Origin of the sequence: Nocardioides sp. NPDC004968, from assembly GCF_040608935.1 — a bacterium.
Taxonomy (GTDB): Bacteria; Actinomycetota; Actinomycetes; order Propionibacteriales; family Nocardioidaceae; genus Nocardioides.
This window is the reverse complement of sequence record NZ_JBEXJF010000035.1, coordinates 1-51,976: the sequence shown is the minus strand read 5'-3', so window position 1 is coordinate 51,976 and position 51,976 is coordinate 1. Positions and strand designations below refer to the sequence as shown.

Sequence of the window (51,976 nt, the reverse complement as noted above, 5' to 3'; positions counted from 1 at the left end):
CGGCCGGCGAAGCCGGCGGGCGAAGCCCGTCCTTGACGCGGTGCGCGATCGAGAAACACTCAAATCAAGGGTCGGCGGCGAACCTTGAAACGAAGAACAGCCACCAAGCGAGCTTTCCCCAGCAAGAACCGTGTTGGTCTCGACACGCCTCCGCCTAGCGGCTCCGGCGGCTCGACCAGCGGGGAGGAGGGCTCGACCAGCGAGCAGAGCCCACGGAGAACCAGATCCACGTATCCACCACCCCACCAGCCCCCACAGTCTCAGACCACGACGGATCACAACCTTCGGTGACGTGCGACCAAAACCCAGCCGCCGCACGATTCCGCTCCTGATAAGCGACACCCCACTCCCCCGGAGATTCAGAGACAACAGCCCGAGCAAATTGGAGCCCAACCCCACCCCGACGAGCCCCGGCAACGACAAAGAAGCTGTTCAAGATGCGTACACGCTGGTCAGCATCCCGAACGAGAGCGAACCCGATGGGATGAACCCCGGCGGTGAGGATCCAGGCGCACCAACCCGGGTCGGAGCGAAGAGCCGCGTCGAGCCACTCGGACCGGAACGTGCCGTCGGCGAACGGGAGGGCGGAACTGAAGCCCGACATGTCGTGACGAAAGAGCAGCCAGAGATGGCGGAGGGCGAGATGGTCCTCGGCCCGGGCGAGACGGGCGGTGAGGGGGCGAGGAAGGTCGAGGTCGGTGTGGAGGGTCGTCATACACGAAAGCCTCGGAGCGCGGTGCGCTCCGAGGCCTTCGGTCATTCTCTCATGCCATAAGGCGAAGGATCAGGCGACGTGGAAGTCGCTAACGTTGACGTCGACGGCCTCGACGTCGATGTCGAAGTAGTCCTCGACGGCCTCGATGACCTGGGTGCGGATGGTGACGGCGTTGGCCTTGACCGGGGTGCCGTACTCGATCACGTAGGACACGGTGATGTTGGCGACGTCGTCGGCGATGTCGACCACGGTGCCCTCGTCGTCGATGGCGTGTACGCCCTCGACCTTGGCCACGATGTGGTGGACCAGGCGCTCGACGAGACCCTCGCTCACCGTCGAGGTCCCGCGCTCCTCGCGGGCGGCACGGGCGGCGCGAAGGACACCTGTCAGGGTCGAGTCGGCGGTCGGCTCCGGCTCGACGACCGGCTCCGGCGCGAAGCCGGGGGCCGGGGTCTCGGACACGATCTCCTCGGTCGCGTCGGGCTCCTCGACCGACTCGGTCTCGTCGGTCACGGTGTCGACGGCGTCGGCGACCTCATCAGCCGGCGCCTCGGTGGCGTCCTCGGTCAGCGCCTCATCGACGATCGCCTCGGTCTCCTCGACCTCGTCCTCGGTCTCCACCGGCGCCTCCTCGACGACGTCGGTCGGCTCGACGGCGGCCTCGACCTCCTCGGTGGTCTCGGCAGGCTCGTCAACGGCCTCCTCCGCAGCCTCGGCAGTCACGTCGGTGTCCTCGGCCTCGACCTCCACCGGCTCCTCCTCGGCAGCGACCTCGTCGACAGCGATCTCCTCGGCCGGCGCCTCGTCCTCGACGACGTCGATGATCTCCGCGTCGTCCTCGACCGACTCGGTCACGTCAGCAGCCTCGTCGACAACCTCGTCGGCCGGCTCGTCGTCGACCTCCACAGACTCGGTCAGCTCGTCCTCCGCCTCACCGACGGTCTCCTCGGTCACCTCGGCCTCGAGCTCGACCGATTCGGTCACGTCGGCCGGCTCGAAGGACTCGACGACCTCGGCCTCGGACGCCTCATCCTCGTCCGCGGTCACCACGACGTCCTCGACCTCGGTCGGCTCCTCGACGGCGACCTCCTCGGCGAGCGCCTCACCCTCCGGCTCGACGACGGTCTCCTCGGCCTCGTCGGACTCGATCGCGTCGGCGGGCACGAAGGTGTCCTCGGCGTCGACCTCGACCCCGTCGGTCTCGGTGACCTCAGCGACGTCCTCGGTGACGACCTCGTCCGCGGTGTCCGTCACCTCGGCGTCGGCCGCGTCGACGACGGCTTCGGTCTCGACCGGCGCCTCATCGACTGGCGCCTCCTCAGCCGGCTCCTCGACCTCGGTCGCCTCGACCTCCTCGGTGGCCTCGGCGACCGGGGCTTCGGCGTCGACGCCCTCGAGCGGCGCCTCGTACGTGCCCTCGGTCTCGACCGCCTCGGCCGGAACCTCGTCGACAACCTCGACAGGCTCGGTCTCGGCGACCTCGACCACGACGTCGCTGCTCACCTCGCCACCGATCTCAACAGTCTCGACGGCGAGCTCGGCAACCTCGGCGGCCGGAGCCTCCTCGGTGTCGGTGACGACGTGCTCGGGGTCGGAGAGCGGGTCGACCGAGGGGGCCTCGGCGAGGGGCTCGATGACGGTCTCGGCAACCGGCTCGACAGCCGGCACCACAACCGGCTCGGCGACCGGCGGCGCAGGGGGCTCGGTGACGTACGCGCTGGCCTCGGTGGTGGCCAGGCTCTCGCCGTAGCCGGGGGCGGGGGCGTCGATCGACTCCCCCTCCCCTGCCTTCGGCTGCTCGGTCTTGTGACGGTTGAAGATGCCGCTGATGAAGTCGGACATGGCTTCGCATTCCTTCGAGTGAGGGGAGGGTTTTGGTCGAGCGCTCACAACTGGGCGTGATGCTAGGGCTGGCACGCGGTGAGTCGGGTCACGTGTCTTTGATTCCCTTGTCTTGTACCCCAACGGTGACCGGCATGAGGAGTGCCTGTGTCAAACCTTCCGGGGACATTCGCCCTCCGTTCAGCCAACGTCGGAGACCCACCGCAGCACGCGCTGTAGAACGACGGAAGAGCACGTACGTCACGACAGAACCGCTCGGGGAGAGACGATGAATCCACTGCTGCTCCCACTGGTCGCCGTACAGGCCGCGTACGTCCACCGGACCATCGGAAAAGAGCCGCGTCCGGAGGGTCCGACGAAGGGTTTCGTGCCTGCGCCGGGGGCGGAGGAAACACCCATCCCGCTGCGCCTGCTGGTGATCGGCGACTCGTCCGCGTCGGGGCGTGGCGCACCCACCCACGACCTCGCCTTCGCCGGGTCGATGGCGCGCGCGATCGCGAAGCGGACCGAGCGTCCGGTCGAGTGGCGAGCGCTCGGGAAGTACGGCGCGACCAGCGAACGGATCCGGCACGGCATCCTCACCAAGGTCACCGGTGAGTGGGACCTCGCCGTGCTCCTGGTGGGCGTCAACGACATCCTCGCGCGCCGCTCGGTCGAGGCCTGGACGCGCGATCTGACCGCGATCGTCGAGACCCTTCAGGAGCACGCCGCACACACGGTGCTCCCGGGGATCCCGGAGTTCGGCGCGTTCCCCTCACTCCCCCGAACCCTGCGGCGCTACCTCGCCGAGCACGGGAAGGCGCTCGACGTGGCAGCGCGGCTGGTCTGCGCCGGACGTACGTCGGTGCAGTGGGTCAGCTCCGCCGACCTCGGTCCCGCGGAGCCGTCCTTCTTCGCCGCCGACGGCTTCCACGCCTCGCCGGCGGGCTATGAGCGCTGGGCGCAGGCGATCTGCGACCACCTCGACCTCTAGCGTCGATCTCTAGCTGGGCACCACCAGCTGCGCGAGCGGTACGTGGTGCTGGCCGGCGTGGGTGTCGCGGTCGCGCAGCGAGCCCTGCGAGACCGGGCGCGGGTAGGAGATCTTGACGACGTTGAGCGACGGGAGCCGGAAGATCTGGACCGACCCGGGATCGACCCGGTAGAGACCGGCGACGACGTCCTCGTCAAGGAAGGTCTCGTCGGCCGCGATCCGGTAGCCCTCCGCGTCGCGCATGAACAGCTCCATCGTGATCCAGAACGGACCGGCGTTCTTGGAGCGGACCTCGATCGCGAGGTCCCCCAGGGTGGTCTCAGACATCGTGCTTCTCTCCGATCTCGGTGCTGAACTCGGTGCGGAACATCGCGGTCGGCGCGAGGCTGTCGACGGCGTGGTTGAGCACGAACTCGTACGCAGCGCCTCGCTCGACCTCGGCCGGCGACCCGGGGAACGCCAGGCTGGGCAGGTAGTCCATGTCCTGGGCCGGCAGGTGCAGCATCAGCGGGTTGGCGACCTTGGCGACCGCGGTGGCCAATGCCTGGTCGGCGGCGCGGACGAGCAGCATCACCCCGACCTCGCGCGGCGGCTCGGTGGACGGGTCGAGGTCTCCGAGGACCGCGTTGTAGCCGTAGAGGCGTAGGTCGTAGTCGTAATCTTCCCTGGTCAGGCCGAGGGTCTGCTCGACCCGCTGGGTGAACACGACATGCATCAGCGAGGCCCACCCCTCGATGTCCTTCAGGATCAGCGGGTCCCGGATCGCGGAGAACGACATGGTCTCGTAGCCGGTGATCCGGGCACCCTCGAGCTTGATCGTGTGCTGCTCGGCGTGGTGGAACCGTGACCCCTCGACCCGCACCCGCCGCTCGTCGAGCGCGGTGTAGACGGCATCGCGCACGTCCAGCGTGCCGCCCGGCTCCCGCATCTCGAACGGGTTCGCCGTCTCGTACAGCATGTGGGCGGCCACCGAGATCGGCGTGCACGCGGCGCTCTCGTCGAGCGGCTCGATGGTGAACCCGGTTCGGTCGATGGTCGCGAAGACCCCGCCCATCCGCGGATTGGTTGTGCACTGGCCACCGCACTCGACGATCTTGGCCGCGTGCCAGGTCGGCCCGGCGGGCATCCCCTTCAGCAAGGCGTACGCAGCGGCGTTGGCCGTGTCGGTCGCCCGCCCAGCCAGGACCACCTGAGCCCCGGCCGAGAGCGCCTCGGCGATCGGCTCGTGGCCCATCATGGCGACTATGTGGGTGCAGTCCTCGAGGGTCGCGCCGTCGAGGTCGCCCAGCGGCGGCAACGGGTGGATCCGGCCGGCCTCGAGCGGCTCCTTCAGGTCGGCGGCCCGCTGCTCGCTGTAGATCCGGGCGACCTTCATCGACAGGCCCTCCTCGGCGAGCAGGCCGGCGACGATCCCGGCGACCCAGTCGACGCCGTCGTCGGTGCCGCTGGTGCCGCAGGAGCCGACGATGAGCGGGATCCCGGCCCCGGCCGCTGCCCGGAGCAGGAGCCGCAGGTCGCGGGCGACCGCGGCGGCGGTGGTCTTCGGCTTCGAGGCGCCCAGGTAGTAGGGACCGGAGTCGGTGGAGCCGCCGTCGACGGCGATCACGTCCGCTCCCAGCGCGATCCCACGGGTGATCGTCTCCTCCGGGAACCCGGCGCCGAGCATCCCGCTGGGCACCAAGATGCTGACGGAGTCAGCGTTGTCGCTGGTCATCTGTTGTTTCTCTCCTCGATCAGGTGGACATTGACAGCATGTTTCGGGCAGCCCGCGAGCGCGTCGAGGAGCTCGCGGGCTCCCTCGAGGCCGGCGGCCCGGCGGGCCTCGGCGGTCTGCCCGGCCAGGTGGGAGTGGACGACGATCCCGGGCACCCCGCGCAGCGGGCTCTCGGCCGGCAGCGGCTCCTCGGCGACCACGTCGAGCGCGGCCCCGGCGATCCGGCCCTCGTGTACGGCGGCCGCGAGCGCGTCCTCATCGACGATCGGGCCTCGGGCGGTGTTCACCAGCACCGCCCCCGGCTTCATCAGCGCGAAGGAGCCAGCATCGAGCATCCCCCTCGTCCGCGAGGTGAGCGCGGTGTGGACCGAGACGAAGTCGGCTTCCGCCAGCAGCTCGGGCAGCTCGACGAACCGGACCTCCGGGTCGGTCCGCTCGGCTTCGGCGACGGCGGTGGTGCACAGCACCCTCATCCCGAACGCCCGGGCCAGCGGCACGACGGCACGGGCGGCGGCGCCGTAGCCGATCAGGCCCAGGGTGGAGCCACGCAGCTCCCGGCCGTCCTCGCGTGGCCAGCCGCCGGACGCGACGCCGGTCGCACTTTCGACCAGCCGGCGGGAGGAGGCGAGGAGCAGTCCCATCGTGTACTCGGCGACCGCGTTGGCGTTGATCCCGGGCAGGTTGCTGACCGTGATCCCGGCACGCGCGGCCGCTTCGACGTCGATCGCGTCGTAGCCGACCCCGGTGCGTACGACCGCCCTCAGACGGTCCGCGGACGCGAGGACCTCGGCGGTGAGCGGGTCGTGACCGACCAGCGCGCCCTCCACCCCGGCGAGGTCCGCGACCAGCTCCCCGGACCGGTAGCGGGTCTCGTGGCCCCGCGAGCGGAGGAGGTCGTCGACCTCGCCGCCGGGCCGCAGGTAGTCGGTGGTGATCAGGATCCGGGCCACCGCGCTCACACCGCCCTCTCGACGTCGCCGCGCCGCTGGAGGCGGTCGATCCGCACCACGATCACGACCGCGATCGCCGCGACGACCGCGATGTCGAGCAGCATCGTCTGCCAGCCCAGGATGTCGACGGCCCCGCCGATCAGGGCCGGACCGAGGAACGCACCGCTCTGCCACCCCACCGCATAGAGCGCTGCGTACGTCCCGAAGACCCGCGCCGACGGCGCCAGGTTCCACAGCACGACGACGGCGTTGACCAGGAAGGCCGAGGCACCGGCGGCGCCGATGCAGAACGCCACCACGGTGCCGGTCGGGGTCTGCACCAGGGTGCCGAGGACCATGGCGGCCGCGAAGATCGCCATCCCGGCGATCATCGTGCGCAGCCGGCCGAAGCGCTCGGCGAACAGCGCGGTCGGATAGGCCGCGAGCAGGAACGCGACCCCGCTCGGCAAGGTGAGACCGCCCGCGTCGCCGCGCGAGAGCCCGAGGGTCTCCATGCCGTAGGGCGTGACCAGCGCGCGTGAGCCGGCCCAGGCGCTGCCGAAGACGAGGATCGCCACGATCAGCAGCAGCCGGCTGCGGTCGGTGTCGCGCACGATCTCCCAGATGGTGTCGCGGATGCGGGCCTGTCCGACCGAGGTCGACTCCTCGGCGGCGTCCTCGGCCACCGCCGCCTGGTAACCGGGCGAGGAGCTGTCGCGGATCGAGAGGCACAGCACGGTGACCGAGACGAGGGTGATCAGCGCGATCAGCGCGAAGGCGAGGGTCGGGTGGTCGTCGACCAGGAGGATGCTGACCAGGGCCGCGACGATGACGGTGAGGCTGGAGGCGATCTTGACGGCGGCGTTGGCCCGGCTGCGCCGCTCGGGCGCGATGAAGTCGGGCACCAGTGCCTCGCCGATCGGCTTGAACGAGTTCGAGACCAGCGCGAACGCGACGATGACGACGATCAGCAGCGGCAGCGAGTCAGCGGTGTGCGGCAGGGTCACGAACAGCAGCGCCGCGATCGGCATCCCGACGGCGAGGTAGGGCATCCGCCGGCCCCAACAGGTGCGCGTCCGGTCGGACCGGTTGGCCATCCACGGCTGGATGAAGATGCCGAGCAGGTTGTCCATGCCCATGATGAAGCCGACGAGGGCGGCGCTGGCCAGGTGGTCGCGCAGCAGCGGCGGCACCTGGCTGTCGTAGAAGTTCCACATCGACTCCTGGGCGAAGACCGCCAGCGCTACGAGGAGGGTGATCCGGCGGGGCCCGAGCTGCCGTGGTGGTGCGGTGGGGATGGTGGTGCTCACGAGACGGACCTCCGTGATCTCTGCATGGTCCCGGCATGGACCCTGCGGCTGTGGCGGCGCTCACAGTAGTTTTGCTACAGCAAAATAGTCAAGAGGTGGCATTGTTGGAAAAGTGGCCTAGGATCAGGACCATGTCGATCTCCTCCCCCGAGACCACCCCGGAGACCACGACGGTGGCCGAGCGCGTGTATCAGGCCTTACGCAGCCAGATCGGCTCCGGTGAGCTCGAGCCCGGCGCCAAGGTGACCGAGCGAGGCATGGCCGAGCGCCTCGGCGTCAGCCCGACCCCGGTCCGCGAGGCGATCCGGCGGCTCGAGCTCGACGGCCTCGTGGAGCGGGTCGGCCCGCGTACGACGCTGGTGGCCCGGATCGAGGAGGACGCCAGCCACGACCTGGCCGAGGTGGAGGTCGCGCTGCGCGGCCTGGCCGCCCGGTTCGCCGCCCGGCATGCGACCGACGACGAGCTCGACGAGCTCGACCGGCTGCTCGACGAGGCCGACGACCTGGTGATCCTGATCCGGGCACGCCATCGCGACGGCAAGCCGGTCGAGAAGCACGCCGACCGCTTCCTCGACGTCCTCGGCAGCTTCAACCAGCAGGTCAACACCGCGGCCCACAACCCGGTTCTCGTACGCCTCCTCGAGCAGTCGCGCTCGCTGAGCCGGTCACGGCAGCGGGAGATCTCCCGGGCACACCTGCTCGCCGGCGACGAGTTCGGCGCCGACCGCTACGCCGAGCACCGCGCCCTCGTGATCGCCCTGCGCGCTCGCGACGCCGCCGAGTCCGAACGCATCGTCACCGAGCACGCCGCCCGCGGGCTCCTCGACCTGCGGCGCGAGCAGTAGACGTGGCGGGAGTCTTCACCGGCTTCGCCACGATCACCGTCCTCATCGCCCTCGGCGCCCTGCTCGCCCAGCTCCGGATCCTCGACGAGCGCGGTCAGCGGACGCTCTCGACGGTCGCGTTCTACGTCGCCAGCCCGGCGCTGCTCATCACGGTCATGGACGACAGCGACCTCGGCTTCGTGCTCTCCGGCAACCTGGTCGCGGTCGCCGGCGGCGTGCTCGTCGCCGCGACGCTCGTGGCCACCGTCGAGACGCTGCGCCGCCGCGGCCTGGGCGACACGGTGGTCGCGGTCCTGTGCGGCTCCTACGCGAACGCCGGCAACCTCGGCCTGCCGATCGCGGCGTACGTCCTGGGCGACCCGGTCCTGGTCGCGCCGACCTTGCTGCTGCAGATGCTGGTGCTCCAGCCGCTGGCGCTGGTCCTGCTCGACGCCGACGCGAGCACGACGAAGCTGTCGTTCTGGGACGTGATCCGCCGCCCGCTGACCAACCCGATCACCGTCGCCTCCTTGATCGGGGTGGGGCTCTCCGTCACCGATCTCGACCTGCCCACAGCGGTCTCGGACCCGCTGGAGCTGGTCGCCGGGATGGCGGTCCCCTCGATGCTGATCGCCTACGGCGTCGCGCTGCGGCTCGGCCCGCTGCCCGGGCGCGGCGTCCCGGCGCTCGACCTGGCCGCCGTGGTCGCGACCAAGCAGATCGTGCAGCCGGTGGCGGCGTACGTCATCGGGCGGTTCGTGCTCGGCCTCGACGCCGAGGCGCTGCTGGCCGTGACCGTGCTCTCCGCGCTGCCGACGGCCCAGAACGTGTTCGTCGTCGCGCAGCGTTACAACCGCGCCACCCTGCTGGCCCGCGACGTCATCTTCGTCAGCACGCTGGCCACGGTGCCGGCGATCCTGCTGGTCGTGCTGCTGCTCACCTAGCCCCAGAGCCACTCCCGACCCGACCAAAGTCCCTTGCGACGGCATCTCTTCAGGCGTACCCTCGCGATATATCGGGACACTTCGCCGACAGTCGATGCAGCCTTCACAAGGGAGATGACATGAGCAACCTCGACAACCTGCGGGTGAGCGAGGCCGATCGGGAGGAGGCGTCGGCGAGGCTCGCCGAGCACTACTCGACCGGCCGGCTCACCGACGACGACTACTACGAGCGCCTGGACGCGGTCTGGTCCGCGAAGGTCCGTGCCGACATGGAGATGCTCTTCACCGACCTGCCGAAGAGCGCGCCACAGCCGCCGCAGGCGGTCCGCCGTCCGCGCCGAGGCCGCCCGCGGGCGTTCCCGCTGGTCGCCTGCTTCCTTCTCGTCGCGATCGGGCTGGTCGTGATGGGCGTGCCGTGGTGGGTCTTCGCCGCGATCGGGGTCGGGGCGCTCGTCTTCCGCAAGGGACACCACCGCTCCAGCCGCTGTCACCAGCAGATGCGTCATTCCGTGCACTGAATTCCGGATTTCGTGGCCTCCACCCGCGGGCACCACTAGGTTGTGCCGCGGTCGCTACCCCACAGCCCACGAGGAGTCCCGATGAACCGCTCCCCCGCCTGCACCGCGCGTCGCGGTCTGGCAGCCGCACTCGTTCTCGCCCTGCCGCTCGCGCTCGGCGCCTGTGGTGGTGGCGAGTCCGCCGATGAGGGTGCCGGCGGCGCCACCGAGATCACGGTCGGCGTGATCCCGATCGTCGATGTCGCGCCCATCTATCTGGGGGTGGAGAAGGGGTTCTTCAAGGAGGAGGGCCTCGACGTCAACCTCGAGCTCGCCCAGGGCGGTGCCGCGATCATCCCCGCCGTGGCCAGCGGTCAATACCAGTTCGGCTTCTCCAACACGACCTCCCTGCTCCTGGCCCAGACCCAGGAAGTCCCGGTCAAGGTCGTCACCGCCGGCGTCAACGCCACCGACGACCCGGCGGCCGACATGGCCGGTGTCCTGGTCAAGGCCGGCAGCGACATCACCTCCCCCAAGGACCTGGAGGGCAAGAAGGTCGCGGTCAACACGCTCAAGAACATCAACACGACCACCACCAACGAGCTCGTCCGCCAGGACGGCGGCGACCCGACCAAGATCGAGTACGTCGAGCTGGCCTTCCCCGAGATCGGCCCGGCCATCGAGAAGGGCGACGTCGACGCGGGTCAGGTCGTCGAGCCGTTCCTCACCATCGGCACCCAGGGTGGCATGACCGACCTCGGCTCCAACTTCGTCGCCGCCGACCCGGGTCTCGCGGTCGCGGAGTACTTCACCTCGACGAACTATGCCGAGTCCGACGCCGACACAGTCGAGGCCTTCACCGCCGCCATGAACGAGTCGCTCGACTACGCCCAGCAGCACCCGGACGAGGTCAAGGAGATCCTCCCGACCTACACCGACATCGACGACAAGGTGCTCGCCGAGCTCAACATGCCGCAGTGGACCTCCGAGATCGACACCGAGTCGATCCAGAAGCTGGCGGACCTCTCGAAGGCGGACGGTCTGTTCGCCAAGGACCCGGACGTGGACGCCCTGCTTCCATGACGGTCGCCGGCCGCGGCCGGGACGCCGCCCTGGGCGTACTCGGCCTGCTCGTCGTCGTCGGGCTGGCCGAGGCGCTGCCGCGTCTCGGCCTCGTCAACGACAGCTATCTTCCGCCGGCGAGCGCGATGTTCACCGAGCTCCTCGACCAGCTCGGCGAGGCCGCCTTCTGGACCGACCTCGGCGCCACCCTCCGTGGCTGGGCCACCGGCCTGGCCATCGCGATGGCCGCCGGCATCGTGCTCGGCGTGGTCATCGGCTCGGTCGGCTTCCTGCGCGACCTGACCGCCTCCACGATCGAGTTCCTGCGCCCGATCCCCTCGGTCGCCCTGATACCCCTCGTCGTGCTCCTCTACGGCAGCCGGCCGACCTCAGCGCTGATCCTGGTCGTGTACGCCGCGTTCTGGCAGATCCTCGTGCAGGTGCTCTACGGGGTCGCCGACGTGGACCCGGTCGTACGCGACACCGCCCGCTCCTACCGCTTCTCGCGGCTGGCCACCGTCCGCACGGTCGTCTGGCCCACCGCGCTCCCCTACGTCATGACCGGCTTCCGGCTGGCCGCCTCGGTCGCCTTGATCCTGGAGATCACCGCCGAGCTGATCATCGGCGTGCCCGGCCTCGGCAAGTCCATCGGCGTCGCCCAGTCCTCCGGCGCGGTCGAGAAGACGTACGCCCTGGTCATCGTCGTCGGGATCATCGGCGTCGCCGTCAACCTGGTCGCACGGGCCCTGGAACGGCGCACGCTCCGCTGGCACGTCTCGATCCGCAGGGAGGCCCGATGAGAACTTTCAGGATGGTTGCGTACGCCCTCGCCCTCCCGATCGTGCTGGTCGCGGCGTGGTGGTTCGCGTCGGCCGGCTCCACGAACGTCTTCTGGCCACCGCTGTCCAAGATCGTCGGCGTCTTCGGGGAGACCTGGACCGCGGACCGCTGGCGCGGCGATGTGCTGCCCAGTCTGGCGCGGCTCGCGATCGGCTTTCTGCTCGCACTGGCCGGCGGCGTACTCCTCGGGGTCGTCATCGGCCTCTACCGCCCGGTCCGCGCGTTCTGCGAGCCGACACTGGAGTTCTTCCGGGCGGTGCCGCCGCCGGTACTGGTGCCGGTGATCGCGCTGTTCCTCGGCTACACCGGCGACGCGTCCAAGATCGTCACGATCGCGCTCGGCTGCCTGTGGCCGATCCTGCTCAACACCGTCGAAGGCGTACGCGGCCTGGACGAGGGCATGCTCGACACCGCCCGCTGCTACCGGTTCAGCGCCTGGACCCGGCTGAGGCAGGTGGTGCTGCGCGGGGCCTCGCCGCAGATCGCGGCGGGAGCGCGCCAGGCGCTGTCGATCGGCGTCATCCTGATGGTGATCAGCGAGCTCTTCGGCGCCAACCGCGGCCTCGGCGCCTCGATCGTGCAGTTCCAGCGCAGCTTCGCCGTGCCCCAGATGTGGACCGGGATCATCCTCCTCGGGATGCTCGGCTTCCTGCTCTCGGTCCTGTTCCGTCTCGTCGAGCACTACTCGCTCGCCTGGTACCGCGGCCTGCGCCAGGCCGACCGCGGTGCCTGACCCCGCACCTGAGGAGAACCCGTGTCAACTGCGCTGGACGTACGTGGCCTGAAGAAGACCTACACCACCGGCGGCACCTCCGTGGAGGCCATCGAGCAGCTCGACTTCTCGATCGGCCAGGGCGAGCTGGTCTGCATCGTCGGCCCCTCCGGCGCCGGCAAGACCACCCTGCTGCGCTGCATCAGCGGCCTGCTCGAGGCCACCGCCGGGGTCGTCGAGCTCGACGGCGCCCCGGTCACCGAGCCGCCGGCCGGGATGGCGGTGGTCTTCCAGGAGTACGGCCGCTCGCTGTTCCCCTGGCTCACCGTCCGGCAGAACGTCGAGCTGCCGCTCAAGGAGAAGAAGATCCCGCGGGCGCGCCGGACCGAGCTGGTCGACGAGGCGCTCTCGGCCGTCGGGCTGACCGACTCGGCCTCCTCACATCCCTGGCAGCTCTCCGGCGGCATGCAGCAGCGGGTCGCGATCGCCCGCGCGATCGCCTACGAGCCCTCGGTCCTGCTGATGGACGAGCCGTTCGCCGCCGTCGACGCCCAGACCCGGGCCGATCTCGAGGATCTCGTCCGCGAGCTGTGGAAGCGGCTCGGCGTGACCGTCCTGTTCGTCACCCACGACATCGACGAGGCCGTCTACCTCGGCGAGCGCGTGCTCGTGCTCTCCAACCGGCCGACGGTGATCCTGGAGGACGTGGCCATCGACCTCCCCGACGAGCGCGACCAGCTGACCACCCGCTCCGCTCCGCGCTTCGCGGAGCTGCGCGCACACGTCTACGAGCTGATCCAGAAGGCCAAGAAGGGAGAGCGTCCGGTCTGACGACCTCGACCGGGTCTCCTAACGGGACGGGGCGATCTCGCGCACGGCCTCGAGGACGCTGGCAAGGTGCGCACGCACGGCGGTGTCCGCGGCAGCGGGGTCGCGCCGGGCGAGCGCCTCGATGATCGCGAGGTGCTGGGGCAGCGAGACCTGGGAGCGACCGGGTCGGTAGGCGAGCCGGTACTGGTGACGTACGCTCCGGCCCTGGAGCCGCGCGAGCGTCTCGGCGGCGACCTGCTGGCCGGAGATGGCCACGAAGCGCTCGTCGAGGTGGGTGTTGAGGCGGGAGTAGGTGCCGACGTCGCCGGAGGCGACCGCGGCCGACATCTCCTCGCCGAGCCCGCGCAGCTCGGTGATCTCCTCGTCGGTGATCTTCTCGGCGGCCTTGGCCGCGCACAGCGCCTCGACGGCGGCGCGGACCTCGATGATCTCGACGGCCTCCTCGATGCTGACGACCCGCACCCGGGCGCCGCGGTTGGCGATCCGCTCGACCAGACCCTCGTGGGTGAGGTCGATCAGGGCGCCGCGTACGGCACCGCGGCTGGCACCGAGCGACTCGGAGAGGTCGGCCTCGACCAGGCGCTGGCCGGCGACGAGATCACCCTCGAGAATGTCGCGGCGGATCGCCTCCGCCACGTCGTGCTGGGTTACCTGGGCCGGCGAGACCGTCACGTGTCCTCCTTGGTCGGGTCCAAGGAGCGTACCAAAATTGTTGACAATCTTGTGAGACGATCCCGCCGACCCGGGATCACTCGACCGCGGGCGCGATGATCCAGACCGCCGCGTCGGTGGGCAGGTCGCCCACGACCGGGTCGCCGCTGTACATCACGATCTCGCCCTCGGGAAGCGGCGTCGGCTCCATGCCGCAGTTGAGGACGACGATCAGGTCGGTCCTGGTGTCCGGGGAACCGCCGACCCCGCCGCGCCGGAACGAGACGACACCCTCGGGTGCGTCCAGGAGCTCCACGTCCTCGTCGGCACCGAGTGCGAAGGCCCGTCGCGCCGCCAGCGCTGCCCGGTAGAACTCCAGCGTGGAGTCCCGGACACCGTTCTGGGCGGCCACGGTGAGGTCGACCCACTCGGCCGGCTGCGGCAGCCACGGCTGCGTGGGCAGGTCCTCGTCGGGGACCTCGCTGAACCCGAAGGGCGGCTCGAACCCGCTCCACGGCAGCGGCACCCGGCACCCGTCACGACCGCCCTCACCGGTCTCCGACCACGGATCCTCCTGATACTCCGGCGGCAGATAGACCTGCGGCAGGCCCAGCTCCTCTCCCTGGTAGAGGTACGCAGACCCCGGAAGCGCCAGCATCGTCAGTGTCGCCGCGCGCGCCCGGTGAAGCGCCTGCAGTCCGTCGCCATAACGCGAGCGGTGGCGTACGACATCGTGGTTGGACAGGACCCAGGTCGGCGCCGCCCGCGAAGGACCGAGGGCCTTCAGCGTCGACCCGATGACGTCGGTGAACGCCTCGGCCGACCAGGGCGCCTGCAGCCAGGAGAAGTTGAACGCCTGGTTGAACTCATCGGCACGTACGTAGCGCCGCAGCTCCGCCGGACCGGGGGTCCAGGCCTCGGCAACCATCATCCGGTCGCCGTCGAAGGAGTCGATCAGCTTGCGCCAGGCGCGGTAGATCTCGTGGACGCCCAGGTTGTCCCACATCGGCGCGTCGGTGACGCCGCGCTCGTACATCACCGCGGCGTCGGAGGTCAGCGCGAGCCCCTCGGGGACCACCTGATCGCGCAGCTCCTTGAAGAGCCCGTGGGCGATGTCGACCCGGAAGCCGTCCACGCCCCGGTCGAGCCAGAAGGTGAGGATCTTGGTGAACTCCTCGACCACCTCGGGGTTGTGCCAGTTGAGGTCGGGCTGGTCGTGGTCGAAGAGGTGGAGGTACCACTGCCCGTCCTCGATCCGCGTCCATGCCGGACCGCCGAAGACCGAGCGCCAGTTGGTCGGCGGCTCCTCGCCGTTCTCGCCGCGACCGTCGCGGAAGATGTAGCGGTCCCGTGCCGGCGACCCGGACGCTTCGGCCGTACCAATCGCTTCGGGCTTCGCTTCAGCAAGTGCCTCCACGAACCACGGGTGCGCCGAGGAGGTGTGGTTGGGGACGAGGTCGACGATGACCTTCAGGGCGAGCTCGTGAGCTCGCGCGATCAGGTGGTCGGCGTCGGCCAGCGTGCCGAAGATCGGGTCGACGTCGCAGTAGTCGGCGACGTCGTAGCCGTGGTCGTTCTGCGGTGAGGTGTAGAAGGGGCAGATCCAGATCGCGTCGACGCCCAGCGCGGCGAGGTAGTCCAGGTGGTCGGTGATCCCCTGCAGGTCACCGAGCCCGTCGCCGTTCGAGTCCGCGAACGAACGCGGGTAGATCTGATATGCGACGGCTTCGCGCCACCATGGCTGGTCCACGTGGACCCCTATTCTCGTCGGTTGGCCACCAGTACCCCGATCTTGTCGATGTGATGCTCGGGGTTGTCAAAACCGGACGGCCCGCACCGGGCCGCTTTCCGAACGGATCCGGCGCCTGAAACGCCGAAAAACCGGGGTTGCCCGAAGTCGGCTTCTGGGATGTAGGCTTGTCCGCGTTGAAGGAGGCGTCCCCACGCGCTTCGCGGTTGCTCTCGGTGACCGTTCGTGCAGCACTTGGTCTTCCGCAGAAGCAGAAATCAGGACTCGTGGATTCAACGCCCAAAGGGCGGCACGGAGTCGCCCTGTGTACACAAGGATTAGATTCATGACTCAGGGAACCGTGAAGTGGTTCAACGGCGACAAGGGCTTCGGCTTCATCGCCCAGGACAACGGGGGCGACGACGTCTTCGTGCACTTCTCCGCGATCCAGACCAACGGCTACAAGACGTTGGACGAGAACCAGCGCGTCGAGTTCGACGTCACCCAGGGCCCCAAGGGCCCGCAGGCCGAGAACGTCCGCCCGGTCTGACCAAAGACCTAGCTGACCTTTCAGCAAGACAGCCCCGCTCCTGCTTCGGCAGGGCGGGGCTGTCCCCCTTTTGGGGTCTGCCTACTCGGGAAGCTTGGTGACATCGACCCAGCCCCGGGCCTCGCTGATCGTCTCCAGGTCGCCGAGGGTGAGCGCGATGGTCGTGTTGGCGCTGCCCGCGGCCGGGTAGACCATGTCGAAGCGCTTCAGCGAGGCGTCGAGCCAGACCTCGGCCGACGCCGGGTTGCCGAACGGGCAGACGCCACCGATCGCGTGACCGGTCATCGGCTCCACGTCCTCGGCGGCGAGCATTCGCGCCTTGGTGCCGAAGTGGGCCTTGAACTTCGCGTTCGCGATCTTGGCGTCGCCGGCCGCGACGATGAGGATCGCGGCGGTCCGGTCCTCGGTGTAGAGGCTGATGGTCTTGGCGATCTCCGCCGGCGAGACCCCGAGAGCGACCGCGGCGAGCTCGACGGTCGCCTTCGACTCCACCGACTCGATGATGTCTCCACCGCGTCCGAATCGGTCCAGGTGGGTGCGGGCCAGCTCGATCGACATGAACGTCACCCTAGCGGCGCGTCCCGCCGCCGAAGGAGTCGGCGACGGCGCGGTCGGTGAAGATCCGGTACTCCATCGGAGAGGGCGACCCGAACGGCGAGTCCGGCACCGTGCCACAGACGATCACCAGGTTGCCGGCGCGGCGGCCCTTCATGGTCGCCGGCTCGACACCGACGACCATGTCGCCGAGGTCCCGCGCGGCCGCGATGAAGTCACGCGCCTGAGGGAACGGCGCCCGGTCGACGAGGTTGGCGACGAAGACCCCGGAGGGGGCGAGCACGCGGCGTACGTCCTCGATGAAGGCGGCGGAGACGAGGTCGTCCGGGGTGCGACCGCCGTCGAAGGCGTCGAGGATCACCAGGTCGGCGAAGCCGTCGCGTACGCCGCCGATGCCGCTCTTCCCGTCGACCGGGCGCACCTTGATGCCGCTGCGCGGCGGGAGCGGCGCCTCGCTGCGTACGCGCTCGATGATCTCGACCGACGGCTCGAGCACGATCTGCGAGGAGCGCGGCCTGGTCGCGTGGACGTAGCGCGCCAGCGTCATCGCAGCGCCGCCGACATGCAGAACTCGCACTGGCCCTGGAGGCAGTCGGTCGATAACATCCCCGATACGCCTCATGTAGTCGAACACGAGGCGGGTCGGATCCCCCAGATCGACAGCCGACTGCTGCATCGCGTCGAGCTCGAGCACATATACATCGTCGGCCATAGCGGAGATACCCTACCCCCCACGTGGAAATGGGGGACCTGTTCCTCTATTGTGACCTGCGCAACGACGGAACGATTGCCCGCTATGGATGCATCTCGGATACCCCCTGGGGCATCCATTCATGTCTCCAGATCTACCTCGCCGATCCCCCACACCCCGTCCGGCGAGGAACGAGAGGAAGTCAAAGCAGCGTGACAAGCATCGAAGAAGTCACGATCGGGGCGTTCAGCCAACCCCTGGTCGGGATGTCGTTCATCATCTCCGTACTCGGCTCATGGGTCGGTCTGACCTGTGCGACCCGCGCGCGCCGGCGCGGTGCAGGCACCGGCGCCTGGCTCTGGCTCTTCGGCGCGGCCGCCTCGATCGGCGGCGGCGCGATCTGGTCCATGCACTTCATCGGCATGCTCGCCTTCGACAGCCACGTGGCGTACGCCCTCGACGTCGGCACCACCCTCATCTCGCTCGCCGTCGCGATCATCGCGGCGATGGTCGGCATGCTCATCGCGACCGCAATGCGGGGCAACGCGGGCTACATCGTCGGTGGCCTGGTGACCGGTGCCGGCGTGTGCGCGATGCACTACACCGGCATGTACGCGATGGACATGAGCGCCAAGATGGTCTGGAAGCCGGCGGTCGTCGTCGCCTCCGTCGTCATCGCGCTGGTCGCCTCGGCGCTCGCGCTCTTCTTCGCCTTCAACGTCACCACGCGGCTGATGCGCGTGGGCGCTGCCGTCATCATGGGCATCGGCGTGTGCGTCATGCACTACACCGGCATGCTCGCTCTCGAGATCCACAGCTCCCCCGACGACAAGCTCGGGCACGTCAGCGGTGCAGACCCGGTCTACCTGGCGATGCCGATCTTCGCGATCTCGGCCGGCATGCTGATCGTGATCGGCTTCGCCACCATGTTCGCGGGCATCAACGACGATCTCGAGGACCCGTGGACCCCGGACCAGCGGGCGGTGACCTCCGACTCCGGCGCCCACGCGATGATGCCGCAGCGGCCCGCTCTGGGGCTGCCCTCCTACGCCGGCCACGAGCCCGACCTGCTCCAGCAGCCGCGGCAGCCGCTCCAGCCGCTCCCGACGCGTGAGCCGGCAGCCTCCGGCAGCCCGCAGGCGAACCAGCCCGCGGGCGGAGGCATCGGCAGCATGTTCTCCCAGCGCCCCCAGAGCCCGGCCGAGCGCCCCCAGCGTCCGACCCAGCTGCGCCCGCAGAACGGACGTTGGACGCCCCGCCCCTACGCCCAGCAGCCCTCGAACGGCTTCCCGGAGCGGCGGACGGACCTGTTCAACCCGCAGGGTGGACAGCCCGGCGAGGAGGCGACCAACGAGCCGCCGGCTCAGCCGCAGCCTCGGGCGCCCCGCAATCCGGGCTGGCTGCCGCCGCGCAACGACAACAACCTCTAGGCCGAGTACATCTGGGGCCTACTCCCAGAAGACGCGCTCGACCACGCCGTGGGCGAGGCGGGTCATCCGCAGGTAGTCGTTGACCAGCTCGTCGGTCGCGCCCGCCGGATAGCCGAGGATGGCCGCGACGGCGTGCTGTTCGACGGGCCCGGCGGGCAGCGAGTCCGCCGGGCGGCCGCGCGCGAGCGTGACCGCGTTACGGACCCGACTGACCATCCGCCATGCCTCGATGAGCGTCTCGGCGTCGTCGGCCTCGATCAACGAGGCGTCGCGGGCGGCCTGCAGCGCCTCGACGGTGCGTGGCGTGCGCAGCCCCGGCACCGCGTACGCATGCCGCATCTGCAGCAGCTGGGCGGTCCACTCGATGTCGGCGAGCCCGCCACGGCCGAGCTTGAGATGGGTGTTGGGGTCGGCGCCACGGGGCAGCCGCTCGTGGTCGACACGGCCCTTGATGCGGCGCACCTCGACGATGTCGTCCTCGCTCAGCCCACCCTCGGGGTAGCGCAGCGGGTCGATCATCTCGGTGAACGCCTCGCGCACCTGCGGGTCGCCGACGACGGCGTCCGCGCGCAGCAGAGCCTGCGACTCCCAGATGCCCGACCACTTCGCGTAGTAGGAGGCGTACGCCGGCAGTGTCCGCACCAGCGCGCCCTGCCGCCCCTCGGGGCGCAGGTCGGCGTCGATCTCCAGGGGCGGGTCCGCACCCGGCAGGGCGAGCAGCCGGCGCAGGTCGGCGATGACCTTGAGCGCGAACTGGGTCGCCTCGCCCGGGTCGGAACCCTCGACGGGCCGGTGGACGAAGAGCACGTCGGCATCGGAGGCGTAGGAGAGCTCGAACCCGCCGTAGCGGCCCATCGCGATGATGGCGATCCGCGTCGGAGGCCCGTCGATCCCACGGCGGGCGACCTCCTCGGCCACGACCGTGCGCAACGATGCCTCGAGGGTGGCGTCGGTCAGCCGGGACAGGGCGGCACCGATGGTGTCGATCCCGGCCTCGCCGAGGAGCTCGGCGGCCGAGATCCGGAACAGCTCGCGGCGGCGGATGGCCCGGATGTGGCGTACGGCCTCCTCGGCGGAGGTGGTGGTGCGCCGGCGGGCGGCGCGGGCGACCATCTCGTCGGTGAGCGCCTCGGCGGAGAGCGGCGCGAGGTCGTGGCCAAGCAGGCGCAGCGCCTCGGGCTCCCGCTCGAGCAGCGCCGTGGTGTAGCGCGAGGTGGACAGGATCGTGGCGAAGCGTTGCGCGACCAGGCCCTCGTCGCGCAGTGAGCGCAGATACCAGGGCGTGGCGCCGAGGGCGTCGGAGATCCGGCGGAACCCGAAGAGCCCTGCGTCGGGGTCCGAGCCCTCGGAGAGCCACTCCAGCATCACCGGCAGCAGCGCCCGCTGCAGCGCGGCACGCCGGGAGACGCCTGTGGTGAGCGCCTCCAGGTGACGCAGCGCAGCCTTGGGGTCGGCGTAGCCCAACGCGGTCAGCCGCTCCTCGGCCGCCTTCGCGGAGAGGTGGGCCTGGCCGGACGGGATCCGGGCGACCGCGTCGAGGAGTGGTCGGTAGAAGAGCTTCTCGTGGAGGCGGCGTACCTCGATCCGCTGGTGGCCCCACTCCTTGTCCAGCCGCACCACCGGGTCGCGCAGGTAGCCGAGCGAGCGCGCCAGCCGGCGCCGCGACTCCTCGTCGTCCGGGACGACGTGGGTGCGCCGCAACCGGTAGAGCTGGAGCCGGTGCTCCATCCGCCGCAGGAACGCGTAGGCCTCGTGCATGGCCTCGCCGTCCTCGCGCCCGACATAGCCGGATCGGGTCAGCGCCGCCAGCGCGGAGAGCGTGGTGGGCTGACGGATCCCGGTGTCGGCGCGGCCGTGGACAAGCTGCAGCAGCTGCACGGCGAACTCGACGTCGCGCAGCCCGCCGGCGCCGAGCTTGAGCTCCCGGTCGGCCTCCCTGGTCGGGATGTGGGCGATGACCCGCCGCCGCATCTTCTGGGTGTCGGAGACGAAGCCGTCGCGCTCGGCGGCCTTCCACACGAACGGGTTGACGGCGTCGACGTAGGCCCGGCCCAGAGCGAGGTCGCCCGCGGCCGGCCGGGCTTTGAGCAGCGCCTGGAACTCCCAGGTGCTCGCCCAGCGCTCGTAGTAGCCGACGTGGCCGGGGATCGTGCGCGAGAGCGCGCCCGCTTTGCCCTCCGGACGCAGCGCGGCGTCGACCGGCCAGATGGTGCCCTCGCCGGTGTGGGCCGAGCAGACCTGGATCAGGTTGCTGGCGAGCTGGGTGGCGACCCGCAGCGAGACGTCGTCGCCGACTCCGTCGGCGGCCTCGTGGGCGAAGATCACGTCGACGTCGGAGACGTAGTTGAGCTCGTGGCCGCCGCACTTGCCCATCGCGACGACGGCCAGCCGGACCTTGTCGGCGTCCACGCCCACCCGCGCGCGGGCGACCGCGAGCGCGGCGTCGAGGGTGGCGCAGGCCAGGTCGGAGAGCTCGGCGGCGACATCGTCGACCGGGAGCTGGTGGGCCAGGTCGCGGGCGACCAGCCGGAGCAGCCAGCGGCGGTACTCCACCCGCAGCGCGTCGACCGCCTCCGCGTCCGGGACCGTGGCCACCGGGTTCTCATCGGTCGGCTTCGCGCCGACGGCCTCGAGCAGCGAAGCCCGGAAGACGTACGCAGCGGGCCTGGTCGTGCCGAGGGTCGGGTCGGCCAGCTGGCGCCAGTGATCGGGGTGGCGGGCCAGGTGGTCGGTCAGCGCGGGCGAGGCGCCGAGCACCGAGACCAGCCGCATCGCGGTGCCCTCGTCGCCGGCGAGCTCCTCGATGAAGCCGTCGCCCTGGGACTCGGCGAGCATGACCAGACCGGCCAGCGCCGCGTCGGGGTCGGCCGCCTGACCCAGGATCGCCAACAGCTCATGGGCGCCGGCGCCGAGGCCTGCCAGATCCGCGAGGGCCGTGTCCGGGTCGTTGAAGCCGAGCCGGAGCAGCTCGCCCTTGCCTGGCAACGTCATGGCCCCGATTCTGTCACCCGCTCGGACTCAGGCGCTCCAGGGCCTGGGGGTCGGGATGGCCCCGCCACGGGTGCCGCCGGGGGCGACGGCGGCGCTGCGTTCACGGACTAGGCGAGCGAACCCGAAGGCCAGCGGCTGCCAGGTCTTGATCAGCTCCCTCTCGGCGAAGGTGGCCGTCGCGACCACGTCGTCGACGCTGCGTCCGATCTGCTCGAGTTCCTCGACGGACTCCTCGGCCCAGACCGCGACCGCGGCGGCGTCGACCTCGGGGTGGAACTGCACGCCCCACACGGTCGGGGCGAACCGCGCCGCCTGGACCTGCCCGTCGATCGAGCTGGCCAGCTCGACGGTGCCCTCGGGCAGCCGGCCGACGACGTCGCGGTGCCAGTGCATGGCGCGGTCGTCGCCTGCCAGCAGGCGCATCAGCGGGTCGAAGAGCACCTCGGGCTCCCAGGTCACCTGGCGTACGCCCACGGTCAGCCCGAACGGGCTGCGCTCCACGGTGCCACCGAGCGCCATCGCGGCCAGCTGGTGGCCCAGGCAGATCCCGAGCGTCGGGATGCCGGCCCCGGCGGCCTGCGCGATCCGCTCGCGGGTGACCTGGAGCCAGGGGTGCTCATCGTCGGAGTCGGCGTCCATCGAGCCGCCCATCACGAGCAGCCCCGAGTAGGAGGCGTCCAGCGACGAGAGCGGCGGGATCGGCTCGGCGTACGCCCGACAGACATCGACGCACATGCCCGCCTCAGCCAGCCAATGACCGAACAACGCCGGCGGAACTGTCTCCTCGTGCTGGATCACAAGCACTCGGGGAAGACTCAACGACATCACCACTCTCCCGTTCGATCCAGTGTGGCAGCACCGGATCGGAAGTGTGGAATCGGGCTCGAGTTTCCTTGACAACCAGTTTGCTGGCTCAGATGACCGGCAGCATCCGGGAGCGCTCGTAGGCGGTCACCTGCTCGCGGTAGGCGGCCCACTCGGCGCGCTTGTTGCGCAGGAAGAAGTCGAAGACGTGCTCGCCGAGGGTCTCGGCGAGGAGCTCGGAGTCCTCGGCCATCCCGATCGCCTCGTCGAGGTTCTCCGGCAGCGGGTCGATGCCGAGACTCTTGCGCTCGCGCTCGGTCAGCGCCCACACATCGTCCTCGGCCTCGCGCGGCAGCTCGTAGCCCTCCTCGATCCCCTTCATGCCCGCCGCCAGGATCACGGCGAAGGCCAGATAGGGGTTGCAGGCGGCGTCGAGGCTCCTGACCTCGATGCGGGTCGACTGGCCCTTGAGCGGCTTGTACATCGGCACCCGGACCAGCGCCGAGCGGTTGTTGTGGCCCCAGGCGACGTGAGCCGGCGCCTCTCCCCCGCCGATCAGGCGCTTGTAGGAGTTGACCCACTGGTTGGTCACCGCGGTGATCTCGCCGGCGTGGCGGAGCACGCCGCCGATGAAGCTGCGACCGGTCTTGGAGAGCTGGTATTCGGCGCCCGGCTCGTAGAACGCGTTGGCGTCGCCCTCGAACAGGCTGACGTGGGTGTGCATGCCCGAGCCCGGGTGCTCGGTGAACGGCTTGGGCATGAAGCTGGCCCAGATGCCCTGGCTCAGCGCCACCTCCCGGATGACCGTACGGAAGGTCATGATGTTGTCGGCGGTGCTCAGCGCGTCGGCGTAGCGCAGGTCGATCTCGTTCTGACCCGGCCCGCCCTCGTGGTGGCTGTATTCCACCGAGATCCCCATCGCCTCCAGCATCGTGATCGCCTCACGCCGGAAGTCGGCGCCCATCGACTGGGCGGTGTGGTCGAAGTAGCCGCTGGAGTCGACCGGGGTCGGCTCGCTGCCGTCCCGCGGGTTGTCCTTGAAGAGGTAGAACTCGATCTCCGGGTGCGTGTAGAAGGTGAAGCCCTTCTCCGCGGCGTTGGACAGGGTGCGCTTGAGCACGTAGCGCGGGTCGGCGTAGGACGGCGAGCCGTCGGGCATCACGATGTCGCAGAACATTCGGCCCGTGGACGGGCCATCGGTGCGCCACGGCAGGATCTGGAACGTGCTCGGATCCGGCAGGGCCAGCATGTCGGCCTCGGTCACCCGCGCGAACCCCTCGATCGCGCTGCCGTCGAAGCCGATGCCCTCCGCAAAAGCACTCTCGAGCTCGGCCGGCGCCACCGCGACCGACTTCAGATAGCCGAGCACGTCGGTGAACCACAGCCGCACGAAACGTACGTCCCGCTCTTCGAGTGCCCGGAGCACGAAGTCCTGTTGCTTGCCCATGCGTGAACACTAACGGGCCGACGTTACAGCCGGGATCTCCGCGCCACGGTCAGCGGCCGGGACCTCTGAAGATCGAGATCACCAGCGCCACCCCGAACCCCGCCAGGGCCGCTCCGAGGACCGACCAGGCGGTGCTCGTGCCGCCTCCGCCGAGATAGCCCATGCCGGTCAGCGCCAGCGCCCCTCCGGCCAGGAGAAGCACGGCGGCCACCAGGAGCCCAAGAGCCTTACCCACAGTCATGACACCGCAATCTACGACGGGCTCAGGTGACGACCAGCGCGAGGGTCACCAGCGAGACCATCCAGGAGACGAAGCTGCCGACCAGGAAGTATTCGGTCACGTCGTTGATGCTCGGCCCCTCGTGCTCACCGCGGAACGACTGCAGCTCCGGCCAGCGGATCAAGCCCTTGGCCGCGACCACCAGGCCGGCGGCGGCGAGGTTGCCGGTGAGACCTAGCCCGAAGATCGTCAGCCGCTCGAGCGGGCCCAGGAGCCTGCCGCCCTTCAGGTTGTTGCCGTCGACACCGTCAAGTGGGTTGGACACCTTGGCGACGTCGAGGACGAGCTGCACCACGACGTTGCCGGTCGAGACCTGGACCAGCAGGCCGCCGAAGACGAGCAGCACCGCCTCGGGGCGCGCCGCCTCGACCCAGACCCAGGGCGCCTGCTCCGCCCACGCGGCGACCGGCCCGCCGACCCCGCCGGCCACCGGGGCCAGCAGGATCCCGACGAAGATCGCCCCGCCGAGCAGGGCCAGCGGGATCCCGGGGTGAGGATTCTTGTCCGCGCCCTGAGGCGGGTGGGCCAGGAAGCCCCACAGCACGGTGATCCCGGCGATCACGATCACGGCCGCCAGGTCACCTCCGAAGAGAGCCGAGAGCAGGCCGAAAGCGATCACCGCGGCTACCCCGATCGCCTCGGGGACCCAGCGGATCCGCCTGAGCGGGTCGATGATCGCGTGGGCGAAGTCGACCGTCCCGACCCCGATCAGCAGCAGGGCTATCCAACTCATCTGACCTCCCCCAACAGCTCGTCGGCGCGCACGATCACGGCGATGCCGTCGCGGCGGACGCGCTGGGAGACCGCGGAGGGGGTGATGTCGAGCTCGGCGGCGATGGCCTTCTGAGGCATGGCGGAGAGCATGCCAGAAAGCACCGACACCGAGGACCGGTCCAGGCGAGAAAAGAGCTCGTCGCGCGAGACCAGAGCGGCGTTGACCGCGGCCGGGTCCGGCCCACCCGCGTCCTCCGCCGGCTGGTACCAGGTCCGTACGCTGCGGGAGGCCGCCCTGTTCTCGGCGTTCTCCGCCGCCTCGATCGCCGCCCGCGCCGACCACCACCCCGGTCCGTCCTCGACCCGGGGGTCGTCGCTGAGCACTCGGGTGGCGCCCCAGCTGAGGCCGTGGCGTACGCCGACGACGGGGTCGAGCGCGATCCGCAGCCGGAACGTGGCCTGGATCGCGGCGCCGACGGTCTCGAAGGCTCCCTGGTACTCGTCGCCGACCGTGATCCGCAGCGGGGTGACCGGCCGCCACGTCTCGTTGATCTCCTCGACGGCCTCGGCGAACGCCGCGTGGACCTTCGCGCGGTCAGCCTTGGTGCGCGACCCGACGAGGTCGCCGATGACGGTCGCCACAGAAGTCATGTGAAGATGATACCTTCATTATGGCGATATGAAGGTATTTGCTTTATTCGATCCAGGTGAAGCTATCTCCTTCACCGCGAGGCCGTGGCCATCACGGTCGCCCCAGGTCCGGTGAGCTCGCCGGACCCCAACGCGCGGCCGGACAGGGCGAGCACGAGCGCGATCGCGCTGCCGTGGACCTCAGGACCGGTCCCGATCGCCGCGTCTGCGTCGGTGGCCACGAGACGTACGCGCTGGGCGCGCTCCTTGCCTCCGCCCCACTTCTGCGAGGTCTTGGCCAGGTAGCCCAGCGCCGTGACGACGTGCTCGACCGGGTAGTCGCGCTGGAGGCCCAGCGGCCGCCGGATGTCCTCGCCGTGGGCGAACTCCTCGACCAGGCGGGTGGCGAGCGGGGCCGGCGGGGTCGCCGTCCGACCGGCGACCCGGCGGTACGCCGCCAAGGTCTCGGCCGGGTCCTCGGCGCGCTCCCGGTCGACGCCGGTCTGGTTGTCCCGGTCGAAGTCGCCACCGGCGGCGATCATGCGGCGTACGAACCCCAGCCGTGTCGTCGTCGCGACGTCGACCATGTGAGCGAGCACGTCGTGCACGCTCCACCCCACGCACAGCGAAGGCGTCGCCCACTGCGCCGGGGTGAGCGTCGCGAGGTCGCGGATCAACGCCTCCCGCTCGGCGTGCACGACGGGCCAGACCTTGCTGTCGGATGCCATGGCCGTGACGCTACGGCCGGCCCGTGCGACCCGTCCATCGCAATCCCTACTCCACGGGAACCCGGGCCTCGATCTCGGCGAGCCAGGCCGCCGGCGAGGCGTCCGAGGGCATCCGCCAGTCGCCGCGGGGTGACATGGTGCCGCCGTTGTGGACCTTGGGCCCGTTGGGCAGCGCGCTCCGCTTGAACTGGTTGGCGAAGAAGCGCCTCACGAAGACCTCGAGCCAGGCGCGGATCTCCTTCATCTCGTACGCCGTCCGCTTATCCTCCGGGAACCCCGGGGGCCACTCGCCGGCCTCGACGTCGTGCCAGGCGTTCCACGCCAGGAAGGCGATCTTCGAGGGGGTGAAGCCGTTGCGCACGGTGTGGAAGAGGGTGAAGTCCTGCAGGGCGTACGGCCCGATCTTCTGTTCCGTCGACTGCAGCTCCTCCCCCGGCACGAGCTCGGGCGAGATCTCCTGGTCGAGGATCTCCTGGAGCACCTCGTCGGCGGTGCCGTCGAACTGCTCGGTCGTGATCACCCAGCGGATCAGGTGCTGGATCAGGGTCTTCGGCACGCCGGCGTTGACGTTGTAGTGCGACATCTGGTCGCCGACGCCGTAGGTCGCCCAGCCGAGCGCGAGCTCGGAGAGGTCGCCGGTGCCGAGCACGATGCCGCCGCGCTGGTTGGCGATGCGGAAGAGGAAGTCCGTACGCAGCCCTGCCTGGACGTTCTCGAACGTCACGTCGTAGACCGGCTCGCCGTCGCCGGCCGGGTGCCCGATCTCCTTGAGCATCTGGGTGGCGGTGGGGCGGATGTCGAGCGTCTCGTAGGTCGTCCCGAGCGCCTCCATCAGCTTGATCGCGTTGGACTTGGTGTCGTCCGAGGTCGCGAAGCCGGGCATCGTGAACGCCAGGATGTCGCTCGCCGGCCGGTCGAGCCGCTCCATCGCCTTGGCCGCGACGATCAGCGCATGGGTGGAGTCGAGCCCGCCGGAGACGCCGATGACGATCTTCGTGTCCGGGCCGATCGACTGGAGCCGCTTCTCGAGCCCGGAGACCTGGATGTTGTAAGCCTCGTAGCACTCCAGCGCGAGCTTCTCGGGATCATCGGGGACGAACGGGAATCGGTCGACCTTGCGCCTCAGTCCGTCGCCGGTCAGCGGCGGCGCGAGCTCGAACTCGATCTCGGAGTGGAAGGCTCCCTCGGCGCGACGGTTGTCGTCGAAGGTGCCCTGCCGGATCCGCTCGGCGCGGATCCGCTCCAGGTCGACATCGACCACGGTGCGCCGCGGCCCGTCCGGGAACCGCTCGGTCTCACCCAGCAGCTCGCCGAGCTCGTACGCCATCGTCTGCCCGTCCCAGGACAGGTCGGTCGTCGACTCGCCCTGACCGGCGGCGGTGTAGACGTACGCCGCCAGGCACCGCGCGCTCGCTGACTGCACCAGGAGGCGGCGCGCGTCGGAACGGCCCACCGTGATCGGGCTGGCGGAGAGATTGAGCAGCACGGTCGCGCCCGCCAGCGCCGCCTTCGCGCTCGGCGGCACCGGGACCCACATGTCCTCGCAGACCTCGACGTGGAAGACGAGATCCTTGACGTCGGTGCACCGGAAGAGCAGCTCGTTGCTGAGCGGCACCTCCTCGCCGCCGAGCATGATGGTGCCGTCTGCGCCGTCGCCCGTGCCGTACCACCGTTTCTCGTAGAACTCGCGGTAGGTCGGCAGGTAGGTCTTGGGCACCACGCCGAGCACCTCGCCGCCGTGGATCACGACCGCGGTGTTGAGCACCCGGTCGCCGTGGCGCAGCGGGGCGCCGACGACGATCACCGACAACAGCTCCTCGGAGGCCACCACGATCGCGCTGATCGCGGCGTGCACGGCGTCGAGGAGGGTCCGCTGCAGGACGAGGTCGTCGATGGAGTAGCCCGAGAGGCACAGCTCCGGGAAGACCGCCACCGCGACCCCCTCGTCGGAGCACTCGCGGGCCTGCGCGATCACCTCGCGCGCATTGGCCGCCGGGTCGGCGACGGAGATCGGGATGGTGCACGCCGCGACCCGCGCGAAGCCATGGGAGTAGGCGGAGTAGAAGTCCACACCCCGGAGTCTAGGCGCGACCGGCTACCCGGCCACCCGATGCCCGCCGCCGACCACGTACGGCCTCAGGACAGGTCGCGGACGCGGATGTTCCGGTAGGAGACCACGTCCGGGGTACTGCCGTGCGCCTGAACGCCGACGTGACCGGTCAGCCCTCGGCTGCTGGAGTCGGGGTCGTTCGGACGACCGGGGAACGGCAGCCCGGGCAGGTTCTCGAACTCGTTGATCACGACACCGTTGCGGATCACGGTGTACTGCTGCCCGATGACGCGGATCTCGAGGTCGTTCCAGGTGCCCTTCGGGGTCGGTCGCGCCTCGGCCAGGGTGAGATCGGCGAAGCCGTAGATCGACCCGGTCTTGCGGGGGTCGTTGCTGCCGCTCTCCGGCGAGTCGTTGACCTGGATCTCATGGCCACAGTTGACCGCGATCCAGGAGAGGTTGCCGGTCTCGCTGCCGTTGAAAGTGGTCGGGCACCCCTCGACAGGGCCCCACAGCTCGGGGAAGCGCACCTGGACGCCGCTGTTTCCGCGGGCCGCCCCGGGTGCGTCGTCACGGAACTGCAGTCGCAACGAGAAGTCGCCGTACTCCTGTGCCGGATACCACAGGGTTCCGAACCCGCCACCCGCGCCGGCACGGCTGCGGATGGTGCCGTCCGGCACCAGGTCGAACCCACCGTCGCCGGCGTACGCCCAGTCGTCAAACGAGTCGGCCGAGCCGTCGAAGAGCGAGTCGTAACCCTCGACCTTCCCCACCTGCGAGCGGGCGGCGGCGGACTGCAGCCGGCTGGCCTCGGCCCGCGTGACCTCACCGGTGGCGACCAGATCGGCGGTGATGCCGCGGACGTGCGTCACGAAGGCCCCGTGGGTCGGCCACGTCCGCTCGTCGTCGATGACGTCGTTGATGGTGCAGCCGGAGCGCAGGGTGCTGTTGGCGACCCCGCTGTCGAGATCGAGGAAGACCACGCTCGAGCGGGCATCGGGCGCCGGACAGGTTGCGGTCGTCGAGGGCGTCTCGGCAGGAGTCGCGGAGGCCGCTCCGATCGGACCGCCCATGCACAGAGCGGTCCCGAGGACGGCCGACCCGACGGCGAGCCGGGTCCGAGTGGGGCGTGAGGGGAGGAAGTGGGACATCGAGACTCCGAACGTCGAGACGCCGAATGGGGATGTGATGTGCGTCACGCCGGATGCTAGTGTCGACCACGGTCGACTTTCAACCGTTGCTGAACGACTTTCGCGGATATCCTTCGAAAGTGGGTCAGCCTGCCGAGCGCTCCATCACGATCTCTTCCGGACCGCCATCGATGGGGCTGGGGACCGTGACGGACTCGACGAAGCCGAGCCGCTCGTACACGGCGTGGGCGCGGTCGTTGCCGACGAGGTGGGTGAGGCGTACGGGCAGGTCGTCGGCGCGGGCGATCACCTCGCTCAGCAGCGCGCTGCCGGCGCCGGAGCCCTGGGAGTCGGGCAGGACGTACAGCTTCCAGAGCATCAGGTGGTCCTCGAAGACCGAGTAGGAGGCCATCGCGACGACCCGGTCGTCCACCTCGGCGACGAGGACCGTGCCGGCCCTGATCCCGGGGAGCACCGCGTCCGGGGCCCACCACTTGGCGATGCCCTCCTCGACGTACGCCTCTCCGGTGATCGGCGGGTACGTCGCCCGCCAAGTCGTCACGCCGACGTGGATCACCGCGTCGAGGTCCTGTTCCGTCGCCTCTCGCACCCGCATGGACGCGACGATAACCAGGAGCGCCGGGCCTGTCGTTCGGTTTAGCGTCGGACCGTGCTGATCCGACGTGAACGTCCCGAGGACGTGGCCGACATCCGTGCGGTAACCGCCGCCGCCTTCTCCGGCGTGGAGCATTCCGCGCCGCCGATCGAGCCCGACGGGGCGCCCGGGGAGGCGACCCTGGTGGGATGGCTGCGCGAGGATCCGGGCTGGATCCCGGAGCTCTCGCTGGTCGCCGAGGCCGACGGCGAGGTCATCGGCCACGTCGTGGCCACCCGTGGGACGCTCGCCGGCCGCCCCGCGCTCGGTCTCGGCCCGGTCAGCGTCTCCCCCGCCCGCCAGCGCGACGGCGTCGGCTCGGCGCTCATGCACGCCATCCTCGGTGCCGCCGACGCGATGGGCGAGCCGATCGTCGTCCTCCTCGGCTCCCCCGCCTACTACGGCCGCTTCGGCTTCGTCCCCGCCTCGACCCTCGGGATCGAAGCGCCCGAACCCGCGTGGGGCGACTACTTCCAGGCACGGCCGCTGGCGGCGTACGACCAGTCCGTCCGCGGGGCGTTCGCCTACGCGGCTCCGTTCGACCGGTTGTGATCACCACCACAGCGCATACGGGTGCATCTGGACCTACGCTGGAGGTAGTCCGTGGACTCCATCAGGGAGCTGCGAGATGACACCAGAAAGGCTCGATGATGAGCACGAACCCCTCTGCGGAGGAGACCGCCCCTTACGGGACCGGAGCTGCCGGGAACGCGCCGGCCAAGCCCGTACGCAAGGTGCGCACGCATCATCTTCGCGAGATGAAGCAGCGTGGCGACAAGATCACGATGCTGACCTCCTACGACATGTACACCGCCCAGATCTTCGACGAGGCCGGGGTCGACCTGCTGCTCGTCGGTGACTCCGCCTCCAACAACGTCCTCGGCAACGAGACGTCGCTTCCGGTGACCGTGGACGAGCTGCTGCCGCTGACCCGCGCGGTCTCGCGCAGCGTGAAGCGGGCGATGGTGGTCGGCGACCTGCCCTTCGGCTCCTACCAGGCCTCGCCCGAGCAGGGCTACCTGACCGCGGTGCGGTTCATGAAGGAGGCCGGAGCGCACTGCGTGAAGCTCGAGGGCGGCGCCGAGATGGCTCCGGTGATCAAGAAGCTGGTCGAGGGCGGCATCCCGGTCATCGCCCACATCGGCTTCACGCCGCAGTCCGAGCACGTGCTCGGCGGCTACCGCGTCCAGGGCCGGGGCGACAACTCCGACCGGATCATCGACGACGCCAAGGCCGTCCAGGAGGCCGGGGCGTTCGCGGTCGTCATGGAGATGGTGCCCGGTGAGGTCGCCGCGCAGATCTCCAAGGAGCTCGACATCCCCACGATCGGCATCGGCGCCGGCCCCGACTGCGACGGCCAGGTGCTGGTCTGGCAGGACGCCTTCGGCATGCGCAGCGGCAAGATGGCCCGCTTCGTGAAGCAGTACGCCGACGTGAAGTCGGTCCTCTCCGACGGCGCCGAGGCCTACATCTCCGACGTCAAGGGCTCGACCTTCCCCGGCCCCGAGCACACCTTCTGACGCGTTCCTTCGTCAAGGTACGCAGGTCAAGGCACGCTTCCCTAGCGGAGTTCCGCGAGGGAAGCGTGCCTTCGGCGACATACCTCGACGAAGGATCAGCGTCGCGCCCTGGCGGCCGCCAGCCCGACCAGGCGGGCGACGACCATGGCGACGTAGAAGACTCCGGCGATCTGCTCGATCATCACCACCGAGCGGGCGTTGGGGAGTACGGGCACGATGTCGGAGAGGCCGACCGAGGTCAGCGTCGTGAACGATAGGTAGAGCAGGTCGAACCACTGCCGGTGGTCGCCGAAGGAGCCGGGCCAGATCACCTGCACCGCGGCGTACAGATAGGCGAAGGCCCAGGCGACGACGGTGAACGCGGCACCGGTGGCGAAGAGCTCGTCGCGGGTCACCACGTCGTCGTGGAAGAGGTAGCGGATCATCGCGTAGGAGACGAACATGTAGAACGGGACGTGGAAGAAGGCCGAGGTCAGCACGACCCAGCCCTCGTTCGGTGCGACGGACTCCCACACCGCGAAGATCGTCGCCGGTCCGCCGAAGATGATGGCCGCCCAGGAGAAGGCTGGGGTCATGCGTACCGCCGCGACCGCCGCCAGCAGGAGCAGCAGCTGCAGCACGCCCAGCGCGGCGCGGCCGGCGGTGGAGCCGTCGAGGTAGGGGTAGGCCAGGATCGCCACCACCTGTCCGAGCAGGAGTACGGCAGAGGGGTGCTCGCGCATCGCCCTGATCACGTTCGTCACAACCGCACACCCTAGAGCCACCTGGCCAGTACCGTCGGCACCATGCGCGCTGCCATCGCCCTCGCCTCCGTGATCACTCTCGGACTCTCGACCGCAGCATGCGCCGGAGACCCATCTCCCGCCACCACTGCTCCGCCACTGAACCCATCGGGCTCGCCGAGCGTCTCCGCGAGCGCCTCCTCGTCGGCTCCTGCGGCCGTGATGCCGACGTCCGACCGGGTGCCGGAGCTCGATGTCGAGGTGGTCAACGACGAGCTCGACCACCCCTGGGACGTCGCCGACATCGGCGAGGACCGGTTCCTGGTCACCGAGCGCGAACGGGCGGTCCTGTCGCTGATCGAGGGCGGCGAGCGGCGCGAGATCCCCCTCGAGGACAACGACATCTGGGTCTCCGGCGAGACCGGGCTGATGGGCCTCGAGATCGACCCCGGCTTCGCCGAGAACCGGCGCATCTACACCTGCCAGGGCTGGAACGACGGCGAGGACGTACGCGTCATCTCCTGGACCCTCGACGCCGGACTGACCAGGGCCACCCAGGAGCGGACGCTGATCGACGGCTTCCCCACCAGCTCCGGGCGCCACGGTGGCTGCCGGCTGCTGATCAGCGCCGACGGTGCGCTGTGGGTCGGCACCGGCGATGCCGCCAACGAGGAGAACCCGCGCAGCCTCGACTCCCTGGGCGGGAAGACGCTCCGGCTCGACCCGCAGACAGGCGAGCCGTGGCCCGGCAACCCGTGGGCCGGTGACCAGGGGCCGCGGCGCTACATCACCTCGTTCGGCCACCGAAACGTGCAGGGTCTGGCAGAGCGAGCAGACGGCACGATCTGGTCGATGGAGCACGGCCCCGACCGCGACGACGAGGTCAACGAGATCACCCTCGGCGGCGACTACGGCTGGAACCCAGGTGCGGGCTACAACGAGTCGGTGCCGATGACCGACCAGGACCTGCCCGGGAAGCAGATCGAAGCGGCCTGGGAATCCGGCAACCCGACCGTCGCCACCGGTGGCGGCACCTTCATCCCGGTCCAGGACCGTTGGGGCGCCTACGGCGGGGCGCTCGCGGTCGCCGTGCTCAAGGACCAGGAGCTGCGGATCCTCTCCTTCGACGAGTCCGGCAAGCTCACCGACGACAGCTCACCCGAGGTCATGCAGGACTACGGGCGGCTGCGTACGGTCTCGCTGGCCGCCGACGGCGACCTGCTGATCACCAGCGACAACGGCGGCGAGGACGTGCTGCTCCGGGTGACCCCGCGCTGAGGACCACCCGGAGCTGAGGATCATTTGTCTTCGGTGCCCGCGTCGCCTTCCCAGGCCTTGTCTTCCTTCTCCCAGCGCTCGTTGTTCTCCTGCACGTGCTCCAGCGCTCGGGAGGCCTCGGCGTGGGAGGCGTAGGGGCCGAGACGGTCCTTGGCCTTGCAGCCCTCGTACGGCTCGACGGTCTTGTGCTTGAGGCAGTAGTAGTACTCGCCCGCGTGCTCGTCGCTCATACCGCCAACTTACCGTTGCGCGAGATGTTCGCGTGGGCAACAGCGCTGTTACACGGATTTCAGTAGGTTGCCTCCATGAGCCAGATGTTCGACGCCTACGAGACGCGGGATCCGGCCTATGACGAGATGTTCGTCGGCAGCGAGCTCCGTCCTCCCTATCAACGGCTCGGCGACTCGCTGCGGCGGCTCAGCGCGGCGGAGCTGATCAGCCGGGTCGAGGCGATGCAGGCCAGCTATCTCGACCAGGGCGTCACCTTCGACATCGGCGGAGAGGAGCGGGCCTTCCCGCTCGACATCGTGCCGCGGGTCATCGAACGGGACACCTGGGCGACGATCGACAAGGGCGTCCAGCAGCGCGTCGAGGCGCTGGAGCTGTTCCTCGCCGACATCTACGACGAGGGCAAGGTCTTCGACGACGGCGTGATCCCGCGCGAGGTGATCACCACCTCCAGCCACTACCACCGCGCCGCCGCCGGGGTGCACCCGCCCAACGGCGTACGCGTCCAGGTCTCGGGCATCGACCTGGTCCGTGACAACACCGGCGAGTTCCGCGTGCTGGAGGACAACGTGCGGGTCCCGTCGGGTGTCTCGTACGTCATGACCAACCGCCGCGCGATCTCGGCCGCGCTCCCGGAGACGATCGCCGAGCACCGGATCCGGCCGGTGGCCAACTACCCGCAGAAGCTCCTCGCGGCGCTGCGCGCGGCCGCTCCCGCCGGCGTGGCGGACCCGACCGTGGTCGTGCTGACGCCGGGCGTCTACAACGGCGCCTACTTCGAGCACGCGCTGCTGGCCCGGACGATGGGGGTCGAGCTCGTCGAGGGGCGCGACCTGGTCTGCCGCAACGGGCAGGTGCTGATGCGTACGACCAAGGGGCTGGCCCCGGTGCACGTCATCTACCGGCGCATCGACGACGAGTTCCTCGATCCGGTGCACTTCCTGCCCGACTCGATGCTCGGCTGCGTGGGGCTGATCGACGCCGCCCGGATGGGCAACGTGACCCTGGCGAACGCGGTCGGCAACGGGGTCGCCGACGACAAGCTCGTCTACACCTACATGCCCGACATCATCCGCTACTACCTCGGCGAGGATCCGGTGATCCGCAACGTCGACACTTGGCGGATGGGCGATGCGTCCTCGCGAGAGGAGGTCCTCGACCGGCTCGACGAGCTCGTGCTCAAGCCCGTCGACGGCTCGGGCGGTAAGGGGATCGTGATCGGGCCGGCGGCCTCCGCACGCGAGCTGGACGTGCTGCGCGGCAAGATCCTGGAGGACCCCCGCTCCTGGATCGCGCAGCCGGTGGTGCAGCTCTCGACCGTCCCGACCTTCACCGATGGCGATCTCGGGGCGCGGCATGTGGACCTGAGGCCGTTCGCGGTCAATGATGGCGACAAGGTCTGGGTTCTTCCCGGTGGCCTGACTCGGGTGGCGCTCGCAGAGGGCGAGCTGATCGTGAACAGCTCCCGTGGCGGCGGCTCGAAGGACACCTGGGTGCTCGCCGGACCGACGTCCTCCCGGCCACACGGCCGGGCGGGTCAGTCTCAAGCGCAGGGGGTTGCGTGATGCTGAGTCGCATTGCCGAGTCGATGTTCTGGATCGGGCGCTACGTGGAGCGCGCCGAGGACACCGCGCGCATCCTCGACGTACAGACCCAGCACATCCTCGAGGACGCCGCCACCGACGAGGAGACCGCCTGCCGCTCGCTGCTCGCGGTGATGGGCATCGAGCTCTCCGAGGAGGAGAAGGTCGGACTGCCGCAGATGCTGGACATGCTTGCGTACGACACCACCGCACCGACCTCGATGGCCTATGCGCTCGGCGCGGCCAGGGAGTCGGCCCGCGGGGCCCGGGAGACGCTCTCGGTGCCGTTGTGGGAGGCGCTCAACACCACCTACCGGGCGATCCCGGCCGGCCAGTTCAAGCACATGCGGGCGCCGTTCATCTTCGGCTGGGTACGCGACCGGGTGGCCCAGATCAACGGCACCGCCGACGCCACGATGATGCGCGACGAGTCCTGGCAGTTCCTGATGCTCGGGCGCTATGTCGAGCGCGCCGACATGACCTCGCGGCTGGTCGCGACCACCTCTTTGACGAGCGCCGGCGGTGCGTCGCAGTGGAACTCGACGCTGCGCGCCTGCGGGGCGTACGACGCGTTCCTTCGGGTCAACAAGGGGGTCGAGACCGAGCAGGCGGCTGCCGAGTTCCTGCTGCTGGACCGGATCTTCCCGCGCTCGGTGGTGCATGCGCTGCAGCGGGCCGAGGGGGCGCTGGACACCCTGGAGGGGACGACCCGCCGCGCCGGCTTCACCGACGAGGCCCACCGGCTGATCGGCCGGATGCGGGCGTCGCTGGAGTATCGCTCGCTCCACGATCTGCTGGCGGACCTGCCCGCGGAGATGGAGCGGCTCCAGGCCACCTGTGCCGATGCCACCGAGGCGGTCACCAAGCGCTACTTCGCCGGCGCCGAGGCGCTGGCCTGGCAGCCGGTCTGAGGAGTCTGATCGAGATGAGCATGCAGTTCCGCATCGTGCACACCACGACGTTCGCCTATGACGGACCGGCGGTCGCCTCCTACAACCAGGCGCGGCTGACTCCCCTGACCACGCCCGACCAGATCGTGGTCCACCACCGGATCGACGTCTCACCCAAGCCGTGGACGTATGAGTACAAGGACTACTTCGGCAACGAGGTCACCGCGATCGAGGTGCTCGAGGCGCATCGGGCCCTGAAGGTCTCCGCGACCAGCACCGTGCGGGTCGACCGGAAGCCCAGGGTCGCGCCGGTGCTCACCTGGGAGGAGGCCGCTCTGCCCGGGGTCGCGGACCGGTTCATCGAGTTCCTGGGCCTGCCGTCGCTGGTCGTGCCCGACGAGGAGCTCGCGACCCGGGCGAAGGCCATCGCAGCCTCCGCGGGGCTTCCGGGTGAGGCCGCCGTCGAGATCGCCCGGGCGGTCGCCGACGGGTCGGCGCCGGCACCGGATGCCGCCCATCAGCTGCTCGGGGCGCTGCGTACGGTCGGGATCCCGGCGCGCTACGTCTCCGGCTATGTCTACCCCGGCGGCGCCCACTCCTGGGTGGAGTGGTGGGACAACGGCTGGCACGGCATCGACCCCGCGACCGGCACCGAGCCCGGCGACGCGTACGTCGGTGTGGCCACGGGTCGTGACCACACCGACGTCAAGCCGCTGGGCGGGATCTACTCGGGTCCCGAGGAGCCGGCCGTCGAGGTCACCGTCGAGATGACCCGCCTCGCCTAGCCTCGCTCAGAGCGAGGACTCGGCCGAGAGCCCGTTGATCACCTTCGCCAGCGCGATGTCACGGCTGGTGACGCCACCGGCGTCGTGGCTGGTGAGCCGGATCTCGACGTACGGGTAGCGCAGGTCGATGTCGGGGTGGTGGTTGGCCTCCTCGGCCTTCGCCGCGATCGCGTTGACCAGCGCGAGACCGGTGATGAAGTCACCGGTGTCCACGCGGGCGACGATGCTGTCGGCCTCGCCGCTGGTGTCGAACGTCCAGCCCGCCAGCTGCTCCTGGGCGACCTGCTCGGCGTTGAGGGTCGTGGTGTCAGGTTCCATACCCCCACCCTGCCACCGTCTCGGTCGCCGCGTCATCCGGGTCACCGCTGGGTTCACTCCTGGCGCTGCGCGAGCCGGTTGCGTACGCGGTAGACGGCTGCGTGATGGTCGTAGTCGTCGCTCATCACGGCCGCCAGGCGCAGCGGGCCGAGCGCGTCCTCGAGCCGGTCCTGGCGCTCCAGGACGCGACCCAGCGAGTGCTGGCTCCAGGCGTCGCTCGGGTCGCGCTCGACGAGCCAGCGCAGCTCGGCCTCGGCCTTGGCGAGCTGGGCCCGCAGCATGTAGGCCCAGGCCCGCATGCTGCGCAGCCCGAAGTTGTCGGGGTCGTCGACCAGCGCCGGCTCCAGGGTCTCCAGCGCCTCCACCGGGAAGCGCCGTGAGAGCAGGTCGTGGGCCGTCCGGTAAGCAACTTCGTGGGCGCTCTGGCCCGGGAAGACCACAGCCGGGGCTACGTACTCGAACTCTTCGTTCTCCGTCATCACACCCTCCGAACGTGATACCCCCACGCGGTATTCCATCCGCACCCGCCATGGGAGCACCATTGTGACGGTTAGGAGGTGAACGCGCATGCACGCATCAGTAGGTGACCACCTCGTCGTCATGGGACCACACGTCGGCGACCACACGCGAGAGGCCGAGATCATCGAGGTCAGCCACCCCGACGGCAGCCCGCCCTACCTCGTACGCTGGAGCGACAGCGACCACGAGTCGCTCGTCTTCCCCGGTCCGGATGCCCACATCGAGCCCGCCGCACACTAGACTTTTACGCGGACGGGCTGGCCGGGCGATCGCGTCGTCTCCTTGCTGCTGCAGGGAGGCGTCGAGGAAAGTCCGGGCTCCACAGGACAGGGTGGTGGCTAACGGCCACCCGGGGTGACCCGCGGGACAGTGCCACAGAGAACAGACCGCCTCTACCCTCCAGGTAGCGGTAAGGGTGAAACGGTGGGGTAAGAGCCCACCAGTCCTCGTGGTGACACGAGGAGCTAGGTAAACCCCACCCGGAGCAAGACCAGACAGCGTACGACGGTGTTAGTTCACTGGGAGGGCGGTCCGCCCGAGTGCGCGGGTAGGTTGCTAGAGGCCATCGGCAACGATGGCCCGAGATGGATGGTCGCCGACTACAGAACCCGGCTTACAGGCCAGCCCGTCCGCTTCACCCTCTGACCTGCCGAAACGCGGTTCAGAGGACGTTGCCGTGCTCCACGGCAACCCCTTCGGCGTGGTCCCCGATTCCGGGGAACCTGCATTTCGGCCCTCTCCCCTGCCACGAGATCCCGCTACGGTCCTTGGGAAGCACACGCGCCCAGCGGCTCATGCGACGAGGCCGCAGGAGGGAGCAGCGTCGTGGCAGGCCTCCTCGGCCGACTCGGTGGCTTCTGTGCCCGGCACAGCCTCATCGTCATCGGCGCCTGGGCCCTGGTGCTCGTCACCGTGGTCGTGGCCGTCTCGAGCCTCGGCGCCAAGACCAGCAACGACCTCGCACTGCCCGGCACCGGCAGCCAGGAGGCGAAGGACCTGCTCTCCGACCGGTTCCCGCCTCAGCAGAACGGCGTCAACCCGATCGTCTTCCACGCGAGCAAGGGGAAGCTGACCGACTCCGCCAACAAGCAGGCCGTCGACGACGCGGTCAAGGAGATCGGCAAGCAGCCGCACGTCCATACCGTCACCAACCCGCTGAGCAGCGACGGGCAGACCGCAGGCCTGCTGTCGAAGGACGGTCGAACGGCCTTCGCGCCGGTGCTGATGGACGTCGGGTCCGGCGACCTGACGGAGGAGATCGCCGGCGACGTCCTGGACGCCACCCACCCGGCACAGGACGCGGGCATCATCACCGCGGCCGGCGGCTCCATCGGCTCGACGCTGTCGACCGACGAGTCCAGGACCAGTGAGGTCGTCGGGATCATCGCAGCGATGATCATACTCAGCCTCGTGCTCGGGAGCCTGGTGGCGATGGGGCTGCCGATCATCACCGCCGTCGTCGGGCTCGGCGTCGCCCTGGCCACCGTCGGTCTGGTCGGCCATCTCCTCGCGATCCCGTCCGCCGGGCCGACCCTGGCCACCATGATCGGCCTCGGCGTCGGCATCGACTACGCCCTCTTCCTGATCACCCGCCACCAGGACCAGATGCGCGACGGAATGCCGATCCGCGAGTCGATCGCGCACGCGGTGGCGACGTCCGGCAGCGCCATCGTCTTCGCCGGCTGCACCGTCGTGGTGGCCCTCCTCGCGCTGGGCGTGGCCGGGATCCCGCTGGTCTCCGCGCTCGGGTACGCCTCGGCCATGGCCGTGGTGGCCGCCGTCCTGGTGGCGATCACCCTGCTGCCTGCGTTCCTCGGACTGCTGGGCCACCGGATCGCCTGGGCCTCGCTGCCGGCGTTCATGCGTCCGGGCCGTCGACGCGACCAGGGCCTGTGGGCGAAGTGGGCCGGAGTCGTCCACCGCCACCCGTGGATGGTCGCGGGCCTCTCGCTCGCGGCCCTCGCGCCGCTCATCATCCCGGTGTTCAGCCTCGAGCTCGGCCAGGAGGACGTCGGCGCCACCTCGAAGGAGACGACCGAACGGCAGGCGTACGACCTGATCAGCGCGGGCCTGGGCGTCGGCTACAACGGACCGCTGCAGGTCGCCTCGTCCCTCGACCCGGTTGCGGCCCCGAGCGACGAGTACACCCAGAAGTACAACAAGGCGATGTCGCTCAAGTCCGACCTCGAGAAGAAGCAGAAGGAGCTGCCCAAGCAGCAACAGCAGCTCGAGGACGAGCAGGCCCAGCTCGAAGCCGAGCAGGCGTCCCTGGAACGACAGAGCGCGCAGCTGCAGGCACAGCAGGCCGCCCTCGAACAGCAGGCCGACGCGCTGCGCGGGCAGCAGGCGGACCTCGAGCGGCAGGCCGACCGGCTCCGCGCCGAGCAGCGGACGCTCGAGGCCGAGCAGGCACGCCTCGAGGCCCGCCGGGACCAGCTGCGACGTGAGGCGAGACGACTGGCGGCGCAGGCCCGGCCGCTCGTCCGGGAGCTCGTACGGCTCCGGGTCCACGAGCGCGTCCTGAACCGCCGCATCGCACGCGCCGAGCAGGACGGCGACGAGGCCCGGGTGGAGCGGTTGCAGGAGCGCCTCGACACGGTGGAGGCCGAGCAGGCCGCCGCCCAGAAGAAGCTGGCGCCGCTGGAGGCGGAGGCACGCAGCCTCGCCCGGCAGGCCCGCCGGCTGCAGGCGCAGGCACAGCGCCTCCAGCAACAGGCCGACGCGCTGCAGCGGCAGGCCGACTCGCTCACCCGGCAGAAGGCCGAGCTGGAGCGCCAGGCTGCCTCGCTGCAGGCCCAGGGCGACGATCTCCAGGCCGAGGCCGCCTCGCTGCGCCGGCAGGGGGACGCGTTGGAGCAGCAGGCGAATGAGCTCCAGCAGAAGGCCGACGATCTCAAGGCCGAGCAGCAACAGGCCCAGCAGGAGCAGAAGGAGGCCGAGCAACTGCAGGACGAGCTCACCCAGATGATGACGGCGGCGGGCGGCGACGCACGCGGCACCGATCTCCGCGTGGTGAACCTGCAGGACGGTCTCTCGGGCACCAACGGGGTCGCGACCCTCACCCCGCCGCAGATCAACAAGAAGGGCGACGTCGTCCTCCTCTCCGCCGTGCCGACGACCGCCCCGGCCTCGGACGACACCGCCGACCTCGTCGGGCACGTCCGCGACTCCGTGCTGCCGAAGACGAACAAGGACGGGGGCATCACGTCGTACGTCGGTGGCTACACGGCTTCCTACGTCGACCTGGCCTCCCTCATCTCGGCTCGGCTGCTGCTCGTCATCGGGACCGTCATCCTGCTCGGCTTCCTGCTGCTGATGGTGGCCTTCCGCTCGCTGCTCATCCCGCTCCAGGCAGCGGTGACCAACCTGCTCTCGGCGGCCGCCGCGTTCGGCGTCCTCACCGCAGCGTTCCAGTGGGGCTGGGGTATCGACCTGCTCGGCATCGACACGGCGTCGTCGACGGTGCCGATCGCCAGCTACGTACCTCTGATGATGTTCGCCGGCCTGTTCGGGCTCTCGATGGACTACGAGGTGTTCCTCGTCAGCCACGTCCAGCAGCACATCCACGAGGGGGCAGAACCCCGGCAGGCGGTCCACTCGGGGCTGGTCTCCAGCGCCCGGATCACCACGGCCGCGGCCCTCATCATGGCGTCGGTGTTCGCCAGCTTCATCCTCAACCTCGACCCGACGATCAAGCAGTTCGGGGTCGGCCTCTCCGTCGCTGTGCTCCTCGCGGGCATCCTCGTGGTCACCCTTGCGCCGGCAGCGCTGGTGATCTTCGGACGCGCTGCTTGGTGGCTGCCCCGATGGCTCGACAAGGTCCTCCCCCACATCTCGATCGAGGGCGAGCCGGCGCCGCCGGCCGGGGCTTCGGACGTCCCGGAGACGTCGCCCCGTCACCGGGGCGACGAAGGCACTGGGGTGTCGTCCGAGCGGTGACCGGCGTCCGGCGTCGGTTCTTCCTGGGGCTTGCCTCGCACCGCCTGGAAGCGGGACGGGTCACGCGCCGTCGGCGGCCAGGGCCGTGGACCGCGGCGTCGGAACAATCTGGTTAACTTGGTTAACCGCTTGACCAGTGAGGCGCGTCACATCTACGATTCCATGCGTAACCGGTTAACCAATAGATGAGGTGTCATGAGTCAGCAGGGGTTCTACCGACCGCAGGAGGCATGGGTAGGAGATGTCATCCCGTGGCAAGAGGACGGAGCCTTCCATCTCTTCTACCTGCGCGAGACTCGCCTGAGTCCGGCCGCGGGCATGCCATGGCACCGGGTGGTGACGGAGGACCTCGTCTGCTTTCGCGATCTCGGAGAAGCCATCGCATCGAACGGTCCCTCAGCCGATGACTTCAACATCTACACCGGCAGCATCGTGCTCGGCCCGGATGGCACCCATCACGCGTTCTACACCGGTCAGAACCCCGCCAACACGGGCTCTGATGGTCGGCCGCTGCAACTGGTCATGCACGCCACGAGCCGCGACGACATGCGCACCTGGCAGCGGCGTCCAGGCGAGACGTTCGGCGCCACCGACGGCTACGAGACCGGCGACTGGCGCGACCCCTTCGTCTTCTGGGACGAGGCAGCACAGCTGTGGCGGATGCTCATCACCGCCCGCCACGCGAAGGGACCGGCGCGACGACGCGGCGTGATCGCGCAGTGCCTCTCGCGCGATCTGGCGCACTGGGAGCCGGCCGAGCCCTTCTGGGACCCGCAGCGGTACGTCGCGATGGAGTGTCCCGAGGTCTTCCAGTGGGGTGAGTGGTGGTATCTCGTCTACTCCGAGTTCAGCGACGCCTTCACCACTCGCTACCGCATGTCGCGCAGCCAGCACGGCCCGTGGATCGTCCCTGAGCACGACACGCTCGACGGACGTGCCTTCTACGCCGCCAAGTCGGCAGGCCGCGACGGTCGTCGCTTCTTCTTCGGCTGGATAGCCTCACGAGAGGGCGACAGCGACGACGGTGCATGGCAGTGGGCCGGCACGATGTCGGTCCTCGAAGCCGACCAGCGCGAGGACGGAACCCTCGCCTTCCACCCGACCGCTGCGTTGCGCGAGACGTTCGACGCCGAGATCGATGGCGTCGGCATCGATGCGGGGACCGTCCTGAGTGCCCCTGACGGCTACGCGGTCGAGGTGACCCCGGCCGAGACCCCGAGCGCCTTCCGGTCCGTTGTCAGGTTCGACATCGCCGACGGCACGACGGAGTGCGGTCTGCTGCTGCGCGCGAGTGCCGATGGGGACGAGGCGTACGTGCTCCGTCTCGAACCGAAGCGCGGCCGTCTCGTCCTCGACCGCTGGCCACGCCGGAGTACAGGCACCGAGCAGTGGCAGATCTCCGGCGACGTACCGTTCGCCATCGAGCTGGAGCGTCCCTGCCGGATCGAGCCCGGTGTGCACGAGCTCGAGGTCATCGTCGACGGCGATCTCTGCGTGGTCACCCTCGACAACGCCACGGTGCTGAGCACTCGGATCTACGACCGACCGACGGGCCACGTGGGCGTCTTCGCCGGCGAGGGCACGGTCACCGTCGACACCTTCACCGTGTTCGTCCGCGCCGAGCGGGGCCATGAGCCCACCGTCTCGAACCACGATCTGGTCGCTGCCGCAACCTGATCCCCCTCCCCCGTTCGGCCCTATCGACTCAGCCCCCTTCCGACCAAGTCAACGGAGACCAACAATGCCCATCACCATCCCCAAGACGGCCCTGTGTGCCGCCCTGACCGCCGCCGCGCTCGCGCTCACCAGCTGCTCGGGCACAGCTGTCAGCGCCGACCCCACCGACATCGATCCCGAGGGCAAGGTCGAGCCTCGCGAGATCTCCTGGCTGCTCTCGCGTCCTGCCGATGGCGGGGTGATCACGGCGATGGAGCAGATCGCCGAGGAGTACGCCAAGGACCACCCGGGGTTCTCCCTCAACCTGATCACGACTCCCGACCGCCCCTCCTACATCCAGAAGTACGAGACCCTCGCCGCAGCGAACAAGCTGCCCGAGCTGTTCGACACCGATGCGACGCCGTTCGCCCAGAAGCTCGCCGACCAGGGCCGCATGCTCGACGTCGACCTGCTGCTGAAGGACCTCGGTCTCGCCGACGACTATCGCGAGGCAGCGCTGAACTACCAGCGCTTCGACGACGGCTCGCTCCACATGGTGCCGTTCGAGTTCCAGCTCGAGTTCTTCTGGTACAACTCCGCGCTCCTCGAGCGCGCGAACGTCGAGGTTCCCAAGACGCTCGACGACTTCCCCCAGCTGTGCAAGGACCTGCGAGCCGCCGGTGTCACTCCGATCGCCCTCGACGGGCAGGACCAGTGGCCGTTGGAACGCTATCTGGCCTACTACCCGTTCCGGATGGCCGGACCGGAATACGTCCAGAAGCTCAAGAACGGCGAGGCGAAGTTCGCCGACCCCGCCGGCCGAGCCGCAGCCGAGTGGCTCTACGACCTGGGTCAGGCCGGATGCTTCCAGGAAGACTTCTCCTCGACCGGGTACGCAGACGCGCAGGGCCTGTTCACCTCGGGGAAGGCCGCGATCTACAACATCGGGACCTGGGAGCTCGCCAATCTCGCGACGGATGCGCTCGACCCAGCGGTGCGCGGATCGGTCGACTACTTCACCCTGCCGACGGTCGACGGCGCCGTCACCGACGACAACGCGGGCGTCACTCCCTCAGGCATCGGCATGGCGGTCAACTCGCAGACCTATGACCCGCTGGTGCGCGACTTCCTCGCCTACGCCCTCGAACGCTATCCGGAGATGTACGCCTCGACTGGTGCGCTCTCTCCCACCACGAACGTCGAGACCTCGATCCCCGAGAACGCGACCGACCTCTACCCCAAGGCCGTGAAGCAGGCCGACGAGGTCGGTGCCGACAGCGCGATGCCCTGGGACACCCAGCTCGACCCCGCCACGAACACGCGCCTGCAGCAGGAGCTGACGCTGCTCGTCCAGGGAGACATCGAGCCGGACGAGTTCATCGAGACGATGGACAAGACGCTCGCGGAGAACAGCGATGGCTGACCTCGCACAAGCCAGCCCCGGCGCAGGCCGTTCGGGTACGCGTCGACGCAGGAGCCCAGCGGCGACATCGATGCTTCCGCGCCGGTCTCGGCTCTCGGTGGCGGTCTTCCTGATCCCGCCACTGCTGCTGTACGGCGTCGCGGTGCTGCTTCCGATCGTGCAGTCGCTGTTCCTCAGCCTGTTCAGCTGGGACGGCATCACGGAGATGAGGTTCGTCGGCCTCGACAACTACGTCAAGATGTTCGCCCGCGACGACGTCTTCTGGACGGCGTTCGGCAACGCGCTCGGCTACCTGGTGATCTGCCTGGTGCTCCAGCTCGGCGGCGCCCTCGCCGTCGCGGCGCTCCTGACAGCCCTGCCAAGGGCCCGGGAGCTGGTGAAGACGCTCTACCTGCTCCCTGCGGTCATCTCGACGGTCGCGATCGCGTTCCTGTTCCAGCGGATCTACTCCTTCGACCCGGTCGGTCCGCTCAACCAGCTGCTCGCCTGGATCGGCCTCGAGGCCGCCCAGACCGCCTGGCTCTCGAACGTGAACACGGTCCTCGCGGCCGTCTCCGTCCCGGAGGGCTGGCGCTTCACCGGCCTCTACATGCTCATCGTGTACGCAGCACTCATCGCCGTACCGCGCGAGCTCGAAGAGGCAGCGCGACTCGACGGTGCGTCCTGGTGGCAGACGTTCTGGCGTATCCGATTCCCCTACATCAGGCCGGTGTGGATCACGACCACGGTCATGGCGACGACCTTCGCGCTGCGCGGCTTCGACATCCCCTACCTGCTGACGAACGGCGGCCCGGGCCAGTCCTCCGAGCTACTCACGACGTACATGTACAAGACCGCCTTCGTGCACACCGACTACGGCTATGCCAGCGCCATCTCGGTCTTCATCGTCGTCGAGTGTCTGGTCGCGGTCGGCCTCATCTTCCTGCTGCTTCGTCGAAGGGACGACTCGTGACCACGCCCGTGCTCACCCGACCGCCGGAGGCCACCGTGCCGAACCCGCCCAAGCCACGTGGGGCCGCACCACCGCCAAGACTCCGTCTGCAACGCGCACTGCTCACGATCACGATCGTGCTCATCGTCGCGGTGCAGGTCTACCCGCTGCTGTGGCTCTTCCTGACAAGCTTCCGCACCGCCGCGGACTTCACCGGTGGTAGCCCGTTCGCGCTGCCCTCGGACTACACCCTCGACAACTACGAGCGAGCCTTCGCGACCGGCAACCTGTGGCTGAACATCCTCAACAGCTTCATCGTCACGGCCGGGGCGAGCCTGCTGATCGTCGTCGCCGGGATGATGGCCGCGTACGCCCTGCAGGTGCTCGGCTTCCGGTTCAGCGGCGTCGTACGCTCCTTGTTCCTGCTCGGGATCGTCGTGCCGGTGCAGATCGCGCTGGTGCCGCTGTTCATCGACTACTCACAGATCGGGCTCCTCGACACCCATCTGTCGATGATCATCCCGCTGGCCGCGTTCTCGCTCCCGATGGCCGTCTATCTGTTCTCGTCGTTCTACGAATACATCCCCCGCGAGCTGTACGAGGCCGCATCGCTCGACGGGGCCGGGCCGTACCGGATCTTCGCGCAGATCACCTTCCCGCTCTCGGCGAACACGATCATTACGGTCGTACTCGTGAACAGCATCTTCATCTGGAACGACTTCATCTTCGCGAACACCTTCGTGCTCTCCGACGGGCTCAAGACCATCCCACTCGGTCTGCAGAACTACATCGGGGCAATGGGCAACACGGACTGGACTGCCACGTTCGCGGCCGTCTGCGTGACCGTGACGCCGCTGCTGCTGGTCTTCCTCGTCCTCAACAAGGCGATGATCCAAGGCCTCGAGAGCGGGGCGACCAAGGGATGAGCACCCCCGAACCCAACAAGGCGATTGGCTCGAGCGTGACGATGCGGGACGTCGCCAAGGCCGCGGGCGTATCGGTCGCGACCGTATCCCACGTCGTCAACAACAAGCCCGGGGCGCGTATCGGCGATGACGCCAGGCGCAGGGTGCAGGAAGCCGTCACAGCACTCGGCTACCGGCCCAACGCCCTGGCCAAGACCTTGTCACGTGGCGGCTCGCGATTCATCGGCCTGGTCGCGGACGCGATCGCGACCACTCCGTTCGCCGGCCAGATCATCCACGGCGCGCAGGATGAGGCCTGGGCGCACGGCTACGTGCTGCTCGTCGCCAACACCGACGGCAACGAAGCAGCCGAGAACGAGGCCATCGCGATGATGCTCGAACACCAGGTGCACGGCATCCTCTACTCGACCTGGTATCACCGCGAGATCGTCGTGCCCGGACTTCTGCACCAGGCCGACACCGTGCTCGTCGACTGCTTCGCCGAGGGCAGCGGACTACCCGCTGTGGTGCCGGACGAGGAGCAGGGCGGCAGGACGGCGACCGAGGAGCTGCTGGCCGCGGGCCACCGCAGGATCGCGTTCATCAACACGACGACACCTTCGCCGGCTCAGAGCGGTCGCCTCGCCGGATACCGCAGCGCTCTGGAGGCGGCCGGCATCGACTTCGACGAGTCCCTCGTCTTCCCGGCCGAACCTGCCCAGGAAGGCGGGTACGCCACCGCATCCCGCATCGTCGAGTCGAAGGCGACAGCCGTGTTCTGTCACAACGACCGCGTGGCGATGGGCCTCTACGACGGGCTGCGCGAACACGGGTTGAGCATCCCTGGCGACATCGCTGTCATCGGCTTCGACAACCAGGACGTCATCGCCGCGCACCTGCGCCCCCCGCTGTCGACAGTCGCGCTTCCGCACTACGAGCTCGGCGCTGCCGGCGTCCGGGTGCTCCTCGGTATCGAGTCGTCGTCCACCGAGCAGCTGATCCGGGTCACCTGCCCATCCGTGCCACGACAGTCGATCTGAGGAGAGCGATGTCCGACTCGCCCGTCGTGCCCAGGCCGACCTTCCACTTCACCCCGCTACGCAACTGGATGAACGACCCCAACGGACTCGTCCACGAACGCGGCCGCTGGCACCTCTTCTACCAGTTCAACCCCGAGGGCCCCGAGTGGGGAAACATGAGCTGGGGCCATGCCACCAGCACCGACCTGCAGCACTGGACCGAGCACCCGGTCGCGCTGCGGTTCCGCGACGGCGAGCAGATCTTCTCGGGGTCGATCGTCTCGACCCCGGCTGCAGATGGCACCGAGCTGACCGCGTACTACACCAGCGCCTACGCAGACGGCCGTCAGGCCCAATCGCGAGCGACCAGCAGGGACGGCGGCTTCACCTGGGAGCTCGACGCCGACAACCCGGTGCTCGACCGCGGCACGAGTGCCTTCCGGGATCCGAAGGTCATCCGCTATACCGACGAAACGGGCCGGCTTCGCTGGATTCTGCTCGCGGTCGAGGCAGAGGACCGACAGGTACACTTCTACGCCTCGGACGACCTCCGATCGTGGGAACACGTGAGTGCCTTCGGGCCGCTCGGCCCGAGCGGCGTCGTCTGGGAATGCCCGGATCTCGTCCCGCTGCCGCTCGATGACGATCCCGACGACGTGCGCTGGGCGCTGATCCTCAGCACCAACCCGGTCGGCGAGGAACCGGATCGCGAGGGTTCCTCGATGAGCTACGTCGTTGGCCGCTTCGACGGGACCAGGTTCACGGCAGACTCCGCAGAGCTCGTCCGCCTCGACAGCGGCCGCGACCTCTACGCAGGGGTCACCTTCGACAGTGCCCCGCAAGGGGACGCGATCATGGTCGGCTGGATGAGCAACTGGCGTTACGCAGAAGCATTTCCCTCCACACCGTGGAAGGGGGCGATGTCGCTGCCGCGACAGCTCGCTCTGCACACCGTCAGGGGTCGACCTCGGCTCGTCCAGAGGCCTCCCTCGTTCCTTCTGGAGCAACTCACCCGGGCTGCACAGGCCACCGTGGTCGTCGCCGAGCAGCCGGTCGACCTCTCTCTCAGCGGTCACAGCGTGCTCGACCTGCGGTGGGATCCGGACACCACCGGGGCTGTCAGCGTACGACTGCGCGGTGATGCCGACGCGTGCGTCGAGCTGGAGCACTCGGGGAGAGCACTCCGGGTCACCCGACGTGGTCCCGCGGCCGAGGCGGTGCATGCCGACTTCCCCTCGACGAGCGTCGCCGAGGTGGGGACCGGAGGTCCGGTCCAGCTGCTTCTCAGCCTCGACGGACCGCTGCTCGAGATCTTCGCGGACCACGGCGAGGCGACCGTCTCGAACCTCGTCCCCCTCGGCCTCGGACCCATCGTCGTCACCGTTGGTACCGAGCGCCCGGGAGCGGTCACGTACACCGCTGTCGACGTCGCGAGCGACGAGTCGATACCCGACCCGGCCGCGACACCACTCCACGCTCCGCAGGATCACCCCGCAACCGCACTGTGACAACAGCCGATCTGCCCGACGCATCGGGCCGAACCGAAGGAGTCATCATGCCCCACCCCATCTCACGACGCAGTCTGCTGCGAGGCGCCGGCGCCGGTTCGCTCGCGTTCTTCGCGGTGCACGCCGGCTCGACCGCCGCACATGCCGCGCAGACGTCACTGCGGGCGGTCTACCACATGACGCCTCCCTCGGGATGGCTGTGCGACCCGCAGCGCCCGGTCACCACCGGCGGCGCTTACCAGCTCTACTATCTGCACTCGACGCAGAACAACGGCCCCGGCGGCTGGGACCATGCGACGACGACCGACGGTGTCGCCTTCACCCACCACGGCACCGTGATGCCCCTTCAGCCCGACTTCCCGGTGTGGTCCGGGTCGGCCGTCGTCGACACGGCGAACACGGCCGGATACGGCGCCGGAGCTGTCATCGCGCTCGCGACGCAACCCACCGACGGCATCCGCAAGTATCAGGAGCAGTACCTCTACTGGTCGACCGACGGCGGCTTCACCTTCACCCCTCGGCCCGATCCGGTGATCGTCAACACCGACGGCCGCACCGCGACGACACCCGCCGAGATCGAGAACGCCGAGTGGTTCCGGGACCCGAAGATCCATTGGGACGAAGCCCGCGGCGAGTGGGTGTGCGTGATCGGACGGGCACGGTACGCAGCCTTCTACACCTCCTCGAACTTGATCGACTGGCAGCTGAAGCGCAACTTCGACTACCCGAACCACGCCCTCGGCGGCATCGAGTGCCCCGACCTGTTCGAGATGACCGCGAACGACGGCACCCGACACTGGGTGCTCGGCGCCAGCATGGACGCCTACAGCATCGGCCTGCCGATGACGTACGCCTACTGGATGGGCACCTGGAACGGCGAGGAGTTCATCGCCTACGACCTCACCCCGCAGTGGCTCGACTGGGGCTGGGACTGGTACGCCGCCGTCACCTGGCCCGCGGTAGAGGCTCCGGAGACCAAGCGCCTAGCCATCGCCTGGATGAACAACTGGAAGTACGCCGCACGGGACGTGCCGACCGACGCCTCCGACGGCTACAACGGACAGAACTCGATCGTGCGCGAACTGCGCCTCGAGCGGCAATCGGGCGGGTGGTACTCCCTGCTCAGCAGCCCCGTGAGCACACTCTCGGACTACGTGACAGCCACCACAACCCTGGGAGACCGCACGGTCAACGGCAGCCTCGTGCTCCCATGGAGCGGACGGGCCTACGAGGTCGAGCTCGACATCTCCTGGGACACCGCCACCAACGTCGGTGTCTCCGTCGGACGCTCCGCCGACGGCTCACGACACACCAACATCGGCAAGTACGGAGCCGAGATCTACGTCGATCGAGCCCCCTCCGACCTCGCCGGGTACTCACTGGCGCCCTACACACGAGCGGCCGGGCCGATCGACGCCGCCGCACGATCAGTGCACCTGCGGATCTTCGTCGACACCCAGAGCGTCGAGGTGTTCGTCAACGCCGGCCACACCGTGCTCTCCCAACAGGTGCACTTCACCGAGGGCGACACCGGCATCTCGCTCTACACCGACGGCGGGCCAGCAGACTTCACCGGCATCACCATCCGCCAGCTCCGGAGCATTGGCTGACTCGATTGCCGTCCTACCTCATTGATCGAGGTTTCGGACAGCGATGCCTTCCAGCGCCCTTTTGACTGCCTTCTCCACGGCGGAGGCTGGAACGCCGGCGGGAACGACGAGCATCCCGATCGATGCGTCGCTCTCGTCGGCGAAGGTGCGGTGGACCGCAGCCAGTGCCTGCTCGATCTCCCGCTGAGGGTCCGTGCACTCCCGCCGGAGCCATCGGCGAAGTACGCGGTTGTGTGCGGCGACGACTGCCGCTGCCGTCATCTCGGCGCGGAGCTCCGCTTCTGGCGAGGCGTCGGCCCAATGACTCAGGTAGCGGCGGAAGAGGCGCTGGTAGCGGGCGCCGCTCACCAGCTCACGCTCACGGAGCGCCGGCACGGTGGAGGTCAGCCCATAGCGCTCCCGCGCACGCTCGCCCTCCGCGACGTAGTGGAACAACACGATCTTGACCGCGTCCGTGACGGCGGCAAGGCCGGCGTCTGCGGGCGAGGAACGCAATCGCTCTTCGACCCGGCCGAGAATCTCATCGTGGTCGGGGAAGATCACCGCTTCCTTGGACCCGAAGGAGCGGAAGAAGGTGCTGCGGCTGACGCCGGCCTCGGACGCGATGTCGTCGACAGAGGTGGCCGCGTAGCCCTGGATCCCGAACAGGCGGAACGCCGCATCCGAGATCTCGTCACGCGCTGCTGCCATCACTCTCCCTTTTGGATCGTTCCCTGGACATCATGCCGCATGACACTTAGTCTCACTCATTGACACTGAAGTTCACAAGGAGTCCCGTTGAGCGCCGAGCCCACCACCGCACCCGATTCCTCGGGCGCCGAGATCGATCTGCACACGACTGCCGGGAAGCTGGCCGAGCTGGAGCGTCGTCTTGACGAGGCTGTCCATGCTGGTTCCGTCAAGGCGGTGGAGAA

The 51,976-nt window shown here is 69.3% G+C and carries 49 protein-coding genes and 1 other RNA gene; 26 read left to right on the top strand and 24 right to left on the bottom strand.

The genetic code is table 11. The features are described from left to right. Nucleotides 1-784 precede the first annotated feature (784 nt). Nucleotides 785-2,557 (bottom strand): hypothetical protein, encoded by a 1,773-nt coding sequence (locus ABZU72_RS23510; protein ID WP_355021204.1) that lies wholly within the window; start codon nt 2,555-2,557, stop codon nt 785-787. A 268-nt stretch (nt 2,558-2,825) separates the two neighbouring features. Between ABZU72_RS23510 and ABZU72_RS23505 the strand changes: the two genes are divergently transcribed. Then, nucleotides 2,826-3,530: an SGNH/GDSL hydrolase family protein gene (locus ABZU72_RS23505; RefSeq protein ID WP_355021203.1), complete on the top strand. Its 705-nt coding sequence runs from the start codon at nt 2,826-2,828 to the stop codon at nt 3,528-3,530. Between the two features lie 9 nt (nt 3,531-3,539). Here the strand turns inward: ABZU72_RS23505 and ABZU72_RS23500 are convergent, their stop codons facing one another. From ABZU72_RS23500 to ABZU72_RS23485, 4 genes are read right to left on the bottom strand one after another with little or no spacing between them, the layout of a single operon-like run. Continuing rightward, nucleotides 3,540-3,857 (bottom strand): DUF4387 domain-containing protein, encoded by a 318-nt coding sequence (locus ABZU72_RS23500; protein ID WP_355021202.1) that lies wholly within the window; start codon nt 3,855-3,857, stop codon nt 3,540-3,542. Then, nucleotides 3,850-5,244 carry an acyclic terpene utilization AtuA family protein gene (locus tag ABZU72_RS23495; protein ID WP_355021201.1) on the bottom strand — a complete coding sequence of 465 codons (1,395 nt, stop codon included), beginning with the start codon at nt 5,242-5,244 and terminating at the stop codon, nt 3,850-3,852. The genes ABZU72_RS23500 and ABZU72_RS23495 overlap by 8 nt, the downstream gene beginning before the upstream one ends. Then, on the bottom strand, nt 5,241-6,203 hold the full coding sequence (locus ABZU72_RS23490; protein WP_355021200.1) for a phosphoglycerate dehydrogenase: 963 nt from the start codon (nt 6,201-6,203) through the stop codon (nt 5,241-5,243). The genes ABZU72_RS23495 and ABZU72_RS23490 overlap by 4 nt, the downstream gene beginning before the upstream one ends. Then, nucleotides 6,200-7,483 carry an MFS transporter gene (locus ABZU72_RS23485; protein WP_355021199.1) on the bottom strand — a complete coding sequence of 428 codons (1,284 nt, stop codon included), beginning with the start codon at nt 7,481-7,483 and terminating at the stop codon, nt 6,200-6,202. The genes ABZU72_RS23490 and ABZU72_RS23485 overlap by 4 nt, the downstream gene beginning before the upstream one ends. Before the next feature lie 131 nt (nt 7,484-7,614). Between ABZU72_RS23485 and ABZU72_RS23480 the strand changes: the two genes are divergently transcribed. The 7 genes from ABZU72_RS23480 to ABZU72_RS23450 all read left to right on the top strand — a co-directional run bounded on the left by ABZU72_RS23480 (nt 7,615) and on the right by ABZU72_RS23450 (nt 13,193). Beyond that, nucleotides 7,615-8,328: a GntR family transcriptional regulator gene (locus ABZU72_RS23480; RefSeq protein ID WP_355021198.1), complete on the top strand. Its 714-nt coding sequence runs from the start codon at nt 7,615-7,617 to the stop codon at nt 8,326-8,328. Nucleotides 8,329-8,330: 2 nt separating this feature from the next. Continuing rightward, nucleotides 8,331-9,251, top strand: a complete 921-nt coding sequence (locus ABZU72_RS23475) for an AEC family transporter (RefSeq protein WP_355021197.1) — start codon at nt 8,331-8,333, stop codon at nt 9,249-9,251. 119 nt (nt 9,252-9,370) lie between these two features. After that, nucleotides 9,371-9,769, top strand: a complete 399-nt coding sequence (locus ABZU72_RS23470) for a DUF1707 domain-containing protein (RefSeq protein WP_355021196.1) — start codon at nt 9,371-9,373, stop codon at nt 9,767-9,769. Nucleotides 9,770-9,850: 81 nt separating this feature from the next. After that, complete coding sequence (locus tag ABZU72_RS23465; protein ID WP_355021195.1) at nt 9,851-10,831, top strand: ABC transporter substrate-binding protein; 981 nt, start codon at nt 9,851-9,853, stop codon at nt 10,829-10,831. Beyond that, nucleotides 10,828-11,610, top strand: a complete 783-nt coding sequence (locus ABZU72_RS23460; protein WP_355021194.1) for an ABC transporter permease — start codon at nt 10,828-10,830, stop codon at nt 11,608-11,610. The genes ABZU72_RS23465 and ABZU72_RS23460 overlap by 4 nt, the downstream gene beginning before the upstream one ends. Further along, nucleotides 11,607-12,383 carry an ABC transporter permease subunit gene (locus ABZU72_RS23455; protein ID WP_355021193.1) on the top strand — a complete coding sequence of 259 codons (777 nt, stop codon included), beginning with the start codon at nt 11,607-11,609 and terminating at the stop codon, nt 12,381-12,383. Before ABZU72_RS23460 ends, ABZU72_RS23455 begins: the two co-directional genes overlap by 4 nt. 21 nt (nt 12,384-12,404) lie before the next feature. After that, nucleotides 12,405-13,193 carry an ABC transporter ATP-binding protein gene (locus ABZU72_RS23450; protein WP_355021192.1) on the top strand — a complete coding sequence of 263 codons (789 nt, stop codon included), beginning with the start codon at nt 12,405-12,407 and terminating at the stop codon, nt 13,191-13,193. 18 nt (nt 13,194-13,211) lie between these two features. Here the strand turns inward: ABZU72_RS23450 and ABZU72_RS23445 are convergent, their stop codons facing one another. Together ABZU72_RS23445 and ABZU72_RS23440 are read right to left on the bottom strand one after the other, a co-directional pair. Further along, nucleotides 13,212-13,865 carry a GntR family transcriptional regulator gene (locus ABZU72_RS23445; protein ID WP_355021191.1) on the bottom strand — a complete coding sequence of 218 codons (654 nt, stop codon included), beginning with the start codon at nt 13,863-13,865 and terminating at the stop codon, nt 13,212-13,214. Between the two features lie 76 nt (nt 13,866-13,941). After that, the gene (locus ABZU72_RS23440; RefSeq protein ID WP_355021190.1) at nt 13,942-15,594 is read right to left on the bottom strand and encodes a glycoside hydrolase family 13 protein; all 1,653 of its coding nucleotides are present in this window, start codon (nt 15,592-15,594) and stop codon (nt 13,942-13,944) included. 325 nt (nt 15,595-15,919) lie between these two features. On the opposite strand from ABZU72_RS23440, the gene ABZU72_RS23435 reads away from it, so the two are divergent. Next, nucleotides 15,920-16,123, top strand: coding sequence for a cold-shock protein (locus ABZU72_RS23435; protein WP_091053181.1), 204 nt, complete (start codon nt 15,920-15,922; stop codon nt 16,121-16,123). Between the two features lie 81 nt (nt 16,124-16,204). Here the strand turns inward: ABZU72_RS23435 and ABZU72_RS23430 are convergent, their stop codons facing one another. Both ABZU72_RS23430 and ABZU72_RS23425 read right to left on the bottom strand, forming a co-directional pair. Next, nucleotides 16,205-16,681: a YbaK/EbsC family protein gene (locus tag ABZU72_RS23430; RefSeq protein ID WP_160022164.1), complete on the bottom strand. Its 477-nt coding sequence runs from the start codon at nt 16,679-16,681 to the stop codon at nt 16,205-16,207. Between the two features lie 10 nt (nt 16,682-16,691). Further along, entirely contained in the window at nt 16,692-17,390 is a 699-nt protein-coding gene (locus ABZU72_RS23425; RefSeq protein ID WP_355021189.1) for a fused MFS/spermidine synthase, read from the bottom strand. Between the two features lie 191 nt (nt 17,391-17,581). Between ABZU72_RS23425 and ABZU72_RS23420 the strand changes: the two genes are divergently transcribed. After that, nucleotides 17,582-18,799, top strand: a complete 1,218-nt coding sequence (locus ABZU72_RS23420) for an MHYT domain-containing protein (protein WP_355021188.1) — start codon at nt 17,582-17,584, stop codon at nt 18,797-18,799. Nucleotides 18,800-18,817: 18 nt separating this feature from the next. Here ABZU72_RS23420 and ABZU72_RS23415 read toward each other — a convergent pair whose 3' ends face one another. The 10 genes from ABZU72_RS23415 to ABZU72_RS23370 all read right to left on the bottom strand — a co-directional run bounded on the left by ABZU72_RS23415 (nt 18,818) and on the right by ABZU72_RS23370 (nt 30,189). Continuing rightward, entirely contained in the window at nt 18,818-21,790 is a 2,973-nt protein-coding gene (locus ABZU72_RS23415; protein ID WP_355021187.1) for a bifunctional [glutamine synthetase] adenylyltransferase/[glutamine synthetase]-adenylyl-L-tyrosine phosphorylase, read from the bottom strand. A 27-nt stretch (nt 21,791-21,817) separates the two neighbouring features. Then, a complete protein-coding gene (locus tag ABZU72_RS23410; RefSeq protein WP_355021186.1) occupies nt 21,818-22,594 on the bottom strand; it encodes a type 1 glutamine amidotransferase in 777 nt (258 codons plus the stop codon). A gap of 109 nt (nt 22,595-22,703) precedes the next feature. Beyond that, on the bottom strand, nt 22,704-24,041 hold the full coding sequence (glnA, locus tag ABZU72_RS23405) for a type I glutamate--ammonia ligase (protein WP_355021185.1): 1,338 nt from the start codon (nt 24,039-24,041) through the stop codon (nt 22,704-22,706). Between the two features lie 49 nt (nt 24,042-24,090). After that, entirely contained in the window at nt 24,091-24,282 is a 192-nt protein-coding gene (locus ABZU72_RS23400) for a hypothetical protein (protein ID WP_183545993.1), read from the bottom strand. A gap of 22 nt (nt 24,283-24,304) precedes the next feature. Further along, nucleotides 24,305-25,054 (bottom strand): hypothetical protein, encoded by a 750-nt coding sequence (locus ABZU72_RS23395; protein ID WP_355021184.1) that lies wholly within the window; start codon nt 25,052-25,054, stop codon nt 24,305-24,307. Next, nucleotides 25,051-25,686, bottom strand: coding sequence for a SatD family protein (locus tag ABZU72_RS23390; protein WP_355021183.1), 636 nt, complete (start codon nt 25,684-25,686; stop codon nt 25,051-25,053). Before ABZU72_RS23390 ends, ABZU72_RS23395 begins: the two co-directional genes overlap by 4 nt. 71 nt (nt 25,687-25,757) lie before the next feature. After that, nucleotides 25,758-26,393 carry a maleylpyruvate isomerase family mycothiol-dependent enzyme gene (locus tag ABZU72_RS23385; protein WP_355021182.1) on the bottom strand — a complete coding sequence of 212 codons (636 nt, stop codon included), beginning with the start codon at nt 26,391-26,393 and terminating at the stop codon, nt 25,758-25,760. Between the two features lie 46 nt (nt 26,394-26,439). After that, complete coding sequence (locus ABZU72_RS23380; protein ID WP_355021181.1) at nt 26,440-28,464, bottom strand: NAD(+) synthase; 2,025 nt, start codon at nt 28,462-28,464, stop codon at nt 26,440-26,442. Nucleotides 28,465-28,529: 65 nt separating this feature from the next. Further along, nucleotides 28,530-29,642, bottom strand: a complete 1,113-nt coding sequence (locus ABZU72_RS23375; protein WP_355021180.1) for a DUF1080 domain-containing protein — start codon at nt 29,640-29,642, stop codon at nt 28,530-28,532. 76 nt (nt 29,643-29,718) lie between these two features. Then, nucleotides 29,719-30,189, bottom strand: coding sequence for a GNAT family N-acetyltransferase (locus ABZU72_RS23370; protein WP_355021179.1), 471 nt, complete (start codon nt 30,187-30,189; stop codon nt 29,719-29,721). Between the two features lie 54 nt (nt 30,190-30,243). Between ABZU72_RS23370 and ABZU72_RS23365 the strand changes: the two genes are divergently transcribed. Next, nucleotides 30,244-30,780 (top strand): N-acetyltransferase, encoded by a 537-nt coding sequence (locus ABZU72_RS23365; protein WP_355021178.1) that lies wholly within the window; start codon nt 30,244-30,246, stop codon nt 30,778-30,780. 95 nt (nt 30,781-30,875) lie between these two features. After that, the gene (gene panB / locus ABZU72_RS23360) at nt 30,876-31,748 is read left to right on the top strand and encodes a 3-methyl-2-oxobutanoate hydroxymethyltransferase (protein WP_355021177.1); all 873 of its coding nucleotides are present in this window, start codon (nt 30,876-30,878) and stop codon (nt 31,746-31,748) included. A gap of 95 nt (nt 31,749-31,843) precedes the next feature. Here the strand turns inward: panB and ABZU72_RS23355 are convergent, their stop codons facing one another. Further along, nucleotides 31,844-32,491: a potassium channel family protein gene (locus ABZU72_RS23355; RefSeq protein ID WP_355021176.1), complete on the bottom strand. Its 648-nt coding sequence runs from the start codon at nt 32,489-32,491 to the stop codon at nt 31,844-31,846. 42 nt (nt 32,492-32,533) lie between these two features. On the opposite strand from ABZU72_RS23355, the gene ABZU72_RS23350 reads away from it, so the two are divergent. Then, nucleotides 32,534-33,748, top strand: a complete 1,215-nt coding sequence (locus tag ABZU72_RS23350; protein ID WP_355021175.1) for a PQQ-dependent sugar dehydrogenase — start codon at nt 32,534-32,536, stop codon at nt 33,746-33,748. Nucleotides 33,749-33,768: 20 nt separating this feature from the next. Here the strand turns inward: ABZU72_RS23350 and ABZU72_RS23345 are convergent, their stop codons facing one another. Then, nucleotides 33,769-33,978 carry a hypothetical protein gene (locus ABZU72_RS23345; RefSeq protein WP_350659246.1) on the bottom strand — a complete coding sequence of 70 codons (210 nt, stop codon included), beginning with the start codon at nt 33,976-33,978 and terminating at the stop codon, nt 33,769-33,771. A 75-nt stretch (nt 33,979-34,053) separates the two neighbouring features. Between ABZU72_RS23345 and ABZU72_RS23340 the strand changes: the two genes are divergently transcribed. The 3 genes from ABZU72_RS23340 to ABZU72_RS23330 are packed head-to-tail and all read left to right on the top strand — an operon-like array spanning nt 34,054 to nt 37,234. Next, nucleotides 34,054-35,541 (top strand): circularly permuted type 2 ATP-grasp protein, encoded by a 1,488-nt coding sequence (locus ABZU72_RS23340; RefSeq protein WP_355021174.1) that lies wholly within the window; start codon nt 34,054-34,056, stop codon nt 35,539-35,541. Further along, nucleotides 35,541-36,470 carry an alpha-E domain-containing protein gene (locus ABZU72_RS23335; protein WP_355021173.1) on the top strand — a complete coding sequence of 310 codons (930 nt, stop codon included), beginning with the start codon at nt 35,541-35,543 and terminating at the stop codon, nt 36,468-36,470. Before ABZU72_RS23340 ends, ABZU72_RS23335 begins: the two co-directional genes overlap by 1 nt. Nucleotides 36,471-36,484: 14 nt before the next feature. Continuing rightward, nucleotides 36,485-37,234 (top strand): transglutaminase N-terminal domain-containing protein, encoded by a 750-nt coding sequence (locus ABZU72_RS23330; protein ID WP_355021172.1) that lies wholly within the window; start codon nt 36,485-36,487, stop codon nt 37,232-37,234. Nucleotides 37,235-37,240: 6 nt separating this feature from the next. Here the strand turns inward: ABZU72_RS23330 and ABZU72_RS23325 are convergent, their stop codons facing one another. Both ABZU72_RS23325 and ABZU72_RS23320 read right to left on the bottom strand, forming a co-directional pair. Beyond that, on the bottom strand, nt 37,241-37,552 hold the full coding sequence (locus tag ABZU72_RS23325; RefSeq protein WP_355021171.1) for a 4a-hydroxytetrahydrobiopterin dehydratase: 312 nt from the start codon (nt 37,550-37,552) through the stop codon (nt 37,241-37,243). 53 nt (nt 37,553-37,605) lie between these two features. After that, complete coding sequence (locus tag ABZU72_RS23320) at nt 37,606-38,031, bottom strand: tetratricopeptide repeat protein (RefSeq protein ID WP_355021170.1); 426 nt, start codon at nt 38,029-38,031, stop codon at nt 37,606-37,608. An 88-nt stretch (nt 38,032-38,119) separates the two neighbouring features. Here ABZU72_RS23320 and ABZU72_RS23315 point away from each other — a divergent pair, with 88 nt between their 5' ends. The 10 genes from ABZU72_RS23315 (at nt 38,120) to ABZU72_RS23270 (ending at nt 51,062) form a co-directional block, all read left to right on the top strand. After that, on the top strand, nt 38,120-38,311 hold the full coding sequence (locus tag ABZU72_RS23315) for a DUF1918 domain-containing protein (protein ID WP_350659252.1): 192 nt from the start codon (nt 38,120-38,122) through the stop codon (nt 38,309-38,311). Nucleotides 38,312-38,324: 13 nt separating this feature from the next. Beyond that, an RNA gene (rnpB, locus tag ABZU72_RS23310) (RNase P RNA component class A) lies at nt 38,325-38,703 on the top strand. Nucleotides 38,704-38,896: 193 nt separating this feature from the next. After that, nucleotides 38,897-42,010: an MMPL family transporter gene (locus ABZU72_RS23305; RefSeq protein ID WP_355021169.1), complete on the top strand. Its 3,114-nt coding sequence runs from the start codon at nt 38,897-38,899 to the stop codon at nt 42,008-42,010. A gap of 195 nt (nt 42,011-42,205) precedes the next feature. After that, nucleotides 42,206-43,687 (top strand): glycoside hydrolase family 32 protein, encoded by a 1,482-nt coding sequence (locus ABZU72_RS23300; protein WP_355021168.1) that lies wholly within the window; start codon nt 42,206-42,208, stop codon nt 43,685-43,687. A gap of 64 nt (nt 43,688-43,751) precedes the next feature. Further along, complete coding sequence (locus ABZU72_RS23295; protein ID WP_355021167.1) at nt 43,752-45,089, top strand: extracellular solute-binding protein; 1,338 nt, start codon at nt 43,752-43,754, stop codon at nt 45,087-45,089. Nucleotides 45,090-45,159: 70 nt separating this feature from the next. After that, a complete protein-coding gene (locus tag ABZU72_RS23290) occupies nt 45,160-46,041 on the top strand; it encodes a sugar ABC transporter permease (protein ID WP_355021166.1) in 882 nt (293 codons plus the stop codon). Next, nucleotides 46,038-46,946: a carbohydrate ABC transporter permease gene (locus ABZU72_RS23285; RefSeq protein WP_355021165.1), complete on the top strand. Its 909-nt coding sequence runs from the start codon at nt 46,038-46,040 to the stop codon at nt 46,944-46,946. Before ABZU72_RS23290 ends, ABZU72_RS23285 begins: the two co-directional genes overlap by 4 nt. Continuing rightward, nucleotides 46,943-47,965 (top strand): LacI family DNA-binding transcriptional regulator, encoded by a 1,023-nt coding sequence (locus ABZU72_RS23280; RefSeq protein WP_355021164.1) that lies wholly within the window; start codon nt 46,943-46,945, stop codon nt 47,963-47,965. Before ABZU72_RS23285 ends, ABZU72_RS23280 begins: the two co-directional genes overlap by 4 nt. 8 nt (nt 47,966-47,973) lie before the next feature. Further along, entirely contained in the window at nt 47,974-49,452 is a 1,479-nt protein-coding gene (locus ABZU72_RS23275; RefSeq protein WP_355021163.1) for a glycoside hydrolase family 32 protein, read from the top strand. Between the two features lie 47 nt (nt 49,453-49,499). Further along, nucleotides 49,500-51,062, top strand: a complete 1,563-nt coding sequence (locus ABZU72_RS23270) for a glycoside hydrolase family 32 protein (RefSeq protein ID WP_355021162.1) — start codon at nt 49,500-49,502, stop codon at nt 51,060-51,062. A gap of 18 nt (nt 51,063-51,080) precedes the next feature. Here ABZU72_RS23270 and ABZU72_RS23265 read toward each other — a convergent pair whose 3' ends face one another. Beyond that, nucleotides 51,081-51,752 carry a helix-turn-helix domain-containing protein gene (locus ABZU72_RS23265; RefSeq protein ID WP_355021161.1) on the bottom strand — a complete coding sequence of 224 codons (672 nt, stop codon included), beginning with the start codon at nt 51,750-51,752 and terminating at the stop codon, nt 51,081-51,083. Between the last annotated feature and the right edge of the window lie 224 nt (nt 51,753-51,976).

Coding starts and splice junctions, on each gene's coding strand:
- ABZU72_RS23510 (WP_355021204.1), bottom strand. CDS start 2,557: ATGTCCGACTTCATCAGCGGCATCTTCAACCGTCACAAGACCGAGCAG.
- ABZU72_RS23505 (WP_355021203.1), top strand. CDS start 2,826: ATGAATCCACTGCTGCTCCCACTGGTCGCCGTACAGGCCGCGTACGTC.
- ABZU72_RS23500 (WP_355021202.1), bottom strand. CDS start 3,857: ATGTCTGAGACCACCCTGGGGGACCTCGCGATCGAGGTCCGCTCCAAG.
- ABZU72_RS23495 (WP_355021201.1), bottom strand. CDS start 5,244: ATGACCAGCGACAACGCTGACTCCGTCAGCATCTTGGTGCCCAGCGGG.
- ABZU72_RS23480 (WP_355021198.1), top strand. CDS start 7,615: ATGTCGATCTCCTCCCCCGAGACCACCCCGGAGACCACGACGGTGGCC.
- ABZU72_RS23470 (WP_355021196.1), top strand. CDS start 9,371: ATGAGCAACCTCGACAACCTGCGGGTGAGCGAGGCCGATCGGGAGGAG.
- ABZU72_RS23465 (WP_355021195.1), top strand. CDS start 9,851: ATGAACCGCTCCCCCGCCTGCACCGCGCGTCGCGGTCTGGCAGCCGCA.
- ABZU72_RS23460 (WP_355021194.1), top strand. CDS start 10,828: ATGACGGTCGCCGGCCGCGGCCGGGACGCCGCCCTGGGCGTACTCGGC.
- ABZU72_RS23455 (WP_355021193.1), top strand. CDS start 11,607: ATGAGAACTTTCAGGATGGTTGCGTACGCCCTCGCCCTCCCGATCGTG.
- ABZU72_RS23435 (WP_091053181.1), top strand. CDS start 15,920: ATGACTCAGGGAACCGTGAAGTGGTTCAACGGCGACAAGGGCTTCGGC.
- ABZU72_RS23430 (WP_160022164.1), bottom strand. CDS start 16,681: ATGTCGATCGAGCTGGCCCGCACCCACCTGGACCGATTCGGACGCGGT.
- ABZU72_RS23425 (WP_355021189.1), bottom strand. CDS start 17,390: ATGGCCGACGATGTATATGTGCTCGAGCTCGACGCGATGCAGCAGTCG.
- ABZU72_RS23415 (WP_355021187.1), bottom strand. CDS start 21,790: ATGACGTTGCCAGGCAAGGGCGAGCTGCTCCGGCTCGGCTTCAACGAC.
- glnA (WP_355021185.1), bottom strand. CDS start 24,041: ATGGGCAAGCAACAGGACTTCGTGCTCCGGGCACTCGAAGAGCGGGAC.
- ABZU72_RS23400 (WP_183545993.1), bottom strand. CDS start 24,282: ATGACTGTGGGTAAGGCTCTTGGGCTCCTGGTGGCCGCCGTGCTTCTC.
- ABZU72_RS23395 (WP_355021184.1), bottom strand. CDS start 25,054: ATGAGTTGGATAGCCCTGCTGCTGATCGGGGTCGGGACGGTCGACTTC.
- ABZU72_RS23390 (WP_355021183.1), bottom strand. CDS start 25,686: ATGACTTCTGTGGCGACCGTCATCGGCGACCTCGTCGGGTCGCGCACC.
- ABZU72_RS23385 (WP_355021182.1), bottom strand. CDS start 26,393: ATGGCATCCGACAGCAAGGTCTGGCCCGTCGTGCACGCCGAGCGGGAG.
- ABZU72_RS23370 (WP_355021179.1), bottom strand. CDS start 30,189: ATGCGGGTGCGAGAGGCGACGGAACAGGACCTCGACGCGGTGATCCAC.
- panB (WP_355021177.1), top strand. CDS start 30,876: ATGATGAGCACGAACCCCTCTGCGGAGGAGACCGCCCCTTACGGGACC.
- ABZU72_RS23350 (WP_355021175.1), top strand. CDS start 32,534: ATGCGCGCTGCCATCGCCCTCGCCTCCGTGATCACTCTCGGACTCTCG.
- ABZU72_RS23345 (WP_350659246.1), bottom strand. CDS start 33,978: ATGAGCGACGAGCACGCGGGCGAGTACTACTACTGCCTCAAGCACAAG.
- ABZU72_RS23340 (WP_355021174.1), top strand. CDS start 34,054: ATGAGCCAGATGTTCGACGCCTACGAGACGCGGGATCCGGCCTATGAC.
- ABZU72_RS23335 (WP_355021173.1), top strand. CDS start 35,541: ATGCTGAGTCGCATTGCCGAGTCGATGTTCTGGATCGGGCGCTACGTG.
- ABZU72_RS23330 (WP_355021172.1), top strand. CDS start 36,485: ATGAGCATGCAGTTCCGCATCGTGCACACCACGACGTTCGCCTATGAC.
- ABZU72_RS23325 (WP_355021171.1), bottom strand. CDS start 37,552: ATGGAACCTGACACCACGACCCTCAACGCCGAGCAGGTCGCCCAGGAG.
- ABZU72_RS23320 (WP_355021170.1), bottom strand. CDS start 38,031: ATGACGGAGAACGAAGAGTTCGAGTACGTAGCCCCGGCTGTGGTCTTC.
- ABZU72_RS23315 (WP_350659252.1), top strand. CDS start 38,120: ATGCACGCATCAGTAGGTGACCACCTCGTCGTCATGGGACCACACGTC.
- ABZU72_RS23300 (WP_355021168.1), top strand. CDS start 42,206: ATGAGTCAGCAGGGGTTCTACCGACCGCAGGAGGCATGGGTAGGAGAT.
- ABZU72_RS23295 (WP_355021167.1), top strand. CDS start 43,752: ATGCCCATCACCATCCCCAAGACGGCCCTGTGTGCCGCCCTGACCGCC.
- ABZU72_RS23290 (WP_355021166.1), top strand. CDS start 45,160: ATGCTTCCGCGCCGGTCTCGGCTCTCGGTGGCGGTCTTCCTGATCCCG.
- ABZU72_RS23280 (WP_355021164.1), top strand. CDS start 46,943: ATGAGCACCCCCGAACCCAACAAGGCGATTGGCTCGAGCGTGACGATG.
- ABZU72_RS23275 (WP_355021163.1), top strand. CDS start 47,974: ATGTCCGACTCGCCCGTCGTGCCCAGGCCGACCTTCCACTTCACCCCG.
- ABZU72_RS23270 (WP_355021162.1), top strand. CDS start 49,500: ATGCCCCACCCCATCTCACGACGCAGTCTGCTGCGAGGCGCCGGCGCC.
- ABZU72_RS23265 (WP_355021161.1), bottom strand. CDS start 51,752: ATGGCAGCAGCGCGTGACGAGATCTCGGATGCGGCGTTCCGCCTGTTC.